Origin of the sequence: Geomonas paludis (assembly GCF_014193585.1) — a bacterium.
Lineage (GTDB): Bacteria > Desulfobacterota > Desulfuromonadia > Geobacterales > Geobacteraceae > Geomonas > Geomonas paludis.
Window position 1 is genome coordinate 57,513 of the sequence record NZ_BLXY01000007.1, and the last position, 56,570, is coordinate 114,082.

The following is a 56,570-nucleotide window of genomic DNA, read 5'->3' on the forward strand; positions in this document are numbered from 1 at the left end:
CTGGCCGGGCTCACCGTGCACCCGGTGGCGCACATGGACGAGGTGCTCGGTCACGCGCTGCTGGCGCCGGTGGGGCTCCCTGCAGCCGCTCTGTATGCGGATGCAGCTCAAACTGCCGGTGACGGCGCCGTGGTACCGCACTAGAAAAAAAATTAGAAAAAGGGTTGACAGTCGGAACGAGGCTCTGGTATATACTCATTTCACTTTGCGATGCACCCCTAGGAGGAGCTAATGAACAAGGCAGAACTGGTAAGCGCCATTGCTGAAGAAGCACAGTTGACCAAGGTTGATGCAGACAAGGCACTGACTGGAATTCTTGACGCCCTCACCAACTGCCTTGCCGCAGGCGACAAGGTAACCCTGGTCGGCTTCGGCACCTTCAGCGTCGCCGAGCGCGCCGCCCGCACCGGTCAGAACCCGCAGACCGGTAAGAAGATCGAGATCGCGGCTTCCACCGCTCCGAAATTCAAGCCGGGCAACACCCTGAAGGAACTGCTCAACGCTTAACAAGGTCCCGGTCTTCGGGATGTAGTAGATGCGGGGTTGTAGCTCAGTCGGTTAGAGTGCCAGCCTGTCACGCTGGAAGTCGCGGGTTCGAGCCCCGTCAACCCCGCCATATAAAATTTGGGTGAATAGCTCAGCTGGGAGAGCGCCAGCCTTACAAGCTGGATGTCGGGGGTTCGATCCCCTCTTCACCCACCATCAAAAAACAAGTTCTGCGTTCTAGGTTCTAAGTTCTACGTCTTAGTTCTGGTCTCAACGTAGAACGTAGAACGTAGAACCGATTCTCAACCGGTTTAAAAGTTGGGGTTGTAGCTCAGTCGGTTAGAGTGCCAGCCTGTCACGCTGGAAGTCGCGGGTTCGAGCCCCGTCAACCCCGCCATCAAAAAGGAAAGGCCGCCACATCAGGCGGCCTTTCCTTTTTTCGTTCCGGCACTGCCCGCCGGTGCAACCTCCGCCCCCGGGCCGCCTTTGCTGCAATCCCTTTAGCTTGACTTGCCCGATGAAAATCGTTTATCCTCTCCGATGTTCTGTCTGGGGAGGTTTAACTCCCCAAGCGCCCCTGATTCTGCGGTTTTAGCCGTCAAGGTAAAACGGAAAGCGAGCCCCCCTTGAAACCCATCAAGCCGATCGTGGTGATCCCCACTTACAACGAAAGAGACAACCTGGAAAAACTGGTCAGGCAGGTCCTTGCCCTGCACCCTGCGCTGGAACTCTTGGTGGTGGACGACAATTCGCCCGACGGCACCGGCGACCTTGCCGAGAGCCTGGCGGCGGAGACGGGGCGGGTCTCGGTGCTGCACAGAAGCGGCAAGCTGGGCCTTGGCTCCGCCTACCGCGAGGGTTTCGCCAGGGCCCTGGCCATGGGCGCGGACCTGGTGGTGCAGATGGACGCCGACTTCTCCCACGACCCCGCCATGATCCCCTACTTCTTCGAGGAGACCCGCCAGGCCGACCTGGTGATCGGGTCGCGCTACCTGAACGGGGTGAGCGTGGTGAACTGGCCGCTGCGCCGGCTCATGCTGAGCTATTTCGCCAGCGTCTATACCAGGGTCATTACCGGTCTCACCATCTCCGACTGCACCAGCGGCTTCAAATGCTTCCGCGCCGAGACGCTGAAGGGGATCGACCTCTCCAGCATCCGCTCGGACGGCTACTCCTTCCAGATCGAGATGAACTACCGCTGCAAGGAGAAGGGGTTCCGCATCAGCGAGGTTCCCATCATCTTCATAGACCGCCACGCCGGCACCTCCAAGATGTCCAAGAAGATCGTGCGCGAGGCGGTGCTCATGGTCTGGAAACTCAAGCTGGGGTCGCTGCTGCGCGCGGTGCTGCCCAAGGGGAGGGGATGATGTCTTCGACGCTGTGGTCGATTGTCTGCGTGGCCGGGGTGTGGGGCTTCGTGACCTGCACGGTTTTCTTCATCCTGCGCGCCTTCCCGGCCCGGGACGCTTTCGAGGGGAAGGCCGCTCTCAAGTGGGGCGCGGGTGTCGTTGGCTTCTTCGTGGTCTGGATCATCGGCATGATGCAGGCCTGATGCTGCTGTAGACAGGATCGGTTCCCGTTTACTGTTTTAATTCTCTCATATTTGTGGTACTCATAATACCTTATGCCCGTTTATACCTGTAAAATAGGTTCCTCCGACGGTCGAATACTTACCAAGGAACTCGATTCTGTCAGTGAGGCTCTGCTGCGTCAGAGTCTGGAGGAGCAGGGCTATGTGGTCTTCGAGGTGCGCAAGAAGCCGTTCCAGTTCCTGCTGGATACCGGCATCGGCCGCAAGAAGATCGGCAACAAGGAACTGCTGCTCTTCAACCAGGAACTGCTGGTGCTCTTGAAGGCGGGGCTTCCCATCATCCAGGCGCTGGACACCATTCTCGAGTCCGGCACCGGCAAGCTGAACGAGATCCTGAACGCGGCCAGGGAGGACATCAAGGGGGGGCTTGCACTATCGACCGCCTTCGAGAAGTACCCGAGGGTCTTTCCGCAACTCTACATCGCCTCGATCCGCGCCGGCGAGCGCACCGGCGACCTGCCGCAGACCATCAGGCGCTACATCGCCTTTTTGAAGAGAAGCGAAGGGTTCCGCGGCAAGATCATCGGGGCCATGTTCTACCCGGCCATCCTGGTCGTGGTCGCCTTCGTGGCCATCACCGTGCTCCTGATCTACGTGGTGCCGACCTTCAGCACCATCTACGCCGACTCCGGCAACTCCCTGCCGGTGCCGACCCAGATGCTGATCAACTTCACCGGGTTCCTGCGCCGTTACCTGCTGGTCTTCATAGGGATCATCTTCGCCGCGGTGACCATCTTCAGGCGCTGGAAGGAGACCGAGTCGGGGCGCTATACCGTGGACGGCATGAAGATCAAGACCCCCTTCGTCGGCGCGGTCGTCATCCGCTACGCGCTCTCCGGCTTCACCCGGACCCTGGCCACGGTGCTCGGCTCCGGCATCCCGATCGTCGAGGCGATGCGGATGTCGGTGGGGACCCTGAACAACAAGGTGCTGGAGCGCGGCCTGCTCATGGCCGTGCACCGGGTCGAGGAGGGAAGCAAGCTCTCCACGGCGCTGGAGAACATGAAGCTCCTGCCGCCGCTGGCGCTGCGCATGCTCTCGGTGGGGGAGACCACCGGCGCCCTCGAGGAGATGCTCGGGGACATCTCCGACTACTTCGAGGACGAGATCGAACGAAACCTCCACGTGCTGACCACCGCCATCGAGCCTGCCATCATGATCGTCATGGGGGTGGTCATAGGTACCATCATCATCACCATGTACCTGCCGATCTTCAAGATCGCCAGCACCGTCAGCTAGAGGGAACATGCTGAAGCCGTTCAAAAGACAGAGGCTGGGTGACATCCTGCTGGAGCAGGGGGCGCTGACCAACGATCAGCTGGCCTACGCGCTGGACAAGCAGCAGAGCACCAAGGAGCGCCTGGGGGCGATCTGCATCGCCGACGGGCTGATCACCGACGTCGCGCTGGCGCAGGCGCTGGCGCTCCAGTTCGGCCTGGAGTTCGTCGACCTAAAAGGTGTGCGCCCGGACGAGTCGCTGTTCAACGTGGTCCCGCCCGAGGTGATGTTCCGCTACCACTTCGTCCCCCTGGAGTTGCAGGGCGACCTCCTGGTGGTGGCCATCGCCGACCCGACCGCCGTTTTGCAGCTGGACGAGATGTCGCTGCTCCTGGAGCGGCCGCTCACCTTCAAGGTGGCCGCCGAATCGGAGATCGCCCAGCACCTGAAGCGGGGCGAGGGGACCAGCCGCGTCCTGAAGGAAGTCTCCGAAGACTTCATGCTGCAGCTGGTGACCGAGACCGACAAGGGGGAGGAGATCCTCTCCGTCGAGAACGTCTCCGCCGACACCAGCCCCATCATCAAACTGGTCAACTCCACCATCCTGGACGCCCTGACCCGGCGCGCCTCCGATATCCACATCGAGACCGCCCAGGAAGGGGTGATCATCAAGTACCGTATCGACGGCGTGCTCTACAAGGCCACCGACCCGATCGACAACCACTTCCAGGGGCCGCTCATCTCCAGGCTCAAGGTCATGAGCGAACTGGACATCTCCGAGCGGCGCATCCCGCAGGACGGCAGGTTCAAGGTCAGGATCGGCGCCAAGTCCATCGACTTCCGCGTCTCGATTATGCCCAGCGCCTTCGGCGAGGACGCGGTCATCCGTATCCTCGACAAGGAGAGCATCGCCAGCGACCTGCGCGGTCTCACCCTGGAGACGCTCGGCATGGCGTCCCACGAGATCAAGCGCTTCAGAAAGATGATCAAGGAGCCCTACGGCATGGTGCTGGTCACCGGCCCCACCGGTTCCGGCAAGACCACCACGCTCTACGGCGCGCTCACCGAGATCCACACCGGCCTGGAAAAGATCATCACCATCGAGGATCCGGTCGAGTACGTCCTCTCCGGCATCACCCAGATCCCGGTCAACGAGAAGAAGGGGCTCACCTTCGCCCGCGGCCTGCGCTCCGTCTTGCGCCACGACCCGGACAAGATCATGGTCGGCGAGATCCGCGATTCCGAAACCGCCCAGATCGCCGTGCAGTCGGCGCTCACCGGCCACCTGGTGTTCACCACCGTGCACGCCAACAACGTCTTCGACGTCATCGGCCGCTTCACCCACATGGGCATCGACCCGTACAACTTCGTCGCCTGCCTGAACTGCGTCATGGCGCAGCGCCTGGTGCGCAAGATCTGCCCCTCCTGCAAGAAGGCGGTCACCGTCTCCGACGAGGAACTGCGCGAGTCGGCCATCGACCCGGAACGGGCCCGCGGGCTCACCCTGTACGAGGCGCGCGGCTGCGACGACTGCAACGGCACCGGCTACCGGGGGCGTTCCGCCATCGTGGAGCTGCTCGATTTAAACGACGAGATCCGCGAACTGATCATCTCCAAGGCACCCATCGCCGCCCTGAAAAAGGCCGCCAAGGCGGCCGGGACCATGTTCCTCAGGGAATCGGCCGTGGCCAAGGTGCTGGCCGGCGAGACGACGATTAAGGAGATCAACCGTGTCACCTTCGTGGAATAGGTGCCAGATATGCTAATGTCCCGCAAAAGCCTCGGGCTCGAGCTCTCGGCCGCCGGGTTCAGTTTCGCCTTGGCCAGCGGCGGCAAGATCCCCACGGTCGAGGCGGGGCTCACCCTGCCGTTCGCGCCGGGCCTTTTGACCCTGTCGCGCCGCGACCCCAACGTCACCGACGCCAAGGCCTTCGTCACCGCGCTCAAGGAGGCGCACCTGCGCCTTTTGACCAAGGAGCGCAGCGTCTGCGTGTCGCTGCCGGATGCCGTGGGGCGCGTGGTGCTCCTCGACCTGGAGGCGCGCTTCAAGAACCGCGAGGAGGGGCTGGACGTCATCCGCTGGAAGCTCAAGAAGAGCCTTCCCTTCGACATCAGCGCGGTGCACCTGGACTACCAGACCCTGGAGGAAAAGGAAAACGGCGCCGTGTCGCTGCTGGTATCCCTGATTTCCCGGCCGGTGGTGCAGCAGTACGAGGAGCTCCTCTCCGAGGCGGGACTCGAGGCCAAGCTGATCGACTTCACCTCCTTCAACCTGTACCGCCTGTTCCAGCCCAGGCTCGACCTCTCCGAAGACGGCGCCTTCGTCACCTTTTACCAGGGGGCGATGACGGTGCTGATCTTCAACGGCGGCGTGCTGAGCTTCTACCGCACCAAGGAGGGGGTAGGGGAGGTGCAGAACCTGTTCCGCGAGGTGAACAGCTCGTTCCTGGTCTACGGCGACCAGAGCCCGGGCCAGAGCGTCAGCGAGGTCTTCTGTGCCGCCGCTCCCGGCGACGCCGAGTCTTTCCGCGCCCTGGTGGCCGAGGCCAGCGGGCTGGAACCGGTGCTGCTCGACATGGAGCGCCTGGTCCGGCAGGGCTCGACCCTGGGGCTGGACCGCCCCGGGCTGCATGCGCTGGGCGGCGCCCTGGGCGCCGCGCTGAGGAGCCTGTGATATGAAACTGACCATCAACCTGGCTACCAGGCGCTACGTGAACCTGCCCCAGCTCAACGCCATCCTGACGGCCTCCTTCGTCATCCTGGCGCTGCTGCTGGTTTACCTGGTGCGCGAGGTGGCCAACAACCAGGTCGAGATCAACAAGATCAAGAGTGAAAGCGCCGCCGCGAGCCGCGGTCCCGCCGGTGCGCCCCCCGTCCCCGCCGAGCAGATGAAGGCGCTGGAGACCAGGATCGCCTTCGCCAACACGCTCATCGACCAGAAGTCGGTGAACTGGCTCGGGCTTCTGGACAAACTGGAACTGGTGGTGCCGGCAGGGGTGGCGTTCACCCAGGTGGAGCCCTCTGCGCTGGACCCGCAGTCCCTGAAGCTGGCCGGTGTTGCGCTTTCCTTCGCCGGTCTGCGCACGCTGTTGGAGAACATGGAGCAGTCCCCAAACTTCTCGGAGGTGTTCCTGTTGAGCCAGACCGATGTCAAGGTCGGCAAGGATCAGAAGGGCTTCGGCTTCTCAATCTCCTGCAAGGTCAGTAAACGATGAACTACCAGATGCTACTCGACATGATCGCCGTCCGGCGCAAGTCCTTCGCGTTCATCGCTTTCCTCGCGCTGCTCGCCCTGGGGGTAGGGTTCTACGTCTCCGCCTATCAGAAGCCTGAACTGGAAAAGGTCCAGCAGGCCTGGTTCGCCCAGCGCGACTCCCTCGCCCGCGGCGAGACCCAGGCCGATGCCACCAGGTACCAGCAGGGGATGCGCGACCTCGAGGAGTTCCGCAAGCACCTCATCGCCAAGAAGGAACTCCCCGCGCTGTTGGGGCGGCTCTACGAGACGGCGAAGAACAACTCCCTGGCCCTGACCGGCATCTCCTACAAGCCGGGCAAGGAGAAGGTCAAGGGGAGCCGCGTGATGACCTACGGCATCTCGTTCAACGTGACCGGCAAGTACGGCGCGCTGAAGAGCTTCCTGGGCGACCTGGCGCGTTACCGGGAAATGCTGGTCATCGAAAGCATCTCCCTGAGCAACAACAGTCCGACCGAGGAAAAAGTGAACCTCAGGGTCGTAACCACGGTTTACCTGACGGAGGGGGCATGAATCGCCAGAAACTAGCGCTTTTCGTGCTGCTCGTCGTCTTCGTGGGGGCCGTGATCTACGCGGTGATGCGCTCTCCCCGGCAGCAGCAGGTGGCCACGCTCAAGAACCAGCCCGGCGCAAAGGCAACCGTGCTCAGGAAGAAGCCCGATCTTGCCCCGAAAACGGCAGCGGCAGCGCCTGCTGCCGGCGTGGTCCATCTCGAGCTGCTGCAGCAGGAGAAGCCCGGGTTCAGCGGCTTCAGGCGCAACATCTTCTCGCCCATCTTCAGGGACGAGCAGAAGCTGTCCGCCCTCAAGCTGCCGCCGCCTCCGCCGCCGCTCAAGAAACTGCCCCCCTTGCCCGAGGCAGTGCCGGTGGCGCCGCCGGTGCCCCCGCCGCCTCCGCCGCCGACCCAGGAACAGCTGGACGAGGCCGAACTGGGCAAGTTCGTGTTCATCGGCTTCCTGAAGAAGGGGACGGAAAGGACCGTGTTCCTCTCCAAGGGGGGCGAGATCTTCCTGGCCAAGAAGGGGAGCCAGGTGGGACCGCGTTTCCTGGTCTCCAACGTCACCGACGATGCCATCACCATAAAGTCGATCCAGACCGACCGGCAACTGGTGATTCCGCTGGTAGAGCACAGGTCGCTCAGCGTGCGCCGCCCCGGCATAACTCCCAGGCCTTAAGGAGCAACTTCATGCATAGACTAAGATCGATCTCAACCCTGATGCTGCTGACCGTGGCGCTCTCCGGCTGTGCGGCGGGGCGTACCGCGTTCAGCAAGGCAGAGCAGCTCGAGCGCGAGGGGAACCTTGACGCCGCGGTGGTCAAGTATGCCGAAGTAGCCTCCAAGCACCCCGAGGTCGGCGAGTACCGGGTGAAGCTGATCAACGTCACCCAGGCGGCCGGCAAGGTGCATTTCAGGAAGGGTGAGGCGTTCTTCGAGAAGAAGAATTATGACGAGGCCCTCAGGGAGTTCCAGACTGCCTACGCCATGGATCCGACCTACGTCGAGGCGAAGTCCCGTGCGGACCATACGCTCAAGCTCAGAAACGCCCAGACCTACCTCCTGGAGGGGGCGGACTTCGAAAAGGACCACAAGCTGCGCGAGGCGATGACCGCCTACCAGCACGTGCTGCAGTTCGAGCCGGGCAACAAGGCCGCCCGGGAAGGGCTGGACCGCATTCTGGCGGGGAAGAAGCAGAAGCTGGACGGCTTCGAGCTCAACCTGAAGTCGACCAAGCCCATCACGCTGAAGTTCAAGGACGCCAAGCTCAAGGACATCTTCAACATCCTCACCCAGCTCTCCGGGATCAACTTCGTCTTCGACGAGGGGGTGAAGGACGTCAACGTCTCGCTGCACCTGGAGAACGGCAGCTTCCAGCAGGCGATGGAACTGCTGACCGGCATGCATAAGCTGGAAAAGAAGGTGCTCAACGAGAGCACCATCATCATCTACCCCAAGACCCCGGACAAGATCAAGCAGTACGAGGAACTCTTCGTCCAGACCTTCTACCTGAACAAGCTCGACGCCAAGAAGGCGGTAAACCTGGTGCGCACCATGCTCCAGGTGAAGAAGATCTACGTCAACGAGGAGGCCAACGCCCTGGTGATCCGCGACACCCCGGAAGTGGTCGAGGTAGCGCGCAAGATCCTCGAGGCCAACGACGTCCCCGACGCCGAGGTGCTCCTCGATGTCGAGGTCTTCGAGCTTTCCAAGGCGGGGAGCGAGACCTTCGGCCTGGCCCTTTCCAGCTATGCCGCCTCGCTTGGGGTAACCGGCCCCCAGGGCAAGTTTCTCTCCGATGCCCTGAGCACCACCACGACCACGTCTACCACCGGCGGTACCACCACCACGGTAGCCGACGTCAGCAACCTGCTCAACGTTTTCAGGGTCAAGGGGTACAACGGCTACCTCACCGTGCCGACCGCCACCTTCAACTTCGGAAAAACCCTCTCCAACGGTGAGACGCTGTCCAACCCGAAAATCAGGGTGAAAAACCGTGAGAAGGCGAAGTTCAACGTCGGTACCCGCGTGCCGATCACCACGACCTCTTCCACCTCCACCGGCACCAGCGTCAACGTCCAGTACGTGGACGTCGGGGTCAAGGTGAACGCCGAGCCGACCATCCAGTTGAACAACGAGGTCTCCATCAAACTCGGTCTCGAGGTGAGCTCCATCCTCGGGAGGGAGAAGGTCGGCACCGACCAGGCCACCACCGTGGTCACCATCGGGACCAGGAACCTCGACACGGTCCTGTCCCTGAAGGACGGGGAGACCAGCATCATCGGCGGCTTGATGCAGAAGAACGACACCGACAGCAAGAAAAAGGTGTTCCTGCTGGGAGACATTCCCGTGCTGGGCACCCTCTTTTCCAGCACAGGCAAGTCTAACGACAAGAGCGAACTGTTGCTCGCCATTACCCCGCGCATCGTGCGTGGCGTGACCGTGCCGGACACCGACGTGGCGGCCTTCTGGTCCGGCCGCGAGGACGAACCGTCGACCAACAAGCCTTACCAGTCCTTCATAGAGCCCGAGTTCGCCGATACGGCCGCTCCGGCCAAGGCCGCCCCCGCCAAGGCGGCGCCGGCTAAGAAGCCCGCACCCGCTCCGGCTGCCGTTCCGGGCGCTGCCCCTGCTGCTGCTCCTGCCACTGCTCCTGGTGCGACCGCGCCTGCGGGAGAGGTCCCTGCCGCAGCGGGTGCTGCCGAACCGGCACCCGCCGAGGGGGAAGCCGCTGTCGAGATTCCCGCCGAACCGGATCCGGAAGCTGCCGCCATCCCGGCTGAAACCGCGACTGCCGCGGAACTGGGGGCCGCCGCCAACGCTGCCGCCGCTGCCGCTGCCGCCGCCCCCAAGGCTCCGGCGCCGGCAAAGCCGGTCCCGCCGGTCCCGCTGGAGAAGGGCCTGCTCGCGCTCAGCCTCCCCTCGTCGGTGAAGCTGAACGACCAGTTCGCGGTGCAGATCAACGCCTCCGGGATGAAGGACCTGGAAAAGGCCGTGCTGGTGCTGAGCTACGACCCGAAGATCCTCGAGGTGGTGGCGCAGACCGAAGGGGCGATGCTCAAGGAGAACGGCAAGCCCTCCACCTTCCAGTCCTTCGCCGACAAGAAGAAGGGGGAGATCTGGATGTCGGGGAGCAAGACCGAGGGGGGAGTCGGCAACGGCGTGCTGGCCCAGGTCACCTTCAAGGCGATCGGGCAGGGGAGCACCCCGCTTTCCTTCTCCAACACCAGCTTCACCCAGAAGGGGGGAGCGCAGATCGCCGTGACCCCGTTCAAGTCGGTAGTGGAGGTAAAGTAGCCCTCGGGCTCATGCCGCAATGTGGAAGATCCTCAAAGATAACAGCGGGCTCAGCCTGATCGAGATGGTGGTGACCATGGTCATCCTCACCATGCTCGCCTCGCTGATCGTCCCGTCGGCCCAGATGGCCTCCAAGCGGACCAAGGAGCTCGAGCTCAGAAGGAACCTGCGCGAGATCAGGACCGCCATAGACGAGTACAAGAAGAACTACGACAAGGCGCTGTCGGACCAGAAGACGGTACAGGTACTGAACGCGACCGGCTACCCCAAGACCCTCGACCTGCTGGTGGAGGGGGACGATTTCGGCGGCTTGGTCAAGGAGAAGAAGAAGTTCCTGCGCCGCATCCCCAGCGACCCTTTCTACAAGGCCCAGGAGGGGGATCCCAAGTGGGGGATGCGCTCTCATGCCGACGAGCATGACAGCACCACCTGGGGGGGCGAGGACGTCTTCGACGTCTATTCGCTGAGCAACGGCGTCGCCATCGACGGCACGAAATACAAGGACTGGTGAACCTCATGTTGAAGAGGATACTGAAAAGTCAGCGGGGCTTTACGCTAATAGAGCTGATGATAGTGGTCACCATCATCGGCATCCTGGCGGCCATCAGCGCGCCCAACTACCAGTGGGGCATCATCAGGGCACGCGAGGCGGTGCTGCGGGAAGACCTGTACACCATGCGCTCCACCATCGACCAGTACTATGCCGACCAGGGGAAGTATCCCGAGACGCTGCAGGAACTGGTGGACAACAAGAACAGGTACCTCCGGGAGATACCCAAGGATCCCTTTACCAAGTCCAAGGACACCTGGGTGGTAACCGCGCCTCCCGCGACCGAAACCCCCACCGAGGGGGGCTCCAGCGGGGTCTACGACGTGCACAGCGGCTCCACGCTGGTCGGCAGCGACGGCAAACCGTACAACGAATGGTAGTCACGAGGCATACAGAGCGATGATCCAAATGCATAACGTTTTCATGTCGTACCCGCCGGAGTCGAGCGCGCTGGCCGATATCAACCTCAAGATCCCCAAAGGGGATTTTGTTTTTTTGACGGGGCAGTCCGGGGCGGGCAAGTCGACGCTCTTGAAACTGATCTACGCCGACCTCACCCCCACCCGTGGCCAGGTGCTGATCGACGGGGTCAACCTGACCCGGCTCTCCCGCTCGCAGGTCCCGCTTTTGCGCCGCTCCATCGGCGTCGTGTTCCAGGACTACAAGCTGCTTCCCAACCGGACCGTGCTGGAGAACGTCGCCATCACCCTGGAGGTGTTGGGATGGGGCAAGCGCGACATCGGCAAGAAGGTGTACCACATCCTGAAAAGGATGGGGATCGAGGACAAGATCAACGCGACGCCGCTGAGGCTCTCCGGCGGCGAGCAGCAGCGCGTGGCGCTGGCGCGCGCCCTGGTGAACGACCCCAAGATCCTGGTGGCCGACGAGCCGACCGGCAACCTCGATGACGAGAACAAGGAGGCCATCCTCTCCATCTTCAAGGAGGCCAACAACCGCGGCACCACCGTGGTGGTGGCCACCCACGACCGCCGCGTCATCGAGAACTCCCACCGCAGGGTGATCAGGCTCGACAAGGGGAGCATCGTCCATACTCCGGATTTCATGGTCGCAGGGGTGACCGGCTCCGCAGGTGTCTGTCCCCTTGAGGAGGTGCCCGATGTCCAGGGCTAACAAGGGGGCCGTGCGCCCGAAGCTGGAGCAGGAAGGTTTCTTCGGCAGGCTCTCCTATTTCACCAGCCGCGCTCTCGCCAACCTGCGCCAGAACGTCTTCGTCAGCGCCGTCACCGTGGGCACCATCGCGCTGGCGCTGTTGATCGCCTCGCTGTTTCTCCTGGTCTACGTGAACCTGGAGGGGATGGCGGAAGGGTGGAGCGACAAGGTGCAGGTGACCGCCTACTTCGACCAGGAACCCGCGCCGCTCGCGGTCGCCGCCATGAAGGGGAGGGTGCAGGCGATTGCCGGCACCGCCAAGGTCGTCTTCGTGAGCCAGGCGGAGGCGGAGAAACGGCTCAGAAGCCGCCTGAAAGGGCAGGAGTCGCTGCTGGAGGGGATCTCTCCCGACGTGCTCCCCGCATCGCTGGAGATCAGGCTGGACCGCGACCACCGCGACACGGACGCGGTTGCCGCCTACGTCAAGAAGCTCAAGCAGATCCAGGGGATCAGCGAGGTCCAGTACGGCGAGGAGTGGGTGAAACGCTTCAACTCCTTCATGAACCTGTTCCGGCTCATGGGGGCGCTTCTGGGGAGCTTCCTGACCATCACGGTGCTCTTCATCGTCTCCAACACCATCAAGCTGACCATCTACGCCAGGAAGGACGAACTGGAACTGCTCGGGCTGGTCGGGGCGACCCGGTTCTTCATCAAGGCGCCCTTCCTGATCGAGGGGATCCTGCAGGGGGCCGCGGGAGCGGTGATCTCCCTTTTGGCGCTTTTGGGGTGCTACTTCGCCTTCCTGAAAAACGCCGGCGACTTCCTCGGCATCAATCCGGCTTCGGCCGGGCTCTCCTTCCTTCCCGCCACGCACCTGGCCGGGGTGGTTCTGGGAGGGGTGCTGCTCGGCTTCATCGGCAGCGCGACCTCGCTCAAGAGGTTCATAAACGTCTAGCATGCGTCAGCTTACCGCCACAATCCTGCTCGTTTCGGCCCTCCTGGCCCCCGCGCTCTGCCGCGCCGGCGCCAACGAGGAGCTGCAGAACATCAAGAAGCAGATCAAGGAGAAGAACCGGCTCATCTCCAAGACCCAGAAGGTGGAGACCAAGGTCTCCGGCGAACTGGTGCAGATCCAGAAGTCGCTCGCCGAGAAGCAGTCCAGCCTGACCGCCCTGGGGCGCGACCTCGCCGGCGTGGAAAAGGGGATCGACAGGACCCACGAGGACATCGAGCACGAGCGCCAGGAGGCCGAGCGCAAGAAGGCGCAGATCAACCGCCGCATGGCCGCCCTCTACAAGGGAGGCGACACCGGCAACCTGCGCGTTTTCTTCTCCTCGGAATCCTTCCCGCAGATGAGCGAGAACCTGCGCTACATGCGCAGCATCCTGGAGAACGACAAGAAGCTCTTCCAGCAGTACAACGAAAACCTGGAGCGGCTGAACAAGCTCAAGGAGCGCCTGGAGCAGGAGGCGGTCAAGAAGGAGGGGCTGCGCCGCTCCATCGAGGCGAAAAAGCGCGAGATCGAGCAGGAGAAGAGCCGCAAGGCGACCTACCTGGTCAAGGTGCGCCAGGACAAGCAGAGCTACCTCGCCTCGCTCAAGGAGCTGCAGGCCAACGCGAGCCGCCTGCAGAGCATGATTCAAAGGCTTGAAGCGAAAAGTAGAAAAGCGTATAGTTCAAAGACTCGCCCCGGCAAGGCAGCAGAACCGGCCCGGCCCGGCGTGACCGCCAAGGCCACCCCGGTCCCCAACCAGGGGCTGGGCGCCCAGAAAGGGCGGCTCTCGCTGCCGGTGCGCGGCAACATCGTCGACCGTTTCGGAAGGCATAAACACCCCGACTTCGATTCCTTTACTGTCAGTAACGGGATCTCCGTGGCAGCCCCCGCCGGCAGTGCCATTCATGCAATCTATGACGGTGAAGTGATTTTTGCCGACTATTTCAAAGGCTATGGTAATATGATCATCGTCGATCACGGCGAAGGGTTCTTCAGTCTCTATGCCCACGCCTCGTCCATAGCCAAGAGAGTCGGGTCCAAGGTGTCGAAAAACGATGTCCTTGCCAGCGTGGGCGACCTTGACTCAACCAAGGGTCCCATGCTCTATTTCGAGATCAGATACCAGGGAAAACCGGTAGACCCGTCCCCCTGGTTCAGATAAGCAGGGTATCGCAACACATTTCCAGGGAGGCACAATGTTCAAGGGCAGCAAATTCAAGAAGACAACCCTGTTTGTCACTACCGTTGCACTGCTGACGCTCGTCATCGCGTTCGGCGTGCAACGCAGATGCGCCGCCCAGGGCGGCGGCAACGACTACCAATCCATCGAGCTGTTCACCGACGTGCTCGCCATCGTCAAGAAGAGCTACGTCGAGGAAGTGGACACCAAGAAGCTGGTGTACGGCGCCATCAACGGCATGCTGACCTCGCTCGACCCGCACAGCTCCTTCATGCCCCCCGAGACCTACAAGGAGATGAAGATCGACACCAAGGGCGCCTTCGGCGGCCTGGGCATCGAGATCACCGTCAAGGAAGGTATCCTGACCGTCATCTCCCCGATCGAGGACACCCCGGCCTTCAGGGCAGGGATCAAGGCGGGCGACCAGATCCTCAAGATCGACGACAAGTTCACCAAGGACCTCACCATAACCGACGCGGTGAAAAGGATGCGCGGCGTGAAGGGGACCAAGGTCACCCTGACCATCATGCGTGAAGGGTTCGAGAAGACCAAGGAGTTCGTCCTGGAGCGCGACATCATCCAGGTCAAGAGCGTGAAGTACAAGGTACTCGACGACGGCTACGGCTACATCCGCATCGCCCAGTTCCAGGAGAAGACCGACGACGACCTGGAGAAGGCGCTTCAGGCCCTGCAGGCGGACAAGAAGCAGCTGAGGGGCCTGGTGCTGGACCTCAGGAACGATCCCGGCGGGCTCCTGGACCAGGCGGTGCGCGTCTGCGAGCACTTCACCCCGGAAGGGAAGCTGATCGTGTACACCGAGGGGCGCGAGAAGGACTCCCAGATGCGCTTTACCTCGAGGAAGAGCCACAAGCAGGGCGAGTACCCCATCGTGGTGCTGATCAACAGCGGCTCCGCCTCCGCCTCGGAGATCGTGGCCGGCTGCCTGCAGGACCACAAGCGCGCGGTCATCATGGGCACCCAGAGCTTCGGCAAGGGTAGCGTGCAGACCATCATCCCGCTCTCGGACAACTCGGGCCTGAGGCTCACCACCGCCCGTTACTTCACCCCGAGCGGCCGCTCCATCCAGGCCAAGGGGATCACCCCCGACATCGTCGCCGAGCGGGTCGAGATTGCGGCCAGCAGCGAGAAGAAGGAAGGGATGCACATCCGCGAGAAGGACCTCGAGAACCATTTCGAAGACAAGAAGGACGAGCAGGACGAGAAGAAGGCGAAGCCCGCTCCCTACAAGACCGACGAGATGATCAAGAGCGACTCGCAGGTGCTGCGCGCCCTCGACCTCCTCAAGGGGTGGGACATCCTGAAGAGCATGGGCAAGCTCCCCTCCTAAGGAGGGGGCGGTTTGAGGGGACTGGCTCCGCCAGGTGCCTGTCCCCTTAGGTCAGACGGAAAGAGCAGTAAAGAAAAGGGGTGGCCGCGCGGCCGCCCCTTTTCTGTTTGCAGCCCTCTCCCAGGGGGAGAGAGGATGTGGTTGAAGAGCCGACGGGCCGGCCTGCTTGACAGCCCCCGAGGGGATCAGTAAAGTAAACCGGTCCGTTGCGGCAGTTATCCCCCCAGCCCCGAGGTCACCATGATCAGGCAGACTCGCTGTCCCTGGTATTGGCTGCTTCTTTCCCTCCTGCTGATGGTTTCGGCTACCCCTGCCTTCGCCCTGCCGACCCTCACCATATCCTCGCCGGCATCCGACGGCGTCTTCGTCCTGCGGGGCGACCAGATGGACGGCGTGGCAGGGCTCGACCTCTCCATCGGCTACGATTCCGCCACCCTCGCCAACCCGCGGGTCTCCATCGGCAAGATGGTGCAGGGGATGATGAACGCCGCCAACCCGGGCAACCCGATCCGGCTGGCCATCGTCGGGACCAGCGGCCTCAAAGGTAGCGGCGTCATCGCCAGTGTCGCCTTCGACCGGACCGGCACTTCCCCCGGCGTGGTCACCCTGGTCACCGGTACCCTTATCGACGCCACCGGCAAGAAGCTCGCCATGGCGCAGCCGGTCATCGTCAACCCATCGGCCGTGGTGGCCGCGGATGACGGCGGTGCGGGCACCACGCCGATCGGGCAGGAGGGGCGGGGGGACGCCGTTTCGGCAGGGGGGAGCCCTGTGACGACGCGTCCATTGATGGTCGGAGGGACCGTGACCGTGCCCGGGCAGGAAACCGCGACCGGACAGGACGGGGCGCCGGCTAAGGAGATCGTGGTGCCGGCCGAAGTGCAGCTGCCGGCGCAGGGAGTGCCCCCGGTCAAGAAGCGGCTGCGGACCAAGAAGGCGCAGGTGGAAGGTGAGGAGCCGCCGCTGGACCGTGAGGAGAACCCGCCCCCGCCGGAGCAGGAGGCCCCGACTCCCCCAGAGGCGCCCGCGCCCCCGCCGCAAGTGACCCCGCCGGTCGCCATCACCAGCGTGCTGGACCGGTTCAAGTCTTTCCAAGGGGAGCGCACCCCGGCGAACCTGATGACCCTCTTTGGCCAGGATGCGGCCGTGTACCGTCAGATCCCGGCGGTGGCCATCGCCGACGGCAAAACGACGGTGACGCTGGTCATCACCATGGTGACCGGCGAGGCCACTCCCAGCTTCACTTTCAGCGGCTGCACCTACGTTTCGCACCGGCGCACCGAGGCCGGTTGGGAAATACAGGCCAGGCCGAAGCGGGACGTGGTGAGGGCGGACGTCACCATGCTCTACAGCGGTCTGAAGCAGGAGTTCCCGCTCACGGTGGTGCCCAGGGTCGCGCTGGTGCCGGGGAAGCCGCGACCGGTCAAGGAGTCTGATTTCCAACGTTTCCTCAACGAGCGGGGCACTGCGACGCGTCCCCGTTTCGACCTCAACAAGGACGGCCGCCGCGATTACGTCGACGACTACATCTATGCGGCCAACTACCTGGTGCGTACCGGTCTGCAGGCGCCTTAGGCCCCGGGCCGGCATGGTGGCTCGCTGAGCGGCGATGCCCTCTTCGACCGAATCGAGGAGGGCATTGTCGTGCAGGGGAGCAGGGTCGGCAATGAGTTTCTGTTGCCGCCAAGGCGGCGATCGGGTATACACGATGGGCCGCGGATGAAAGCGCTTTTGAACGGGAGGAGCCGATGCTCATGCTCAAGGACAAAAGTCTATTCCACCAGCTTTGCTTCATCAACGGCGCCTGGACCGGGGCCGACAGCGGCGAGACCGTCGAAGTCCTCAACCCCGCCACCGGGGAAAAACTGGGCACTGTTCCCAAGATGGGGGGCGCCGAGACGCGCCGCGCCATCGAGGCGGCCCATGCCGCGCTGCCGTCGTGGCGCGCGAAGACCGCCCAGGAGAGGTCAGTCATCATCAGGCGCTGGGCCGACCTGCTGCTTCAGCATCAGGACGACCTGGCCGTGCTGATGACGGCGGAACAGGGGAAACCCCTGGCGGAGGCCCGCGGCGAGACGGTCTACGCCGCCTCCTTCCTGGAATGGTTTGCCGAGGAGGGGAAAAGGGTCTACGGGGACGTGATTCCCTCGGATCAGGCCGGCAAGCGGATCGTGGTCCTCAAGGAGCCGGTCGGCGTCTGCGCCGCCATCACCCCCTGGAACTTCCCCTCCGCCATGATCACCAGGAAAGTGGGGCCGGCACTGGCGGCGGGATGCACCATCGTGGTGAAACCTGCCACCGCGACGCCGTACTCCGCCCTGGCCCTGGCGGTGCTGGCGCAGCGCGCCGGCCTCCCCGACGGCGTCTTTTCCGTGGTTACCGGCTCCGCGGCGGCAATCGGGGGGGAGATGACCGCCAACCCGCTGGTGCGCAAGCTTACCTTTACCGGGTCTACCGAGGTCGGCAAGAAGCTGATGGCCCAGTGCGCAGGGACGGTCAAGAAGGTCTCCCTCGAACTGGGCGGCAACGCCCCCTTCATCGTCTTCGACGACGCCGATCTCGATGCGGCGGTTGAAGGGGCGCTGATCTCCAAGTACCGCAACACCGGCCAGACCTGCGTCTGCACCAACCGCTTCCTGGTGCAGGAAGAGATCTACGACCGCTTCGCCGACAAGCTGGCGCAGGCGGTCGCCCAACTGAAGGTGGGGGACGGGCTGAAGGGTGAGACCCAGCAGGGGCCGCTGATCGACATGGCGGCGGTGGAGAAGGTCGAGGAGCACATCGGCGATGCCCTGGCCAAGGGAGCCCGGGTCGTCTCCGGTGGCAACCGCCATGCCCTGGGAGGGTGCTTCTTCGAGCCCACCGTCCTCGCCGACGTGACCCCGGAGATGCACATTGCCCGGGAGGAGACCTTCGGGCCGGTGGCGCCGCTGTTCCGCTTCAGGACCGAGGAGGAAGCGATACGTTTGGCCAACGACACCGAGTTCGGCCTGTGCGCCTATTTTTACAGCCGTGGCGTCACGCGGGTCTGGCGGGTTGCCGCAGCGATCGAGGCCGGCATCGTCGGCATCAACACCGGACTCATCTCCACCGTGGTGGCGCCCTTCGGCGGCATCAAGGAATCCGGCATTGGCCGGGAAGGTTCCAGGTATGGCATCGAGGAGTTCCTCGAGATGAAGTATCTCTGCCTCGGCGGCATGTGATAAATGAGAAATACTGACAGACGTTACTCCTCCCCCTGGAGGGGGGAGGTCGGGAGGGGGGGACTCCATGGCTTTTCCCCCTCCCTGGCCCTCCCCCTCCGGGGGAGGGGACTTTGGGACAGTGTATGACGAACGTTACCACCTACAACGACGGCAAAGTGCTGCGCGGCGAGATCGACGTGGTGCGGGAATTCCCCCTGGTGCTGCGGGTCAACGACCGTGAACTGGTCACGCTGATCGCCTCGCCCCACGACCTGCGCTTCCTCGTGGCCGGCTTCCTGCGGCTGCAGGGATTCGTCTCGCAGGTGGACGACTTCCTGGTGTTGAGCGTGTGCAACGACTACGGCATCGCCAACGTCCGCATCAAAGGGGAGATCCCGGCCGAACTGAAACCCGTCTTGACCTCCGGGTGCGGCACCGGCGTCACCTTTTCCCTGCCGGAAGCTGCCGGCGTGAAGGAAGGGGAGGCCAGGGGACAGGTTCCCGTCGCGGCCGTCTTCGAGCTGATGAAGCAACTGGCGCTGCACTCCACCAGCTACAAGAGCCACGGCGGCGTCCACTCCGCCGCGGTCGGCGCTCCGGACGGAACGCTGGTCCTGCACGCCGAAGACCTGGGCAGACACAACACCATCGACCGCCTCGCCGGGGAGGCCTTGCTGAAGGGAATCCCCCTCGCCGGCACCATCCTGGCCACCTCCGGCCGTGTCTCGGCCGAGATGGCCGCCAAGGCGGCGCTGCTCGGCATCGCCGTCATCGTTTCCCGCACCTCTCCCACCGATATGGCCATCCGCATCTGCGACCAGGCCGGCATCACCCTGGTCGGCTACCTGCGCGGTACCAGGTTCACCGCCTACACCCATCCTCAATACATTTTATTTCCTTAATGCTTTCTCTTTTCTCACAGTGATCGAGCCGCACTGATTCCAGCTAAAACGCCACAGTAACAGCTCTTTCGAGACGGATCTGCGCCATTTTACAGGTGCTTTCAATAATTGACAAAGCAGGGTAAAAATTGTATACAGTATCCGTTCAAATGTAGCATCAGCTGACAGAAGAGTTTTGATAACTTCCGTAAATAGCTGCACATTATCTAGGAGGAATCATGATCGAAGCGTACCTGAAGCAAGAGGCAGAAAGAACGGCACTCGGTATCCCTGCGAAGCCGCTCGACCCTGAGCAGACCGCGGAACTTTGCAAACTGTTGGAAGCACCCCCGGCAGGCAAGGAGGAGTTCCTGCTCCACCTCCTGAAGGAAAGGGTTTCCCCGGGCGTTGACCCGGCGGCCGAAGTGAAAGCCGGTTTCCTGGCAGCCATCCTCACCGGCGCCAAGAAATCCCCGCTGGTCTCCAAGAAAGACGCGGTCCAGATCCTGGGCACCATGCTGGGCGGCTACAACGTGGCCCCGCTGGTCGCAGCCCTGAAAGACGCCGAGGTAGCCGACGAGGCCGTCAAGGCACTCTGCGGCACCACCCTCGTGTACGATGCCTTCGATGATGTGCTCGAACTCTCCAAGTCCAACGCCGGCGCCAAGAAGGTGCTCGAGTCCTGGGCTAACGCGGAGTGGTTCACCTCCAAGCCGGGCCTGCCGGAGACCGTGAAGGTGAAGGTCTACAAGGTCGACGGCGAGATCAACACCGACGACTTCTCCCCGGCGGGCGACGCCTGGAGCCGTCCTGACATCCCGCTGCACGCGCTGGCCATGGGCAAGACCCGCTTCCCCGATGGCAACGCCACCATCGCCAAGTTCAGGGCTGACGGCTTCCAGGTTGCCTTCGTGGGCGACGTCGTCGGTACCGGTTCTTCCCGTAAGTCCGCCTGCAACAGCGTGCTCTGGCACATCGGCCAGGACATCCCGGCGGTTCCCAACAAGCGTCGCGACGGCATCATCATCGGCGGCGTCATCGCCCCGATCTTCTTCAACACCGCGCAGGACTCCGGTGCGTTCCCGATCAAGACCGACGTGACCAAGATGAAGACCGGCGACGTCATCGTGATCAACTCCAAGAAGGGTGAGATCACCACCGAGGGTGGCGAAGTTCTCTCCACCTTCACCGTGGCGCCCAACACCCTGTTCGACGAGTTCCGCGCCGGCGGCCGCATCCCGCTGATCATCGGCCGCGCCCTCACCGACCGTGCCCGCAAGGCCCTCGGCATGGCTCCGACCGACGTCTTCACCCTGCCGGTGAACCCGGTTGCCAAGCCGGGCCAGGGCTACTCCCTGGCACAGAAGATGGTCGGCCAGGCCTGCGGCGTTGCCGGCGTCCTGCCGGGCACCGCGTGCGAGCCGAAGATGACCACCGTCGGCTCCCAGGACACCACCGGCCCGATGACCGCCGACGAACTGAAAGAGCTCGCCTGCCTCAAGTTCCAGGCGCCGATGTTCATGCAGTCCTTCTGTCACACCGCTGCTTACCCGAAACCGGCCGACGTCAAGATGCACAAGACCCTGCCGCAGTTCATCATCGAGCGTGGCGGCGTGCCCCTGAAGCCGGGCGACGGCGTCATCCACTCCTGGCTGAACCGTCTGCTGGTTCCCGACACCGTCGGTACCGGCGGCGACTCCCACACCCGTTTCCCGATCGGGATCTCCTTCCCGGCAGGTTCCGGCCTGGTCGCCTTCGCAGGCGCCCTCGGCTTCATGCCGCTGGACATGCCTGAGTCCGTACTGGTCCGCTTCAAGGGCAAGTTCAACCCGGGCATCACCCTGCGCGATGCGGTCAACGCGATCCCGTACTGGGCGATCAAGCAGGGCCTCCTTACCGTGCCCAAGAAGAACAAGGTCAACATCTTCAACGGCCGCATCCTCGAGATGGAAGGTCTTCCGGAGCTCTCCGTCGAGCAGGCCTTCGAGCTGACCGACGCCGCTGCCGAGCGTAGCGCCGCCGCCGGCTGCATCAAGCTCTCCGAGGAGTCGGTAGCCACCTACCTCCGCTCCAACGTGGCCCTCATGAAGCAGATGATCGCTGACGGCTACCAGGATGCCCAGACCCTGCAGAACAGGATCGATGCAGCCAACGAGTGGCTGAAGAATCCGAAGCTGCTGTCCGCAGACGCCAACGCCGAGTACGCCGCGGTGATCGAAATCGACCTCGCCGAGATCACCGAGCCGATCCTCGCCTGCCCGAACGATCCGGACGACGTGAAGCTCCTCTCCGAGGTTGCCGGCACTCCGATCCAGGACGTGTTCCTCGGTTCCTGCATGACCAACATCGGCCACTTCCGCGCTGCCGGCGAGATCTGGAGGGGCCAGAAGTTCAACCCGAACGTCCGCACCTGGATCTGCCCGCCGACCCGCATGGACCAGGCCAAGCTGAAAGACGAGGCATACTTCTCCGTCTACAGCGCCATGGGCGCACGCGTCGAGATCGCCGGCTGCTCGCTGTGCATGGGTAACCAGGCACGCGTGCCCGACGGGGTCAACATGTTCTCCACCTCGACCCGTAACTTCGACGACAGGATCGGCAATGGCGCCAAGGTATTCCTGGGCTCCGCAGAGCTCGGTGCCGTCACTGTCAACATGGGCAAGCTCCCGACCCCGGCCGAGTACCTGGCCGTGTACAAGGAGAAGGTCGAGCCGAACAAGGCCAACGTGTACAAATACCTCCAGTTCGACGAGATGTAATCAGAGCTGGCAGTAGCGCTGCAGTAAAAAAGGCCCGCCGGGAAACCGGCGGGCCTTTTTGCGTTTTCTTGTCTGACCAGTCCGACCAGTCCGACTGGTCAGAGTCCGACTTAAAGCAGTGCCTTCAACTCCGCGATGAGGTCGGCCAAGAGGTCGTACCCCCCCTGCCAGAAGCTCGGGTCGCTGAAGACGATGCCGGCGGGTGCGAGGGTGTCGCCGGGGGACTTGGAGCCGCCGTCGGCGAGGATGTCGCGGTAGATGGGGACGAAGCTCTCCCGTTCCTTCAGGTAGCGCTGGAACAGGGACAGCACGACGAGCTCCGCGCAGGTGTAGGAGTAGCAGTAGAAACGGGCGTGAATGAAGTGGGAGATGTAGCTCCAGCCGTAGCGGTACGGCTCGATCATCTCGACGGCGTCGCCGTAGAGCTTGGCGTTCTCCCGCCACCACAGGTCGGCGAGTTCGTTGGCCGTCAGGAGCCCGTTGACGCGCTCCAGGTGCATGCGTTCCTCGAACCTGGTAAGCACGTTCTGGCGGAAGGTGGTGGCGATGATGTCCTCGATCTTGGCGCACAGAAGCGACTTCTTCACCTCGACGTCGGTCTCCCGCTCCAGGAGCTGGCGGGTCAACAGCATCTCACCGAACACCGAGGCGGTCTCGGCAAGCGGCAGCGGCGGGTGGTAGTTCAGCATGGTCTGGCGCTGGGCGAGCTGGTAGTGGATGCCGTGGCCGACCTCGTGGGCGATGGTGGCCACGTCGCGCAGGTTGCCGGTGAAGTTCAAAAGGAGGTACGGCGGGAGCGACGGGGTCATCCCCATGCAGAAGGCGCCGCCGCTTTTGCCGGGACGCGGCAGCACGTCCACCCGCCGCCCGGTGAAGAACGAGTCGGCCAGCTGGGCGAATTCCTCGGAGAAGCCGCGGTAGGCCTCGACGGTCATGGCGCGCGCCTCTTCGAAGCTGTACTTGCGGTCGCTTTCAGTGAGCGGCGCGTACACGTCGGTGTTCTTCAGCTTGGGGATGCCCAGCAGCTTCGCCTTGAGGCGGAAATACTCCTGGGCCAGCGGGTAGTTCTTTTCGGAAACCTGCATCAGGCTTTCCACTACCTCGTTGGGGATCTCGTTACCCAGGTTGGTCGGTTCCATCGGATGGCTGTAGTTTCTAAGCTCCATCTCCTGGGAATGATCGAGGGCCACGTTGTTGAACACCGCCGAGTAGAGGATGCTGTGCTCCTCGTGCTTTTTCAGGAAGGTGCCGAAGGCCCGCTCCCTGAGCTCCGCGTCGGGGTGGTGCAACAGCGCCAGCAGCTCCTCTCCGGTCATCTCCCGGGGCTCGCCGTCCATCTCCAGGGTGTAGCGCAGCGACGCGGAAACCTCGTCGAACAGGCGGCAGAAGGCCTGCACGCCGGTGAGGCTCTTCTGGGTAAGGAGGCTCTCCTCGCGCTCGGACAGCGTGTGCTTCTTGAACTTGCGCAGCACCGCCAGGAAGTGCCGGTAATTGGCGAGCAGGGGATCCTGCAGCAGTCGCTGGAAAGGTTCCTCCTCCATCTGGATGATCTCGAGATCGAAGAAGAGCAGTTCGCGCCCCATGGCGTTGCCGAACTCCTGGGACTTCTGGGAGAGGCGCTTGTGCAGATCGCTTTCACTGTCGGCGGCGAAGAGCAGGTGAGCATAGAGCTGCGGCACGGTGAGCTCTTCCTGGACTTTCTCATAGCTTTGCAGCGCCTCGAGCAGTTCTTGGGCGGAGAGGGCGGCGACCTTGCCGCGGTAGCGCTCCCTGAATCCGGCAACATGTGCCGTGGCGTCTTCGAAGGCTTGGGTCAGTTCCGGGGCGGAAGGGGAAGGGTAAAGTGGTGTGGTATCCCAGTTGAGATCGCTGCTCATTGTTCCTCCTGACAGTCGTGGATTGTTCAATGATTTCGAGTGAATGGAACCGATAGTAATGCATGGGGTGCATGGTGTCAAGGAAGGGGGGTGCCTATAAGCTGTCCGGTTCGGCGGTGGTCGCGGCTCAAGCTGCCTTGACAACCAAGAGGGGTGCGATAGAACTAGCCAATGTTAAAAAAATATAATATGCAAAGGGTTAGCCGCCGACTGTTCTTCCGGGATGGAAGCGGATGCCTCCGCTTCCGCAAGTGGTTCCTCTGTCAACCGCTAGCAGGCGAGGATGGACGTCATGAAAAAGCGTCAGGTAGTTGAAGATGCGGCTTGCCGGCCCCCTTCCGGGAACGGCAACGAGTCCCACCCCGCCGGGTGGATGGGTGCTCAATGCGTGGTACTGCAGCGGCTTTTTTCCGGCCGCAACGACGTGGCCTTGTCAGGTGGGCAGCTCGCGCCGGGCGGCGAGACCGCCTGCGGCATGGCGGGGGTCGCTTCCGGGCAGATGACGCTCAGGGAAGCCCGGGACAGGGTGGAGCGCTACATGGTGCACGATGCCATTGAGGCCTCGGGAGGGAACATGAGCAAGGCGGCCGAGGTGCTCGGCGTCAGCCGTCCCGCCCTCTACGACCTCGCCAAGAAGTACGGGTTGTGCCGGATCAAACCCCGCGACTAGTGGCAAGTTCCACGCACATGCCGCCGTCGCGCGGGATCAGTTCACTGAAGTAATGAATGGAGTGAAAACTCTCCGATTGAGCCGGCGTCGCCGTCGAGCTGAAGCGTCCGACGTGGATCAGGTAGCGGATGCCGAAGCGGCGCGCGGTCTCCAGGTTGGTCTCGCTGTCCTCTCCCAGCATGGTCCGTTCCGGATCGTAAGACACCTTCTGCTGCAGCTTCCCCCAGAAAAGCGGATCCTCCTTGGGCAGCCCCAGGTCGTGGGCCGAGATGATCCCGTCGAAGTAGCTCCCGATCCTGGTCAGGCGCAGTTTGATGTTGAGGGTCTTGCTGTGGGCGTTGGTGACCAGGTAGATCTTCTTGCCGTGCTGGCGCAGGAAGAGCAGGAACTCGATCACGAAGGGGTGCACCGCGATCAGGTGGTTCACCTCCTCCTTGAGCACGGGGATGTCGAGCCCGAGTTGCGCCGACCAGTAGTCGAGGTCGGTCCAGTTGAGGGTCTGCTCCTGGGAGCGGAACATGCGGTGCAGCTTCTCCTGGGCGGCGTGCTCGCTGATGCCGTTTTTTTCGGCGTAGCGCTTGGGGACGTGTTCGAGCCAGAAGTGGTCGTCGAAGTGCCGGTCCAGCAGGGTGCCGTCCATGTCGAGGTGGACCGTGTCGATGAGGTTCCAGTCTACTTTCAGGGGGGGGAGGGGCATGGAGGGGTTCTCTTTTTTTGGGGTCGGACCTGTCTGACTAGTCGGACTAGTCGGACAGGTCCGATGTCGGACTAAGCCTTGGCTTTGACGAAGGCCTTTACCAGCTCCTTGTCGGCAGCCATGATTTCGCAGCGGGTTTCCTTGCCCTGCAGGGCGGCCAGTTGCGGCGGCAGCGGCGCCGGGGTGCCGATGGCGCGCTCGACCGCCTCGCCGAACTTGGCGGGGTGGGCGGTGGCCAGGCAGACCACGGCGGGGTGCCCCTTGACGCACTCCAGGGCCCCGCGCACGCCGACCGCGGTGTGCGGATCGAGCACGTAGCCGGTTTCCTTGTTGAAGGAGGCGATGGTCTCCAGGGTCATCGCTTCGTTGACGGTGCAGCTTAAAAACTCGCTCTGCACGCGCTGCACTTCTTCGGCGCTGAAGACGATCTTACCGGTCTGCTGCAACTCGGCGAAGGCGCTTCTGACCCGCTCCGCGCTCTCGTTGAAGAGGTAGTACAGGTAGCGCTCCAGGTTGGAGGCGAGCTGGATGTCCATGGACGGCGACACCGTCTGCACCACCTGCCCCAGCGAATAGTCGCCGCTTTGCACGAAGCGGGAGAGGATGTTGTTCTCGTTGGTGGCCAGAAGCAGTTTCTCGACGGGAAGTCCCATGCGCTTGGCGAGATAGCCGGCGAAGATGTCGCCGAAGTTGCCGGTCGGCACGGAGAAGACCACCTTGCCCTGCTCGGGGAGCCTGCCCCACGCGTAGAAGTAGTAGACCACCTGCGCCAGCACGCGCGCCCAGTTGATCGAGTTGACCGCGCCCAGGGCGTATTCCTTCTTGAACTCCAGGTCGTTGAACAGGGTTTTGACGATGTTCTGGCAGTCGTCGAAGGTCCCCTCCACGGCGATGTTGTGCACGTTGGCGTCCAGCACGCTGGTCATCTGCAGCGCCTGGATGGGGGAGGTCTTCAGGTGCGGGTGCAGGATGAAGATGTTGATGTTTTCCTTGCCGCGCACGCCCGCGATGGCGGCGCTGCCGGTGTCACCGGAGGTGGCGCCCAGGATGTTCATCTTCTCGCCGCGCTCCTTCAGCAGGTACTCGAACAGGTTGCCCAGCAGCTGCAGCGCCACGTCCTTGAAGGCGAGGGTGGGGCCGTGGAACAGCTCCAGGATGTAGACGCCGTCCTTTTGCACCAGCGGCGTGGTCTCCTGGTGCTCGAAGGTGCCGTAGGAGCGGTCGATGAGGGCTTTCAGGTCGGCGGCCGGGATGTCGGTGGCGAACAGGGAGATGATATTGAAGGCGAGCTCGCGGTAGGGGAGCTTGGCCCAGGCGGCGAGTGTTTCCGGTGCGATCTGCGGGATGCTCTCCGGCAGGATCAGGCCGCCGTCGGTGGCAAGCCCCATCATCACTGCTTCCTTGAACCCGATCGGTGCGATGTTTCCCCTGGTGCTTATGTATTTCATGTCAGTTCTCTTTCCTGGTGCTGGTTTTTGTGCCGTTGCGGCAACGCCAATATATAACAGTTAATGCTGCAAAAGTGAAGAGATTGCTTGGTCGCGCCCTGTTGTCATGGGGGGGATGTGGTCCACTGGCAGGAGCAAAGGCAGTGTCCATGGGAGAAATGGCAAGGAAGTATTAAATTTTAGCAATGTCATGTCGGGCGACGCCCGATTTCACATCGCCGCGACAGAAAAAAATACCCGCAAGAATCAGCTGCAAATCAGGCGCGAAACCTTGAAAAACAGCTTACTTTCGGAAAAAAAGCGCTTGCATAAAGAAGCCTTCCATGCTACATAAAGGGTCACATGTTAATGTTCACTCAAAAGTGAGCTCCTCCGGCTCGCTTTTTTTTATGGGAAAACGCTAGATGGCAAAGGTTGATGTAGTAGAAAGAGTCACAGAAATTGTCGCCGAGATCGGGGGACCGCTCGGGATCGACCTGGTGGACCTGGAGTACAAGCGCGAAGGGCGCGACATGGTGCTGCGGCTGTTCCTGGAGAAGGAGGGGGGCATCACCCTGGACGACTGCGCCGACGTGAGCCGGCAGCTCTCCGACATCCTCGACGTCGAGGACTTCATGCCGGAGCGTTACAACCTGGAGGTTTCCTCGCCGGGCATCTGCCGCCCGCTCAAGAAAATCGCCGACTACGAGCGCTTCCAGGGACACCTGGTCAAGGTGAAAACCTTCGACATGCTCACCGACGACGCGGGCAACAAGCGCAAGACGTTCACCGGCAAACTGCTCGGGGTTCAGGACGGGGTGATCAGCATCGACCTCACCGAAGGACAGCACGCCTCGATCCCGCTGGACAAGGTGGCCAAGGCCAACCTCGAATTCGAATTCTAAAATTTACTTTGCAATTATCAGCAAGCAGAAGGAGACAGTGACGTGGAAACGAGCTTTAACCTCAAGCACACGATCGACCAGATCGTAAAAGAGAAGGGCATCGATAAAAGTATTGTGGTAGAGGCGCTGGAACAGGCAGTTCTCACCGCTGCCAACAAGAAATTTCGCAATACCCGCGATCTGGAGGCGCACTACAACCCCGAGATCGGTGAGGTTGAGCTGTTCGAGTTCGTTACTGTCGTAGAAGAGGTGCAGGATTCCTACCGCGAGATCGAGCTGGACGAGGCGCGCGAGGAGGACCCGGAGGTCGAGATCGGCGATTCCATCGGCATGAAGATGGACGCATCCGGCTTCTCCAGGATCGCCGCGCAGACCGCCAAGCAGGTGATCATCCAGCGCGTGCGTGAGGCGGAGCGCGAGACCATCTTCAACGAGTTTCAGGAACGCCAGGGCGAGATCGTCAACGGCGTGGTGCGCCGTTTCGAGAAGGGTGACCTGATCGTGGATCTCGGCCGCGCCGAGGCGCTTTTGCCGCACAAGGAGCAGGCACCGCGCGAGGTATACCGCCAGGGCGACCGCGTCAAGGCTCTCATCACCGAGATCCGCATGACCACCAAGGGCCCCCAGATCATGCTCTCCCGCACCCATCCCACCATGCTGGCCAAGCTGTTCGAGGCCGAGGTGCCGGAGATCGCGGAAGGGATCGTCGAGATCAAGAGCGTCGTGCGCGAGCCGGGCGGGCGCGCCAAGATCGCCGTCTACTCGCATGACGGCGACGTCGACCCGGTCGGCGCCTGCGTCGGCATGCGCGGCTCCCGTGTCCAGAACGTGGTCTCCGAGCTGCGCGGCGAGAAGATCGACATCATCCCCTGGAGCGAGGACATTGCCCGCTTCGCCTGCAACGCCCTGGCCCCGGCCGTGGTGACCAAGGTGTATGTGGACGAAGAGGATTACGCCATGGAAGTCATCGTGGCGGACGACCAGCTCTCGCTGGCCATCGGCAAGCGCGGTCAGAACGTGCGCCTGGCGGCCAAGCTGACCGGCTGGAAGATCGACATCAAGAGCGAGACCCGCATGGCCGAGGCCGAACTGCAGCAGTTTGCCTCCTACGACGGTACCGAGTCTGAAGAAGAGGCCGCCGAGCCGGTAGAGGCGACCGAGCCGGCAGCAGTAGAGGCGACCGAAGAGGATTAGCATGCCCAAGGCCACACCACAGAGAAGCTGTCTTGCCTGCCGTGAGACCAAGGACAAGGGCGAGCTGCTTCGCTTCGTGCTGGCACCGGACCGCACCCTGGTCCCCGACCTGCAGAACAAGCTCCCCGGCCGCGGGGCGTACACCTGCCTGAAGGCGTCGTGCCTGAGGCAGGCGGTCCAGAAAAAGCAGTTCTCCCGCGGCTTCAAGGGCGAGGTGCTGGGCGCCGACGCAGACGGGCTGGTGCAGCAGGTGCTGCACAAGCTCGAGGAGCGCATCGCCTCCTACATAAGCCTGGCCAACAAGGCGGGCAAGGTGGTGTCGGGTTCGGACCAGGTTCAGGATAAGTTGAAAAAAGGGGGCGCCGGCCTTTTGTTCGTCGCCACCGACATCTCGCCCGACATCGGCGACAAGTTCAGGGGGCTGGCGCAGCTCAAACAGGTCCCCTGCATCTCCCTGTTCACCAAGGAGCGCCTTGGCGAATTGCTGGGAAAGGAACTCAGAAGCGTCCTGGTTGTTATGGAAAGCGGCTTCGTGGGATCGATTGGATTGGAAATGGAAAAGTACAGGAACTTCTTTGAGGAGGAGCGTGAGTAGATGAGCAAAACCCGCGTATATGAGCTGGCGCAGCAGATGGGGATCGACAATAAGGAGCTTATGGCAAGGTTGGCCGAGGCAGGCGTGCAGGTCAAGAACCATATGGCTGTCCTTGAGGATTCGGATATCAAGGCGGTATCCGCCCCTGCGCAGACCCCCCACAAAGAAGTGTCCCAGGAAGAAGTGAGGGTGAAACCGACCCTGATCCGCCGTCGCGCCAAGGCGGTCGAGCCGGAAGCCCCGGCAGCGGCGGCAGCGCCGGCCGAGCCGGAGAAGGAAGAGGCAGTGCAGCCTGCGCCGGTCGAGAAGCCGGCCCCGGTGGAGGAGGCTCCCAAGCGTCCGGAACCGGTCCGCGCCAGGATCATCGAGGCGGCCCCCGCACCCAAGCCGGTGGCGAAGCCCGAGGCGCCGGCACCCCAGGCCGCGCCCGTGAAGGAAGAGAAGCCCGCGGTAGCGGAGCAGCCCGCCCCGGCGGCACCGGTCGCGGCCGAGAAGCCCGCCGTCGAGGCCCCCAAGGCAGAAGCCGCTCCTGCAGCGCCGGCCCCCGCGCCGGAGGCAGCCAAGCCGGCCGAGCAGCCTGCCGCCGAAGCCGCTCCGGCCAAGGCGCCCGAGGCCGCAGCCGCCAAGGTGGAGCCCGAGCCCGATAAACCGACCGCGACCCGCGCCAGGATCCTTGGCCGCGTCGAGATCCCGATCCCGACCCAGCGCCCGGCCGAGCGCCGCGAGTACCAGCGTCCCGCGCAGGGCGAGCGTCCGGCACCGCGCCCGGGCATGCCGCGCGGCGTCGAGCGCCCCGGCACCGAGCGCCCGGCACCCCGTCCGGGTGCAGGCCGCCCCGGCGAGCGTCCCACCGGTCCGCGCCCGGACCGTCCGGCACCGCTGGCCCCGATCGAGCCGCCGCCGCTTCTGGACGATCGTGGCCGCAAGGGACGCAAGCCCGCCCCGGGTGGCACCACCGACTTCGGCAAGAACGCCAAGAAAGGCGGAGCGGCCGCAGGCAAGGGTAAGAAAGACAGCTTCAAGGACATGCTCGACAAGCGCGAGCGGGTTTTCGAGCCGGGTCCCCGCTCCAAGGGGAAGAAGGGCAAGTACGTCGAGAAGGTCCAGGTCGGCAAGAAGACCGAGATCACGGTGCCCAAGGCCATCAAGAGGATCATCAAGATCAGCGAGTCCATCACCGTGGGCGAGCTGGCCAAGCGCATGGGCATCAAGGCCACCGACCTGATCCGCGCCCTCATGAAGCTGGGCGTCATGGCGACCATCAACCACCCGCTGGACTTCGACACCGCGACCCTCCTGGCCACCGATTTCGGCTACGAGATCGAGAACGTGGCGCTGGACGTGGACGAGATCCTCGAGGCCGAGCCCGATACGCCGGAATCCCTCATCAAGCGTCCGCCGGTCGTCACCATCATGGGTCACGTCGACCATGGTAAGACCTCGCTGCTCGACGCCATCCGCCAGGCCAACGTCATTGCCGGCGAGGCCGGCGGCATCACCCAGCACATCGGTGCCTACGACGTGGAGCTCAAGGGGCAGAAGATCACCTTCCTCGATACCCCGGGCCACGAGGCCTTTACCGCGATGCGCGCCAGGGGCGCCAAGGTGACCGACATCGTCATCCTGGTGGTTGCGGCCGACGACGGCGTCATGCCGCAGACCCGCGAGGCGGTGAACCACTCCAAGGCTGCCGGCGTTCCCATCATCGTCGCCATCAACAAGATCGACAAGCCGGAGGCCAACCCGAGCAAGGTGAAGCAGGAGCTTATGGAGTTCGGCCTGGTTTCCGAGGAGTGGGGCGGCGAGACCATCTTCGTCGAGGTCTCCGCGAAGAAGCATCTCAACCTCGAGTCGCTGCTCGAAATGGTTCTGCTGCAGGCCGACGTCCTTGAGCTGAAGGCGAACCCGGACAAGACCGCACGCGGCACCGTGGTCGAGGCCAAGCTGGACAAGGGGCGCGGCCCGGTGGCGACCGTCCTGGTCCAGGAAGGTACGCTCAAGGCTGGCGACTACTTCGTGGCCGGCATCCACTTCGGCCGCGTGCGCGCCATGCAGAACGACCGCGGCGAGAAGGTCGTCGCCGCCGGCCCGGCCATGCCGGTCGAGGTCATCGGCTTCAACGGCGTGCCCGACGCGGGTGACATCTTCGTGGCCATGACCGACGAGAAGCAGGCCAAGGAGATCGCAAACCACCGCCAGATGAAGCTGCGCGAGTCCGAACTGGCCAAGCACAGCAAGCTCTCCCTGGAGCAGCTCTACGAGAAGATCCAGAAGGGCGAGGTCAAGGACCTCAACACCATCGTCAAGGGCGACGTGCAGGGCTCCGTCGAGGCCGTGGCCGAATCCCTCAGGAAGCTCACCACCGACGCCATCCGTCTCAACGTGCTGCACGCATCCGTCGGCGCCATCACCGAGACCGACGTCAACCTGGCCAGCGCCTCCAACGCCATCATCCTGGGCTTCAACGTCCGCCCCGAAGTCAAGGCGGCGGCGCTCGCCGAGAAGGAAGGGGTCGACGTCAGGCTGTACAACATCATCTACGACGCGGTGGACGACATCAAGAAGGCCATGGAAGGCCTCCTGGAGCCGACCTTCAAGGAGAAGTACCTGGGGCGCGCCGAGATCAGGGAAGTCTTCTCGGTGCCCAAGGCGGGTATGGTCGCCGGTTCCTACGTCACCGACGGCAAGATCATCAGAAACGCACAGGTCCGCCTGCTGCGCGACAACGTGGTGGTCTTCGAAGGGAAGCTGGGCAGCCTGCGCCGTTTCAAGGACGACGTCAAGGAAGTGGCCACCGGCTACGAGTGCGGTATGTCGCTGGAGAACTACAACGACCTCAAGATCGGCGACATCTTCGAGTGCTTCGAGATGGAGAAGGTTGCCGGCAAGCTGTAACAGTCAAGCAAACGGGGAGAGCGGCGTCCCGCGTCCGGCATCCCGGCGGCGGAGGCCGCTCTCCCCTTATCGTTTTCGCCTCTGCTCCTCCCCCTGGAGGGGGGAGGCCGGGAGGGGGGCGCATGAGCGAAGATTCCCCCTCCCTGACCCTCCCCCTCCGGGCCTTCGCCCACCGTAGGGCTACGGCCCGCAGGCGGGGGCGGGGACATGTAAGCAACCCCGTGCTTGGTAATAAGGGCCGGGATCACACAAGAGAGAAAGATCATGGTTAAACGTTCCGACAAGGTTGCCGAAGAGATCCACAAGATCATCTCGGAACTTCTGATAAAGGGTCTCAAGGACCCCCGCATTGGTTTCCTGACCATCACCGGTGTCAAGGTCACTCCCGATCTGAGACAGGCCACCGTCTACTTCACGGTGCACGGCGACGATGCCGCCAAGAAGAACAGCGAGGCGGGTCTCAACTCCGCCAAGGGCTACATCCGTAAAGAGATCGGCCAAGCCCTCAAGTTGCGTTTCACCCCCGAGGTGATGTTCAAGTACGACACCTCGTTAGATTACGGCCAGCATATCGAATCGATTCTGAAGGAGATTGGGGCTACGGATGACGGCGACCACAGCTGAGATTAAGCGGATAGTTGCGGAGATCGAGCAGGCACACAGCTTTCTTATCACCAGCCATGAGAGCCCCGACCCCGACGCGGTTGGTTCCTCCCTGGCTTTGGCCAATTACCTCACCGCGCGCGGCAAGGACGTCACCGTCTACCTGAGCGACCCGGTTCCCGACAACTGCTCCTTCCTCCCCATGGCGGAGCAGGTCTACGGCGACATGCCCGAGCGCGACTTCGACGTCTGCTTCGTGCTGGACGTGGGGGAGTTCCGGCGCGCCGGCAAGGCGGTCACCGAGAACAAGAGGATAGGCCGCTTCATCAATATCGACCATCACCTGGGATGCGAGAACTTCGGCGTCTGCAACCTGATCGATCCCAAGGCGAGCGCCACCGCCGCCCTCATCTACCGGGTCATCCGGGCTGCCGGCGACGAGGTCGACTACCCGACCGCGCTCTGCATCTACACCGCCATCCTCTCCGATACCGGGAGCTTCCACTACTCCAACTCCGACCCCGAGTCCTTCGCCATCGCCGGCGAGATGATCGGCAAAGGGGTGAACGCCTGGAGCGTCAACGAGAACCTCTACGAGAGCGAGCCGCTGCAGAGGATCGCGCTCCTCGCGCTGGCGCTGTCCGACCTGACCGTCTCACCGTCCGGCGAGTACGCCTCGGTCACCGTGACCCTGGACATGTACCAGAAGACCGGCGCCACGGCCCAGGACACCGACCGCTTCATCAACTACCCGCGCTCCATAAAGGGGGTGCAGGTGGCACTCTTCTTCCGCCAGGTCGACGAGGGTACTTTCAAGGTCGGCTTCCGGTCCAAGGGGAAGGTCGACGTCTCTGCCGTCTCCGCCTCCTTCGGCGGCGGCGGGCACCACAACGCCGCCGGCTGCATGGTGCGCGGCACGCTCGCCGAGGTCAAGGCGCAGGTCTTCGACCGACTGGAGCAGATGCGCTGATGCTGAACGGCTTTTTCGTGATCGACAAGCCGGCCGGTGTCACCTCGCATGACATCGTGTCCAAGGTCCGTCGCGCCATCAATCAGAAGAAGGTAGGGCACACCGGGACCCTGGATCCCTTTGCCACCGGCGTGTTGCCGGTCGCGGTGGGGGAGGGGACCAAGGCGATCCAGTTCCTGGACGAGTCGGAGAAGGAGTACCGGGCCGTGCTGCGGCTGGGCATCGCCACCGACACCCAGGACCTGACCGGAGCGGTCATCTCCGAGCGGGAGTGGTCGCACCTGACGGCCGAGGACCTGGAGCGGCTGGTGCCGCAGTTCCTCGGACTCCAGAAGCAGCTTCCTCCCATGTTCTCAGCCATCAAGCAGGGCGGGGTGCCGCTGTACAAGCTGGCCAGGAAAGGGATCGAGGTGGAGCGCGAGGAGCGCGAGGTCGAAATCCACTCGCTCACCTTCGAATGGATCCGGCTCCCCGAGGCCTGCTTCACCGTGCGCTGCTCGCGGGGCACCTACGTGAGGACGCTCGCCTGCGACATCGGCGAGGCGCTCGGTTGCGGCGCCCACCTCCTTGAATTGCGGCGCACAAGGAGCGGTCTCTTCCGCGAGGCCGACGCCATCAGCATCGAGGCGCTGGCCGGGGCCGCCGACCAGGAGGCGCTGCTCATGCCGCTGGACCGGGCGCTGGATCATCTGAGGGCGCTGGCGCTCACCGAGGCGGGGGGGAAGAAGGTGCTGAACGGCGTGGTGCCGCAGGCGCATGATTTCATTGAACCTCCCGGCGATTTTGCCGTGGGTGAGCAGGTGCGACTCTATCTGGGGGAGCGCTTTGCGGCAGTAGCGGAGTACGACAAGCTCAAAGGGCTGCGCCTGGCCCGTGTGTTCAATTAGTATTCCTTCTTTACACGTACTTGCTTTTGTGATAAGAGTTAAAGGTCTTGATCTAAACCGCGGGAGCAATCTCTGCGGGCAGGCATAAATAAGCAAAATAACTAGGAAGCGGAAGGGGGTGTAACCACATGCTGCAAACGGAAAAGAAGCAGGAAATCATCACAGCTCATAAGCTGCACGATTCCGACACGGGTTCGCCGGAAGTGCAGATTGCAATTCTTTCGGAGCGTATCACTTATCTGACTGAGCACTTCAAGACTCACAAGAAGGATCATCACAGCCGTCGCGGTCTGCTGAAGATCGTCGGTCAGAGAAGGGGTCTGCTTGACTACCTGAAGAAGAAAGACGTCGAAAGGTACAAAGCGATCATCGCTAAACTCGGCATCAGAAGGTAAGAAAAGGCAGTATACCTCCCCGGGTATATTGCCTTTCCTCTTTTTCATCATGTAAGGGCCTCGTGCCCTTTTTCTTGTTGGGGGCGTGGATAAAACTGCCCTGCGGCGCACTGTTACGCCCGCATGGCGCTTTTCTCGGCGGCCCCAACACCAACCGAAACACCCAAATGGAGGCCGTAACAATGGTACACACTGTCCAAGCAGAGTGCTGTGGCAAAACTATCACTATCGAAACAGGCAAGATCGCCAAGCAGGCAAGCGGCGCGGTCATGATCAAAAGCGGCGACACCATGGTGCTCGTCACCGCCGTCGCCATGAAATCCGCCAAGGAAGGTCAGGGCTTCTTCCCGCTGACCGTCAACTACCAGGAGAAAGCCTACGCAGGCGGCCGCATCCCCGGCTCCTTCTTCAAGCGCGAAGGCCGTCCCTCCGACAACGAAACCCTCACCTCGCGTCTCATCGACCGCCCGATCCGCCCGCTGTTCCCGGAAGGGTTCCTGAACGATACCCAGGTCATGGCGACCGTGGTTTCCGCTGACAAGGATCACGATCCGGGCATCCTCTCCATGATCGGCGCTTCCGCGGCCCTCATGGTTTCCGATGTTCCCTTCGCCGGCCCGATAGCAGGCGTGAAAGTCGCTCGCGTTGACGGCCAGTTCATCGCCAACCCGACCGCCGAGCAGGAAGAGAAGAGCGACATGGAGATCGTGATCGCCGCTTCCAAGGACGCCATCCTCATGGTGGAAGGCAGCGCCTCCGAAGTCTCCGAGGACGACCTCCTCGAGGCGATCTTCTTCGGCAAGGAAGCAGTCCAGGGCATCCTGGCCGCACAGGAAGAGCTGGTCGCCAAGGTGAAGCCGGTCAAGCGCGACATCCCGGCCCCGGTTGTGAACACCGAGTTGAAGGCTCGCGTAGATGCCCTCGCCAAGGAAGAGATGAAAGCCGCGGTGCGCATCAAGGCCAAGGGCGAGCGTCATGACGCCATCGATGCCATCACCGAAAAGACCGTGGCGGCTCTGGCCGGCGAGTTCGAAGGCTCCGAGAAAGAGGTCAAGGCGTTCATCGAAGAGCTCGAGTACGACCTGGTGCGCGAGCACATCATCAAGGACGGCTCCAGGATCGACGGCCGCGACACCAAGACCATCCGTAACATCAGCACCGAGGTAGGCTTCCTGCCGCGCGCACACGGTTCCGCCCTGTTCACCCGCGGCGAGACCCAGTCCATCGTGGCCGCCACCCTGGGCACCTCGGTCGACGAGCAGCGCATCGACTCGCTCTACGGCGATTCCCGCAAGAAGTTCCTCCTGCACTACAACTTCCCGCCGTACTCCGTCGGCGAGACCAGCTTCCGCCTCGCCCCGGGCCGCCGCGAAATCGGCCACGGCATGCTGGCCGAGCGCGCCCTGCAGCAGGTGCTCCCGAAGCACGATGACTTCCCCTACACCATCCGCATCGTCTCCGACATCACCGAGAGCAACGGCTCCTCCTCGATGGCGACCGTCTGCGGCGGCTCCCTGTCCATGATGGACGCCGGTATCCCGATCAAGGCACCGGTCGCCGGCATCGCCATGGGCCTCATCAAGGAAGGTGACGACTACGCCATCCTCTCCGACATCCTGGGCGACGAAGACCACCTGGGCGACATGGACTTCAAAGTGGCCGGCACCGCCGACGGCGTCACCGCGCTGCAGATGGACATCAAGATCGGCGGCGTGACCCGCGAGATCATGGGCGCCGCACTGGCACAGGCCAAAGCCGGCCGCGTGCACATCCTGGGCGAGATGGCCAAGTCGCTCTCCACCGCCCGCGGCGACCTCTCCGCCTTCGCTCCGCGCATCACCACCATCTGGGTCAAGGTGGACAAGATCCGCGACGTCATCGGTAGCGGCGGCAAGAACATCCGCAGCGTCACCGAGGCGACCGGCGTCGCCATCGACATCGAGGATACCGGCAAGATCAACATCGCTTCCAACAACAAGGAAGCCTGCGACCTCGCCATCAAGATGATCCGCAACCTGACCGCAGAGGCCGAAGAAGGCAAGCTCTACATGGGCACCGTCAAGAAGATCATGGAGTTCGGCGCATTCGTCGAGATCTTCCCGGGTACCGACGGCCTGGTGCACGTTTCCGAGCTCGACACCGAGCGCGTGAAGAACGTGAGCGACATCCTGAAAGAAGGCGACAAGGTGCTGGTGAAGTGCATCGGCATCGACAAGCAGGGCAAGATCAAGCTGTCCCGCAAAGAGGCCCTGGGCCAGACCTTCACCGAATAATTTCTCTCATGTGAAAACTGGCAATTCATGGGTTTCCCGGTATAGTTCTAGCCATGATTAAAAAGACCACCCTAAATAACGGAATCCGCGTCATCACCGAGCGGATTCCGTATGCCAGCTCGGTTTCCATCGGAATTTGGGTCGCCAACGGCTCCCGCCACGAACGGCGGGAGTCGAACGGCGTCGCCCATTTCATCGAACACCTCCTCTTTAAAGGCACCGCACGCCGTTCTTCATTGGACATCGCCCGCGAAATCGACTCCGTGGGCGGCGTCCTGAACGCCTTCACCAGCCGCGAGTACGTCTGCTACTACGCCAAGGTGCTGGACAAGTTCCTCCCCCGTGCGGTCGACCTGTTGACCGACATCTTCCTCCATTCCACCTTCGACAGCGAAGAGATCGAAAAGGAGCGCCGCGTGGTGCTCCAGGAGATCAACATGATGGAGGACACCCCGGACGACCTGATCCACGACCTGTTCCACCAGCACTTCTGGAAGGGACACCCGCTGGGGATGTCCATCCTGGGCGACGCCGAGAGCGTCACCGGTCTCTCCCGCGACGCGATCATCGCCTACAAGGACCAGATGTACCGCGCCGACGACATCATCGTCACCGCCGCCGGCAACGTCACCCACGACAAGCTCACCGCTCTTCTGGAGGAGTTCCTGCAGGGAGTGGAACCGGGGCACGGCCGGAGCGAATCCGCTCCCCCGGTCTACGAGCGCCGCATCGAATTGGTGGAGAAGGACCTGGAGCAGATCCACGTCTGCCTGGGCCTCAAGGGGGTGCAGCAGAGTCACCCGCAGCGCTACGACGCCTTCATCATGAACGCCATCCTGGGCGGCTCCATGAGCTCGCGCCTGTTCCAGGAGGTGCGCGAGAAGAGCGGCCTGGCCTACTCGGTCTACTCCTACATCGCTTCCCACGCCGACGCCGGTTCCCTGGTGGTCTACGCCGGGGCCAGCCCGGAAAACGCCAAGGAACTCCTCGAGATCATGCTGCGCGAGATCGGGCGCTTCAAGAAGGAACCTGTCCCGGCCGAACAACTCGAGGCGGCCCGCGAACAGTTGAAGGGGAACCTGCTCCTGTCGCTCGAATCCAGCGACAACAGGATGTCCCGCCTGGCCAAGAACGAGATCTACTTCGGCACCCCGCTGCCGCTCTCAGAGATCATGGAAGGGTTCGACCACGTGACCTCCGACAGCATCCTGGAGCTTGCCAACGAGATCCTGGACAACGACGCGCTGACCCTGGTCATGCTGGGCCGGATCGGCACACCCGCCTTCTCGAACTCCGACATCAACGTCTGATGAAAACGATCCCGATACGGATAAAGCGCCTGCGGTCAACTCCTCTCCCCTGCTACATGACCGAGCAGGCGGCGGGTGTCGACCTGCATGCCGCGCTCGAAGAAGATTTCGTGCTCCATCCAGGCGAGCGGGCCCTGGTCCCGACCGGGCTTGCCGTCGAGATCCCTCCCGGCTTCGAGGCGCAGGTGCGTCCCAGGAGCGGGCTGGCGCTTCGGCACGGCATCGCGCTGGTCAACTCTCCCGGCACCATCGACGCCGACTACCGCGGCGAGATCGGCGTCATCGTGATCAACCACGGCAACGAGCCTTTCGCCATCAAGAACGGCGAGCGCATCGCCCAGATGGTCTTCGCCCGCTGCGAGCGCGCCGGGTTCATCGAGGTGGACGAACTGGGCGAGACGGAGCGCGGCGCTGGCGGGTTCGGGCACACCGGCAGGTAAAGGCGAGATTTAGACAAAGATTGAGATTAAGATAGACGCCCGGTCCACGCTCCTCCCCCCGGAGGGGGGAGGTCGGGAGGGGGGATGCTCCTAAACCCCAAGATCAGAAGCCCCCACCCTGTCCCTCCCCCTCCGGGCCTTCGCCCACCGTAGGGCTATGGTCCGCAGGCGGGGGCGGGGACGTCATGGCAGCTGAAGCGGCGGTACCCACACTGAAAACTCCAGAAGGGGGCACGCATATGAAAGATCCTCGCGTCAGACAATTCGCCGAAGTCCTGGTCAACTACTCGGCCCGCGTGCAGCCGGGCGACGTGGTGCTCATCTCCTGCGCCGGCCTGGAAGGGGCGCCGCTGGTGAAGGAGCTCTACGCCCTCTGTCTGGAAAAGGGCGCCAAGTACGTCGAGTACGAGTTCAGCATCCCGGACATCGGCCGCTACTTCTACAACCTCGCCAATCCCGACCAGCTTTCCTACTTCCCGCAGCACAAGCTCGATTTCATGAAGCAGGTGGACGTCTACTTCGGCCTCTCCGCCGCGGACAACTCAATGGTGATGGCCCAGGCCAACCAGAAGAGCATGATCGCCTGGTCCAAGGTGGTGCGCCCCATCATCGACCAGCGCGTCAAGGGGACCCGCTGGGTGGTGACCCGCTACCCGACCCACGGCGCGGCGCAGGAAGCGCGCATGAGCCTGGACGAGTACGAGGATTACCTCTTCGCCGCCTGCTGCATGGACTGGGAGGAGGAATCGAAGAAACAGGACGCGCTGAAGGCCTGCGTCGACGCCGCCGACCGGGTGCGCATCAAGGCCTCGGACACCGACCTTTCCTTCAGCATCAATGGGCTCCCCGGCATCAAGTGCGACGGGCGTCTGAACATCCCCGACGGCGAGGTGTTCACCGCGCCGGTGCGCGACTCGGTCGAGGGGTACATCACCTACAACTGCCCTACCGTGTACCAGGGGAAGGAATTCAACAACATCCGCCTCGAGTTCGAGAAGGGGCGCATCGTCAAGGCGACCTCCCCCGGTATGGACGCGGAACTGAACCGCATCCTCGACACCGACGAGGGGGCGCGCTACGTGGGTGAGTTCGCCATCGGCGTGAACCCGAAGATCCGGGTGCCCATGCGCAACATCCTCTTCGACGAGAAGATCTTCGGCTCCATCCACTTCACCCCGGGTCAGGCCTACGACGAGTGCGACAACGGCAACCGCTCTGCCGTGCACTGGGACATGGTGAAGATCCTGGCCGGCGACGGCGAGTTGTGGTTCGACGACATCCTGATCCAGAAGGACGGCCGCTTCGTGCACGGGCCGCTTCTGGGGCTCAACCCCGGTGACTAGCCATGCTGCTTGAGATCAATCCCGACAATCCGCAACCGCGCCTGATCGCCAAGGTGGTCGACATCCTGAAAAACGGCGGCGTGGTGGCCTATCCCACCGATACCACCTACGGCATCGGCTGCTCCATCTTCAGCAAGAAGGGAATCGAGCGGATCTACCAGATCAAGCAGCGCGACCGCAAGAAGCCGTTCTCCTTCATCTGCACCGACATGTCCGAGATCGCCCGATACGCGCGGGTGTCCAACTACGCCTTCAAGCAGCTGCGCCGCCTGCTCCCCGGACCGTACACCTTCGTGTTGGAGGCGGCCACGGTGGTCCCGGACCTGTTGCAGACCAAGCAGAAGACGGTCGGCATCCGCATTCCCGACAACGCGATCTGCCTGGCCATCGTGAAGGAGCTGGGGGCGCCCATCGTCACCACCAGCGCCAACCTCTCCGGCGAGGACCCGATCGGCAACCCCTGGGCGGTCGAGCATGAACTGGGCAAACAGCTGGACCTGGTGGTCGACGGCGGCGATCTCTCCGCCGATGTCAGTTCGGTCATCAGCCTGATCGGCGACCGCCCCGAAGTGCTCAGGAAGGGCGTCGGGGACGTGAGCTGGTGCGAATAAGGGCCATCCCGGCCCGAGGTTATTAACCATGCGTAAAACCACCGTGCGTCGCGGCATCAGATCCATCTGCGCCGGCATCATCGCCCTGATCGTCGCCACGTTCTTCCATGGCGACATCTCGTCGCTGCTCATGCTGGGCATGGCGGGCGACGCGCGCCTTACCTTCCTGGGTTTCTTCCTGGCCGGCGTGCTGGGGGGCTTCGGCGTGCTGGTAGCCGCCTTCGGACTGTTGCAGAACGGGCAGGGGGAGCCGCGGGTGCGCCTCTTCCCCAGTTTCGTGGTCCTGTTCTCGCTGGTCGTCCTCTTCTTCGTCCTCACCTACACCTGGATCACCTCCCCCTCCGCGCCGGTCCTCGCACCGGGAGAAAGCATCAACATCTAAAGGCAGGCTGAGATAAAGATTAAGATTGAGGAAAGGCCGGTCACTATCCTTGCCGCAATCTCGACCTCGCCCATCTGCTTCTCCTCAACCGTAACCTTAGTCTTAATCTTAATCTCAATCTTAATCTGCCCTTTTGCCCTTAACCTCGGCCTGCTTTTCATGATATATTGACCGGACTGAAAATAATGAAAAGGGAGGGTGGCATGTTTCGTCTCACCATTCACACTGCGTTTGCCGCGGCCCACAATCTGATCAATTACCAGGGCGACTGCGAAAACCTGCACGGCCACAACTGGAAGGTGGAAGTTTCCATCACCACCAACGAGCTGGACAAGGCGGGCCTGGGCATCGACTTCAAGATCCTCAAGCGGGAGACCAACGATCTCCTGAAGACGCTGGACCACAAGTACCTGAACGAGCTGGCTCCTTTCGCCGACGTTTCCCCGTCCTCGGAGAACATCGCCCGTTACCTGTACCACGAGCTGACCAAGATCTTCGGCTCGGACAAGGTCAAGGTGGACATGGTCACGGTGTGGGAATCCGACTTCGCGGCGGCGAGCTACTATGAGTAACCTGCAGGCGCCCCTGGTCGAATGCTTCTCCTCCATCCAGGGGGAGGGGGTGCTGGTCGGGCTGCGCCAGGTGTTCCTGCGCTTTTCCGGCTGCAACCTGAACTGCAAGTTCTGCGACACCCCCGGCATGAGCGCCGTCCCGGATGACTGCCTGCTGGAGCTGACCCCCGGGCGGCGCGATTTCTTCAAGGTCCCCAACCCGGTGCCGCTGGAGCGCGTGGCGACGCTGATCGAAAGCTGGACCGCCGCCTGGCCGGGCATCCACCATTCCATCAGCGTCACCGGGGGGGAACCGCTCCTCTTCGGGACCCTGCTCGAGGAGTGGCTGCCGGTGCTGAAAAAGCTCCTGCCCATCTACCTGGAGACCAACGGTACGCTCCCCGAGGCGCTGGCGCCGCTCATCCCGCACCTGGACAGCATCGGCATGGACATCAAGCTCCCGTCCTCGACCGGCTGCCCGGAGCTGTGGGACCAGCACCACGCCTTCCTGGAACTGGCCGCCATGAAGGAGGTCTTCGTCAAGATCGTGGTGGGGCAGGAGACCGAAGACTGGGAGATCCAGCGTTCCTGCGCCATGATCGCCTCGGTAGACCCGGGCATCCCGCTCATCCTGCAGCCGGTGACCCGTGACGACGGCAGCATCGGCATCGACTCCCTGCGCACCCTGGAACTCCAGGAACTCTGCTCCTCCCTCCGCGAGGTGCGGGTCATCCCGCAGACCCACAAGTTCATGGGACAGCTGTAAGTCGACAAGCGGCGGCTGTAGCGACCGCATCCGTGTCCACACTCCCTCTCCCTCCGGGAGAGGGTCGGGGTGAGGGCGTTGCAACCTTGGTTTCAATTGCCACAGCTCTGCCCGTGGCACCTCCCTCACCCGGCCTACGGCCACCCTCTCCCGGAGGGCGAGGGGGAAAGACACAGAGCAGAAGGGCGCCTTTTCCGGGGCGCCCTTTCCTTTTTCAGGGGCGGCCGTTATAATGAGTGGCTGTGGCATCGCCCAGGGAGGTTCTCCACGTGCAGAAACTAGCCAAGGTAGACGAGATGAACGCGGTACTGGAGGAACTCTCCAGCCAGCACCTGAAGGGAAAGGTGAGGGCCCTGCGCCTGAGCCTGATGGCCCTTCTGACCGGCGGGCACATCCTCCTCGAGGACATCCCGGGACTGGGGAAGACCACCATGGCGCTCGCCTTCGCCAGCGCTCTCGGGCTCTCCTTCGGGAGGGTCCAGTGCACCAGCGACCTGCTTCCGTCCGACATCACCGGACTTTCCGTCTTCGACCGCACCGAGGGGCGCTTCAACTTCATCCGGGGCCCGATCTTCAACAACATCGTCCTGATCGACGAGATCAACCGCGCCATGCCCAAGACCCAGAGCGCGCTCCTGGAGGCGATGGAGGAGCGGCGCGTCACCGTCGAGGGGGTCACCTACCAGCTCCCCGAGCCGTTCCTGGTGCTGGCGACGCAGAACCCGGTGGAGCAGGTGGGGACCTACCCGCTGCCGGAATCGCAGATGGACCGTTTCCTGATCCGCACCGGGATCGGTTATCCCCCCGAGGAGATCGAGAAGGGGATCCTGCGGCAGGGGAGCATCCGGGACGAGATCATGCACATCCCGGCCCTGGTGACAACCGACGACTTGGTCGGCGCCATCGCCGCGGTCAAGGAGGTCTACGTCGGCGAGAAGGTCACCGACTACGTCTACGCCATCATCAGGGCGACCAGGAACCACCCCTTGATCCAGGCCGGCCTCTCGACCCGCGGCGGCATCGGCATGGTCGACGCCGCCAAGGCGGCGGCCTACCTGCACGGCCGCGACTTCGTGGCGCCCGAGGACGTCAGGGACGTGGTCCACGCCGTCTGCCCGCACCGCCTCATCTTCCGCCCGGAGCACGAAGGGGTGGACAAGGAGCACGTATTAAACGCGATCTTAAAGGAGATCCCTCTCCCTCTCACATAAAGCTCACCAAGGGGGGCGGGCTGTACGTCGCCTCGACCCTGCTCCTGGGGGTGTCCGCGGTCAACACCGGCAACAACCTCCTCTTCCTCATGGTCGCCGCCATGCTCGCTTTCATGGCGACCACGGGGGTGCTCGGCTGGCTGAACATCCGCGGGCTCGCCCTCAGCGTGCATCTCCCCGACGAGGTCTATGCCGGCACGGATACCTTCCTCTCCGTGACCCTGCACAACAGCAAGAGGTATCTCCCCTCGTTCCTGGTCCGGGTTGCCGTCGCGGGGGGCTCCACCTCGTTTCTGATGGTAGACCGGAAACGGCCGCAGTCGGGCTCGCTCCTGCTTTCCTTTCCGGTGCGCGGCCCCCTGCAGCTCCCCGACGCCTCGGCCAGTTCTCCCTTCCCCGTCAACTTCTTCATCCGGGCCACGTCGCTGCCGGTGCACCAGGAGTGCACCGTGTTCCCGGCGCCGCGCCCGCTGCCGGTCCCGGCCCCGGGCGGCAAGCCCGATGCGGGGGAGGCGGCCGCCGTCGCCGCCGCCGGCTACGACGGCGAGCTGGCCAAGATCTCGGACTACCGCGGCGGCGAGCCGCTGAAGCTGATCCACTGGCGCCTCTCCGCTAAGCACGAGGTGTTCAAGGTGAAGGAGCTGACCGCAACCGCGGCAGAACCGCTGCTGCTCGACCTGGACCAGGTCCCGGGGCGCGACCTGGAGCAGCGCCTCTCCTTTTGCACCTTCCTGGTGAACCGCCTGGTGAAGGGGGGGCGGCCGGTCGGCCTGAAGCTCGGGGAACGGGTCATCACCCCCGGCAGCACCAGGAGCCACCGGCTCAGGCTCCTGACGGAACTTGCAAATTATGGTAAGAATTGACCTTCTCCTGAGCGGCCTCACCGCCTGCATCGCGCTGATCGGTTACCTGCCCCTGCAGGGCTACCTCGATCCCTTCGCGCGCTTCTTCTTCCCGGCGGCGCTCCTGGCGGCGGCGTACCTGCAGGTCAAGGGGCGGGCCCTGCCGCCCCGGGTGCTGACGCCGGCCTCGATACTGCTCTTTCTCTACCTTGCCGCGCAGTTCTCCCTGAGCCGGCTGGTGCCGGTGACCTCGGATCTGCTGGTGGTCTTTCTCGGGGTGAGGCTCTTGGGCGAGCGCATCGGCCGCAACTACCTGCAGGCCTTCGCCCTGTCCCTCTTTTGCCTGGCCGCCTCTTCGCTGTACGAGATCTCCGCGATTTTCCTGGTCTACCTCTTCTCCCTGCTGCTCATGGTGGCCGTGGCCCTGGTGCTGTTGACCTTCCACGCCCAGGACCCTGCCGCCGTGCTGCCGTCACGGGAGGCGAAAAAGGTGCTGACCGTGGCGGCGCTGATGCCGGTCGCTTCGCTGCCGATGCTCCTCTTCCTGTTCTTCTTCCTCCCCAGGACGCAGTACCCGATCTGGAACTTCATGAACGCGCCGGCAGGGAAGAAGACCGGACTCTCGGACACGGTGCAGCCGGGGACCGCCCAGGCCGTCTCGGAAGTGAAGGGAGCGGTGTTGCGCGCGGTCACCCCCAAGGTACCGGAACAACAACTGTACTGGCGCGCGGTGGTGCTGAACGCGTTCAAGAACGACGCCTGGGTGCGGGAGCCGGCCCCCAACGATGCCCCCGCGGTAACGAGGGGGGACGCGGTGCTCCAGGAGATCTATCCCGAGCGCACCGCCACCCAGTACCTCCCCGCGCTCAACGTGCCCCGAGCCATCACCGACCTGCGCAACGACGCCAGTATCGACGGCGTTTTCGTGTCGCGCCGCCCCCTGGACAAGAAGGTGCGCTACCTGGCCGAGTCGGTTCTCGCCGACACGCTGCAGACCAGGCGCATCGACCGGGACTTCTACCTACGGCTGCCGGAACGGATTTCGGAACGGATGCGGGGCGAGGGGCTGGCCCTGGCGCGCTCCGGCCGCAGCAGCGTCGAGAAGATGGCGGCGCTGGAGGCGTTCTTCCGCGGTCAGCGCCTCACCTACGCCAACACCGGCCTCCCGGTAGGGGGGGATCCCCTGGACGCCTTCCTCTTCGAGAAGAAGCGGGGTAACTGCGAGTACTTCGCCTCCTGCTACGCGATACTGCTGCGCCTGGCCGGGGTTCCATCGCGCCTGGTCGGCGGGTACCGCGGCGGGACCTACAACGACGTCGGCGGATACTACTTGGTGACCGAGGACATGGCGCACGTCTGGGTCGAGGCCTACCTGGACGGGGTGGGGTGGCAGACGGTGGACCCGAGCGCCTGGGCGCTGGGGCGGGTGCGCAGCAGGCAGGTGCGCGGCCTTGCCATGTACGCCGACATGGTCGGCTTCTACTGGGACAAGGCGGTGGTCACCTATGACCTTGACAAACAACTGGCCTTGGTGCGAAATGCCGGGAACAAGGCCCGCGACCTGCGCCTGCCGCCGTGGTTCGGGAAGGTTATGCTGCTGACCGTGCCGGTGTTCGCGGCGCTGCTGCTTTTCGTCTTATGGCGCAGGCAGCGTCCCCCCACCGCGGAGGCGCGCCTGTTGCGGCGCATGCTCCGCCTGCTGGCCAAGCGCTATCCCGGCGAGATCAAGGGGGATGAAGGGATCTTCGAGCTTTCCGCGCGCCTCAACGACCGGCACCTGGCCCGGTTCGCCGCCCTGTACGGCTCCGCCGTCTACCGCGACCGCCCCCTGACCCGCGCCGAGGCTGCTGAGCTCGAGGAAATCGTTCGGGAAGCATCCCAGGATCGTCCTTGACACGGGGGCGGCTTTGCTTTAGTTTTAGGTTTCCGTATCTTAGGGGTGGTGAGGCGTTAACTTGGCTTCGAAAAAAGACAAAATTCTGGAGAGTGCCCAGCGCTTCGTGCTGAAGGGGCAGATCGACAAGGCGATCAAGGACTACCAGCAAGTGGTGGCCATGGAGCCCAACGACATCCGCTATCGCCAGCGCCTGGCAGAGCTCCTGGTGCGCGACAACCGTAAGGACGAGGCGATCCAACAGTACGAGGATATCGGCAAGCACTACGCCGACAACGGCTACTTCCTCAAGGCGATCGCCATCTACAAGCAGATCCAGCGCCTGAGCCCCGGCAATGTCGCCACCGCGCTCACCATAGCCCACCTGAACCACCAGCAGGGACTGATCGGCAACGCCATGGCCGAATACGGGCAGGTGGCGGCGCAGTACGAGAAGGAAGGGGTGCTCAAGGATGCGCTCAAGGTGGTGGAAAAGATGCTCATGGTCGATGCCGAGCACGCTGCCACCAAGCTGAAGTACGCGGAGCTGTTGCACGCCACCGGCGCACTGGAGCAGTCCCGTCAGGCCTTCGCGGCCCTGGTGACGGCCCTGCGCAGCCGTGGTCTCGAGGGCGAGGCAGCCTCGGTCGCCGCGCGCGTCGGCGAACTCTTCCCGGAGGAGCAGCAGGAACCGGCCCCGACGGCGCCTTCGTTTGCCGAGCAGGGACTCTCCACGGCCGGCTTCGACGCCGGCGATGAAGTGCCCGGGGTGCAGGCGGCGTCCCCTTGGGAGGCCCCGGTCGAAGAGCCGGTCGAAGAACCGGTCCTGCCGGACTGGAACGCTCCCGCGGCTGAACTCCCCGACCCCTTTGCAGCGCCGGCATCGACGCCGCAGCCCGAGTCGGTGGCGGCGCCCGCGCCGTCCTACCAGGCCCCGGCGCCCTGGGACACTGAGCAGGAAGAGGCCGAGGCCGAAGGGACGATCGCCTGGGAAGAGGAGATCGACCTCGACTTGGATGACGAGGGCTTCGACGCTACGCCGGCCCCCGCAGCGACGGCCGTTGCCGAGGCGCCTGCGGCCTTCCCTGAGCCCGCGGCTTTCCCTGAACCCGCGGCTTTCCCTGAACCTGCAGCGCCGCCCGCGGCGGAGGTGGAGCTCCCGCTCGATTTCTCCCTGGAGCTGGATTTCGAGGAGGTCGAGGAGGAGCTGGAGGAGGCCCAGCCGGAAGAGGCGCCGGCACCGGTGGTGGAGCTCGACCTGGATCAGGAAGGGGAGTTGGAGCTGACCCTGCCCGAGCAGGAAACTCACTTCGGCGAGTTCTCCTGGGAAGAAGAGGCTGCCGATCTGCCGCAGGAGCCCGAAGAGCCGGAGCACGCGGTGGAACTGGTCGATTTCGAGGAAGAACTGGAACTTGAACCGGTGGTGGAGGAACTATCCCCGGAGCCGGAGCCGCCGGTTGCCCCGGAGCCGGTCCGGTTGCGCGGCTGGGAGGAGATATTCCCTCAGGCGACAGACGGCGCCGAGCTCGACCTCGAGGAACTGGAGTCGCACTACGACCTGGGGATCGGCTACAAGGAAATGGGGATGTACGCCGGCGCCATCAAGGAATTCGAGATCGCCGCGGGGAACCCGCAGCGCCGCTTCGACTGCCTGACCCTGCAGGCCATCTGCTACCGTGACAAGGGTGAGCCGGACAAGGCCGGTGAGCTGTTGCGGCGCGGCCTGGCGTTGGACGTGATCTCCAGCGACGAGCGGACCTGTCTCAACTACGAACTGGCCGTGCTGGCGGAGGGACGGGGTGCCGTGGAAGAGGCGATCGAGTTGTACCGCGAGGTGATGCGCGCCAACCCCGCCTACCAGGATGCTTCCAGCAGGCTTTCCGCCCTCTCGGGAGAAGAGATCCCGGACATCATCGACCTGGAGTTGGAAGAGGGAGCCTGACCCTTACCAGGCGAGCAGGTTGAGCGGCGGGACCAGGCGCACCGGCGCCTGGAAGAATTCCCCGATGAAGTTGGCGGGGACCGGGGGGAGCGGCCCGGCCGCTTCCAGTGTCTTCTGCACGGCCCGGTCGTAGACGATGTTGCCCGAACTCTCCAAAATGGTGCTGCCGATGATCTCGCCGCTACGGGTGATGGTGATGTTCACCACGATCGGCGCCACCTTCTGATCCTTCTGCTCCAGCCACCACTTCTCGTTCACCCCCTGCAGCAGCCGAATGTAATACTCCTTGATCTCCGGGCGCAGCGTCTCGCCGTCGCTGAGCGGCCTGAAGTATCCCTTGGTGAGTCCCATCCCGAAGGTGGTGCGCGATTGCTCTTCCACCGCGGTCTGGGGCTGCGCTGCCTGCGGCGGGGGGGCGGCGGGCTGTGCGGCCTGTACCGGCTGCGGCGCCGGCGCCGGCGTCGGCGGCAGCGGCTCGGCCTCTTCCTGGGGCAGTTCCGGCTCGGGGTCGGGTTCGGGCTGCGGCTGTACGGCGGGGGCGGCCGGGACCGGCGCGGGGATGGTGTTCAGGTCGACGTAGGTTACTGCGGGACGGGCGGGCTCACCGCCACCGGGAATTCCCAGCAGGACCGCCGCGCAGACCAGGTGCAAAGCCAGCGAGACCGCGAGCCCGGTGAGCAACTGCTTGTTCAGGCTGGTCGGGTACTGCTCTTCCTCGAGCGGATCGAGCGGGTCGAGCGGATCTAACGCGTCTTGCATGGCTGGTTGGGTCCTTCTTCGGCCTGAAAAGCGGGGCGTGGGCGTGGTAGTGTCCGTCATGTATAACAAATTCGCGGCGGCTCTGGCAACCAAAGAAAGACCTTTGACGAAAATGGAAAGGGACCCCCTCGGGGTCCCTTTCTTGTTCAGCCGCACTCTCTGAAAGCCTCGTGCCCCTCCCCTTGCGGGAGGGGGTTAGTGGGTGGGGTAAGACGTCGGCGGAGGGTCAGGGGGCGGGGGAGGGGGCGTCCAGGGCCGGGGCGGTCCGGCTGAAGTCCCAGCGCAGCTCCTCCTGCATGCTCTGGGCGTCCACGACGGCTATGGCCGCCATGTTGACGATGGTGGCGACGTCGTCTCCCCTTTGCAGCACGTGCACCGGTTTCTTCATCCCCATCAACAGGGGGCCGATCGCCTCCGCGCCCCCGAGCCGGTGCAGGAGCTTGTAGGAGATGTTCCCGGAGTTCAGGTCCGGGAAGATGAGGATGTTGGCAGGGCCGGTCAGGGTGGAGAAGGTGTAGTTGGCCAGAAGCTCCGGCGTCACCGCCGTGTCCGCCTGCATCTCACCGTCAATCTCCAGTTCCGGCGCCCTTTCCTTCACGATCTCCACCGCGCGCTTCACCTTCTGGGTCAGGGCATGGTTCACCGAGCCGAAGTTGGCGAAGGAGAGCATGGCGATGCGCGGCACGATGTCCAGTAGCTGCACCTTCTCCGCCGCCAATAGCGCGGTCTCCGCCAACTCCTCGGCGGTCGGCTCGATCTCGACCGTGGTGTCGGCCATGAAGTAGATCCCCTTCTTGAAGACCATCATGTACATGCCGTGCACGCCGGTCAGCTGCGGTTGCCTGCCGATCACCTCCAGCGCCGGCCGGATGGTGTCGGGGTAGTGGGTGTCGATCCCGCCCAGGAGGGCGTCGGCGTCCCCCATGTGCACCATCATGGCGCCGAAATGGTTGCGCGACTTGCGGCGCACGATGCGCTGCGCCTCGGTGAGCGTGATCCCCTTGCGCTGCCGCATGCGGTACAGCTCCTGCGCGTAGGCCTCGGTGAGCTCGGAATCCTCCGGGTCGACGATGGTGAGGTTCAGCTCCATCCCCAGTTCGGCCATCTTTTCCTGCACCTTGGCCCGGTTGCCGATCAGGATCGGCTTGGCGATCCCTTCCTCGACCAGGTGGTAGGCGGCCTTGAGGATCTTCTCGTTGTCCCCTTCCGGGAAGACGATCTTCTTGGGATCGCACTTGGCCTTGTTGATGATGGCGCGCATGGTCTCCTTGGCGCGCCCCTGCAGCGTTTCCAGCCACTCCACGTAACGGTCCATGTCCTCGATGGGGACGCGCGCCACGCCGCTGTCCATGGCGGCCTTGGCCACCGCCGGGGCCACCCGCAGCAGGGCCCGCGGGTCGAAGGGCTTGGGAATGATGTAGTTGCGCCCGAAGGAAAAGCTCTGGTTGCCGTAGGCGCGGCTGACCGAATCGGGACACTCCTCCTGCGCCAGCTGCGCCAGGGCGAACACGGCCGCCTTCTTCATCTCCTCGTTGATGGTGCTGGCCCGGACGTCCAGGGCGCCCCTGAAGATGAAGGGGAAGCCGAGCACGTTGTTGACCTGGTTCGGGTAATCGGAGCGGCCGGTGGCCATGATCACGTCCGAGCGGACCGAGAGCGCCTCTTCCGGGGTGATCTCGGGGTCGGGGTTGGCCATGGCCATGATGATGGGGTCCTTGGCCATCTCCCGCACCATCTGCGGGGTCACCGCCCCCTTGGCCGAGACGCCGATGAAGACGTCCGCGCCGCGCATCGCCTCCTCCAGGGTGCGCCACCCGGTGTCGATGGCGAGGCGCTCCTTGTACGGGTTCATCCCCTCGGTCCTCCCCTTGTAGATCACCCCCTTGGTGTCGCACATGCAGAGGTTTTCCGGCTTCGCCCCCAGGGAAAGGACCAGGTTGGCGCAGGCGACGCCCGCCGCCCCGGCGCCGTTCACCACGATGCGCACCTTCTCGATCTGCTTCCCCACCAGGTGCAGCGCGTTGATGAGGGCCGCCGAGCAGATGATGGCGGTGCCGTGCTGGTCGTCATGGAACACCGGGATGTTCATGGTCCTTTTCAGCTCTTCCTCGATGTAGAAGCACTCCGGCGCCTTGATGTCCTCCAGGTTGATGCCGCCGAAGGTAGGCTCCAAAAGCTGCACCACCTTGATCACGTCGTCCGGGTCCTCCGACTTGACCTCCAGGTCGAAGACGTCGACGTCGGCGAAGCGTTTGAAGAGGACCCCTTTCCCCTCCATGACCGGCTTGCCGGCGAGCGCCCCGATGTTGCCCAGGCCGAGCACCGCGGTGCCGTTGGAGACCACGGCGACCAGGTTTCCCTTGGCGGTGTAGAGGTAGGCGTCCGAGGGGCTCCGCTCGATGGCCAGGCAGGGCTCGGCGACGCCGGGGGTGTAGGCGAGGGAGAGGTCGAGGGAGGTCAGGCAGGGCTTGGAGGAGATCACTTCGATCTTTCCCTTGCGGCCGGCGGCGTGATATTCGAGCGCGTCTATCTTCTTCGTCATGGCATCCTCCTCGAAACAGGCAGTGACGGTGAGTTATGCGGACTGGAACAAACGGCTGCAGCTATCTTCGCGGGTAAAGAAGGAAACGGTACTGCCATATCGCTGTTTATCAACAAAAGGAAGTCAGAAGGGCTGCGAAAGTATAGCATGTCACTTGGTCGGATCAATCTCCGCAATTGTTGCGGGTTCAATCTCATTCACAGCCCCGGGACCGGCTCCTTAGCCGATGTCAGGTCGTGGTTGTAAATTGAAAGAATCTGGTTGATAATCTTCGCGGCTATAACAGGAAACGAAGGGGAGGATGTCATGGACAGGCTTTGGGCACCCTGGAGGGTTGAGTACCTGACGCGGCCGCCGGCGCCGGGCTGCATCTTCTGTGCTGAGGGGGACGACCGGGATCTGCTGGTCATCCACCGTACCCCGCTGGCCCGCGTCATGCTGAACCGCTACCCGTACTGCAACGGGCACCTGCTGGTTTCGCTGCACCGTCACACCGCCGAGTTGGGCGAGCTTTCCGGCGCGGAGATGCAGGAGCTCTTCCGTCTGGTCGCGCTGTGCAAGGACGTCCTGGTCCGCTCCAGCAGCCCCGACGGGTTCAATATCGGCATGAACCTGGGCAAGGCGGCCGGGGCAGGCGTCGAGGACCACCTCCACCTGCACGTGGTGCCGCGCTGGAGCGGCGACAGCAACTTCATGTCGGTGGTGGCGGACCTTCGGGTGCTCCCCGAGGCCCTGCTGGCGACCTACGACCGGCTGCTCCCCTTCTTCGCCAAAGCGGAGGGTGCGTGAAGCAGGAGTTGTGCATCGGCATCGACCTGGGGGGGAGCAATCTGAGGTTTGCCCTGGTGGACCGGCAGGGGAGGGTGCTGGCGCGTTGCGCGGAGCCCACACTCCCTGCGGCGGGGCTGGCATCACTGCTCGCGCGACTCCTGGACGGTGTGGAGCGGTTGCGGCAGGAGGGAGCGCGCCTGGGCTGCGGCACGGTGGCGCTCGCGGTGGGGGTCCCGGGGCTTGTCTGCAGTGACGGCGTCGTGCGCGCCAGCGTCAACGTCCCCGTGCTCGAGGGGGTGCCCCTGGCCCGTGAACTGTCGGCCGCCACCGGGATGCCGGTGGCGGCCTTGAACGATGCCAACGCCTGCGCGCTCGGTGAAAACCGCTACGGCGCCGGGCGCGGTTACCGTTCCCTGATCGCCCTCACCCTGGGGACCGGCGTCGGCTCGGGCCTGATCCTCGACGGCAGACTCTGGACCGGGGTCGACGGCGCGGCGGGGGAGTTCGGGCACATCCCGGTGGAGCCGGAGGGGCGCCCCTGCGGCTGCGGCAGCCGGGGCTGCGTGGAGCAGTACGCCTCCGCCGGCGCCATCGCCAGGAACGGGGATGACGCCGCTGCGGTCGCCCGACGGGCACGGCAGGGAGATGCCGCGGCGCTTGCCGTCTTTGCCGAGGCGGGGCGTTATCTCGGCATCGCCGCGGCGGGGGTGGTGAACCTGCTGAACCTGGAGGCGGTGCTGCTGTGCGGGGGGGTGGCGCAGAGCTTCGACCTGCTGGTGCCCGCTTTGCGCCGGGAACTGGTGTCCCGGACCTTCCCCGTGTCGGGCGGGCGGGTCCGCGTCGAGCAGGGGACTCTCGGCGACGACGCCGGCGTGCTGGGCGCTGCGGTGGCGGCCTTCGGCGCCGTCCTTTAGAAAAAAACTCTCATTATTCCAGCGCCGTTTGCGGCCAACCTATGCTATAGTTACCGCTGTCCCGCAGGGCGGGGCTTCATACTGATCTATCTGGAGGCGCCCATGTCGTTTAGAAGGATTTTTACCGCACTTTTCACCGCGTCCGTTCTGTTGGCCCTGGCCGCGACCTCGTTCGCCGCAACCCCGGTCAAGCCGGAGGACTCTTTCCACAACGCGTTCCCCACGGTCCCCGTGGACAGCATGACGCCGACGGAAATCCCGGGGCTGTACGAAGTCGTCTCCGGGCAGCGCATCTTCTACTACTACCCGGAGAAGGAACTGGTGCTGACCGGCGAGATCGTGGGCAAGGACCTGAAGAGCCGCACCGCCGAGCGCAAAGGGGCCCTCATGGCCAAGGTCGCCAAGGACCTGCCGCTGAACAAGGCGCTCAAGATCGGTGACGGCAAGAAGGTGGTCATCGAGTTCACCGATCCCGACTGCCCGTTCTGCCGCAGGGGGGCCGAGTACTTCACCAAGCGCACCGACGTGACCCAGTACATCTTCTTCGCACCGCTGGCGCACCCCGGGGCGATCACCAAGATCGAGTACATCCTCTCGGCGGACAACAAGGTCCAGGCCTACGACGCCATGATGCTCGGGCAGGAGATCCCGGCCGGCGCCAAGCCCGCCTCCCCCGAGATCAAAAAGCTCGCCCAGGAGCACATGGAACTGGCCAGGAAGGCCGGCGTCACCGGGACCCCCACCTTCTTCATCAACGGTCAGATGGTGGTGGGCGCCGACCTGGCCCGCCTGGACGAACTGCTCAAGTAGCATCCTCTCCAGGTGCTGAGACCGAGACGGTGCCGAACCTGCCGTCGTAGCCCGCCTCGATCTCCACCTCACCCGCACGCATCCTGCCGATACCCGCCGCCAGAGTCGCCGTCGACCTGGCGGCGATTTCGTTCAGGGGCGCCTCGAGCAGGATGTGGAACTCGTTGCCCAGGCCGCCCAGAAGCTGGAAGTAGAGCGCCTCGGCCTTCTTGCTGGCACACCCCACCCGCAGCGCCCCCCCGATCAGATCGATGAGCGGTATCACGGACCAAAAGGGCGGGGCCTGCGCCGGCTTGACCCCCGCCGCCCGGTCCGCCAGCAGTTCCACCCGGTGCAGCACACCGACCGTCAGCTTGCCGCCGCAGGCGGGGCAGCGATAGTCGTGGGCGATGGTCTGCTCCGGCGACAACCTGACGCCGCAGCAGCGGTGTCCGTCGGCGTGGTATTTCCCCTGTTCCGGGAAGAACTCGATGGTCCCGGCCACCCCCTTGCCTGTGGCAACGGCCTGGAAGATCCCGTCGTAGCTCAGATCCGTGTCGAAGACGGTGGCCTCCCGCCCCAGTTTCGAGGCGGAGTGGGCGTCCGAGTTGGAGACGAGCGTGATGCCGTCCAGGACCGACAGGCGCCAGTTCATGGCGGGGTCCGAGGAAAGGCCGGTCTCGATGGCGTGGACCTCGGGGGCGAGCTCGTCGAAGCATTCCTGCAGGGACTCGAAGCCGGAACAGGCGCCGAAGATGGAGAAGTGGGGGGTCCAGGCGTGGGCGGGGATGAGCAGCGCGCGCGGGGATGCCGCGAGCACCATGGCCAGGAGGTCCTTGGCGTCCAGCTTGAGGATCGGCCTGCCGTCGGAGGCGAGGGTGCCGATGCGGGAGAGTTGGAGGTTCAGCCTGTGCGCGGCGGCGAAGTCGGGGAGCAGCACCAGGCAGTGCACCTTCCTGGTGCGTCCCCCCTTGCGGTAGATGCAGCTGATTTCGCCGCTGATGAGAAAGGAAACCGGGGCGCGGCAGCTTTGCGGCACCTGGTCGGGGAGCGGTTCCCGGCGCAGGCGCCACAGCCCCGCTTCGGCCGGGACCAACTCCTGCTCCAGCTCTTCCAGCCAGCCGGGGTGGGTGCAGTCGCCGGTGCCGACCACCCGGATCCCCTTCAACTGGGCCCAGCGCCACAGTTGCGGGAGGTCCAGGTCGCGGCTGGTCGCTCTGGAAAAGCGGGAGTGGATGTGCAGGTCGGCTGTGAATCTCATGTGAGGTGCGGGTTCCGGCGCGCCTTGCGCCGTCGTCAGAGGGGAGGGCGAGAGGGGCGAAGGGAAGGCGCCGTCAGGCGCCGCTGGTCTGGGAGGCGCCGAACTTGTTGACCATGTGCTGCCGGTAGCTGACGATGTCGCTGCGCAGCGAGGCGAGCCGGGCCATCTTCTCGTCGATTTTGGCGATGTGTTCGTCCAGGATTTCCACCAGGCGGGGCACCATGCGCTCGGTCTGCTTGGCCTCCCCGTAGGCCGCGTAGAGGTCCTGCATCTCCTTGATGGTGAGCCCCAGCTCCTTGAGCTTGATGATGAACTTGATGCGGCGCACGTAGTAGGGGGTGAAGCCGCGCGTGGCGCCGTCGCTTCTCGGTACGCTCTCGATGATGCCCACTTCCTCCCAGTAACGGATGGTCCTGGTGGTGAGCCCCAGTGCAGCGGCGACGTCCCCGATCGGGGTAATCTCTTCGCCGTCCTTGATGATGTCCATGAAAAACCTCACGGTGGAAATAAATACCCAGCTAATCTAG

Annotated in this window: 53 protein-coding genes and 3 tRNA genes (1 of these 56 only partly in view); 48 read left to right on the top strand and 8 right to left on the bottom strand. The window is 63.7% G+C overall.

Annotated features, from left to right (window positions below; all coding sequences use genetic code 11):
• From lon to acnB, 24 genes are all read left to right on the top strand, one after another.
• Positions 1-144: the 3' end of an endopeptidase La gene (gene lon, locus H7687_RS15445; protein WP_183348989.1), read on the top strand. It extends 2,277 nt beyond the left edge of the window; only the last 144 of its 2,421 coding nucleotides appear in the window; the start codon falls outside the window, past its left edge; its stop codon occupies positions 142-144.
• 87 nt (positions 145-231) lie between these two features.
• Positions 232-507 carry an HU family DNA-binding protein gene (locus tag H7687_RS15450; RefSeq protein ID WP_183348991.1) on the top strand — a complete coding sequence of 92 codons (276 nt, stop codon included), beginning with the start codon at positions 232-234 and terminating at the stop codon, positions 505-507.
• A gap of 32 nt (positions 508-539) precedes the next feature.
• Positions 540-616, top strand: a tRNA-Asp gene (locus H7687_RS15455).
• Positions 617-626: 10 nt separating this feature from the next.
• Positions 627-702: transfer RNA gene (locus H7687_RS15460), tRNA-Val, on the top strand.
• A gap of 104 nt (positions 703-806) precedes the next feature.
• Positions 807-883, top strand: a tRNA-Asp gene (locus H7687_RS15465).
• Positions 884-1,112: 229 nt separating this feature from the next.
• Positions 1,113-1,853 (top strand): polyprenol monophosphomannose synthase, encoded by a 741-nt coding sequence (locus H7687_RS15470; protein ID WP_246404933.1) that lies wholly within the window; start codon positions 1,113-1,115, stop codon positions 1,851-1,853.
• Positions 1,853-2,038, top strand: a complete 186-nt coding sequence (locus H7687_RS15475; protein WP_183348993.1) for a hypothetical protein — start codon at positions 1,853-1,855, stop codon at positions 2,036-2,038. The genes H7687_RS15470 and H7687_RS15475 overlap by 1 nt, the downstream gene beginning before the upstream one ends.
• 72 nt (positions 2,039-2,110) lie before the next feature.
• Positions 2,111-3,316 (top strand): type II secretion system F family protein, encoded by a 1,206-nt coding sequence (locus tag H7687_RS15480; RefSeq protein WP_183348995.1) that lies wholly within the window; start codon positions 2,111-2,113, stop codon positions 3,314-3,316.
• A gap of 7 nt (positions 3,317-3,323) precedes the next feature.
• Positions 3,324-5,045, top strand: a complete 1,722-nt coding sequence (locus H7687_RS15485) for a GspE/PulE family protein (RefSeq protein WP_183348997.1) — start codon at positions 3,324-3,326, stop codon at positions 5,043-5,045.
• Positions 5,046-5,060: 15 nt separating this feature from the next.
• Complete coding sequence (gene pilM / locus H7687_RS15490; protein ID WP_246404935.1) at positions 5,061-5,969, top strand: type IV pilus biogenesis protein PilM; 909 nt, start codon at positions 5,061-5,063, stop codon at positions 5,967-5,969.
• A 1-nt stretch (position 5,970) separates the two neighbouring features.
• Positions 5,971-6,510, top strand: a complete 540-nt coding sequence (locus H7687_RS15495) for a PilN domain-containing protein (RefSeq protein ID WP_183349001.1) — start codon at positions 5,971-5,973, stop codon at positions 6,508-6,510.
• The gene (gene pilO / locus H7687_RS15500; RefSeq protein WP_183349003.1) at positions 6,507-7,061 is read left to right on the top strand and encodes a type 4a pilus biogenesis protein PilO; all 555 of its coding nucleotides are present in this window, start codon (positions 6,507-6,509) and stop codon (positions 7,059-7,061) included. Before H7687_RS15495 ends, pilO begins: the two co-directional genes overlap by 4 nt.
• Entirely contained in the window at positions 7,058-7,723 is a 666-nt protein-coding gene (locus tag H7687_RS15505) for a type II secretion system protein PulP (RefSeq protein WP_183349005.1), read from the top strand. Before pilO ends, H7687_RS15505 begins: the two co-directional genes overlap by 4 nt.
• 11 nt (positions 7,724-7,734) lie before the next feature.
• Entirely contained in the window at positions 7,735-10,341 is a 2,607-nt protein-coding gene (locus H7687_RS15510) for a secretin GspD/PilQ domain-containing protein (RefSeq protein ID WP_183349007.1), read from the top strand.
• Positions 10,342-10,360: 19 nt separating this feature from the next.
• Positions 10,361-10,852 carry a type II secretion system protein gene (locus H7687_RS15515; protein ID WP_183349009.1) on the top strand — a complete coding sequence of 164 codons (492 nt, stop codon included), beginning with the start codon at positions 10,361-10,363 and terminating at the stop codon, positions 10,850-10,852.
• Positions 10,853-10,857: 5 nt separating this feature from the next.
• Positions 10,858-11,271: a type IV pilin protein gene (locus tag H7687_RS15520; protein WP_183349011.1), complete on the top strand. Its 414-nt coding sequence runs from the start codon at positions 10,858-10,860 to the stop codon at positions 11,269-11,271.
• 19 nt (positions 11,272-11,290) lie between these two features.
• Positions 11,291-12,022 carry a cell division ATP-binding protein FtsE gene (gene ftsE, locus H7687_RS15525; protein ID WP_246404937.1) on the top strand — a complete coding sequence of 244 codons (732 nt, stop codon included), beginning with the start codon at positions 11,291-11,293 and terminating at the stop codon, positions 12,020-12,022.
• Entirely contained in the window at positions 12,009-12,956 is a 948-nt protein-coding gene (gene ftsX, locus H7687_RS15530; RefSeq protein WP_183349013.1) for a permease-like cell division protein FtsX, read from the top strand. Before ftsE ends, ftsX begins: the two co-directional genes overlap by 14 nt.
• A 1-nt stretch (position 12,957) precedes the next feature.
• Positions 12,958-14,157 (top strand): murein hydrolase activator EnvC family protein, encoded by a 1,200-nt coding sequence (locus H7687_RS15535; RefSeq protein ID WP_183349015.1) that lies wholly within the window; start codon positions 12,958-12,960, stop codon positions 14,155-14,157.
• A 34-nt stretch (positions 14,158-14,191) separates the two neighbouring features.
• Positions 14,192-15,523, top strand: coding sequence for a S41 family peptidase (locus H7687_RS15540; protein ID WP_183349017.1), 1,332 nt, complete (start codon positions 14,192-14,194; stop codon positions 15,521-15,523).
• 240 nt (positions 15,524-15,763) lie between these two features.
• Entirely contained in the window at positions 15,764-17,098 is a 1,335-nt protein-coding gene (locus tag H7687_RS15545) for a cohesin domain-containing protein (protein WP_183349019.1), read from the top strand.
• A 173-nt stretch (positions 17,099-17,271) separates the two neighbouring features.
• Positions 17,272-18,726: an NADP-dependent succinate-semialdehyde dehydrogenase gene (gene gabD / locus H7687_RS15550; protein ID WP_183349021.1), complete on the top strand. Its 1,455-nt coding sequence runs from the start codon at positions 17,272-17,274 to the stop codon at positions 18,724-18,726.
• 125 nt (positions 18,727-18,851) lie between these two features.
• On the top strand, positions 18,852-19,610 hold the full coding sequence (gene fdhD / locus H7687_RS15555) for a formate dehydrogenase accessory sulfurtransferase FdhD (RefSeq protein ID WP_183349023.1): 759 nt from the start codon (positions 18,852-18,854) through the stop codon (positions 19,608-19,610).
• Between the two features lie 218 nt (positions 19,611-19,828).
• Positions 19,829-22,348: a bifunctional aconitate hydratase 2/2-methylisocitrate dehydratase gene (acnB, locus tag H7687_RS15560; protein ID WP_183349025.1), complete on the top strand. Its 2,520-nt coding sequence runs from the start codon at positions 19,829-19,831 to the stop codon at positions 22,346-22,348.
• 110 nt (positions 22,349-22,458) lie between these two features.
• On the opposite strand, the gene H7687_RS15565 is transcribed toward acnB, so the two are convergent.
• Positions 22,459-24,225 carry a M3 family oligoendopeptidase gene (locus H7687_RS15565; RefSeq protein ID WP_183349027.1) on the bottom strand — a complete coding sequence of 589 codons (1,767 nt, stop codon included), beginning with the start codon at positions 24,223-24,225 and terminating at the stop codon, positions 22,459-22,461.
• Between the two features lie 292 nt (positions 24,226-24,517).
• Here H7687_RS15565 and H7687_RS15570 point away from each other — a divergent pair, with 292 nt between their 5' ends.
• Positions 24,518-24,895, top strand: a complete 378-nt coding sequence (locus H7687_RS15570; RefSeq protein WP_246404939.1) for a helix-turn-helix domain-containing protein — start codon at positions 24,518-24,520, stop codon at positions 24,893-24,895.
• On the opposite strand, the gene yrfG is transcribed toward H7687_RS15570, so the two are convergent.
• Positions 24,879-25,592, bottom strand: coding sequence for a GMP/IMP nucleotidase (gene yrfG, locus H7687_RS15575; RefSeq protein WP_183349031.1), 714 nt, complete (start codon positions 25,590-25,592; stop codon positions 24,879-24,881). The two genes, H7687_RS15570 and yrfG, sit on opposite strands and share 17 nt — an antisense overlap.
• Positions 25,593-25,663: 71 nt before the next feature.
• Positions 25,664-27,040, bottom strand: coding sequence for a threonine synthase (thrC, locus tag H7687_RS15580; RefSeq protein WP_183349033.1), 1,377 nt, complete (start codon positions 27,038-27,040; stop codon positions 25,664-25,666).
• 404 nt (positions 27,041-27,444) lie between these two features.
• Between thrC and rimP the strand changes: the two genes are divergently transcribed.
• The 14 genes from rimP (at position 27,445) to H7687_RS15650 (ending at position 41,822) form a co-directional block, all read left to right on the top strand.
• Positions 27,445-27,924, top strand: a complete 480-nt coding sequence (gene rimP, locus H7687_RS15585) for a ribosome maturation factor RimP (RefSeq protein ID WP_183349035.1) — start codon at positions 27,445-27,447, stop codon at positions 27,922-27,924.
• 42 nt (positions 27,925-27,966) lie between these two features.
• Positions 27,967-29,118, top strand: coding sequence for a transcription termination factor NusA (gene nusA / locus H7687_RS15590; protein WP_183349037.1), 1,152 nt, complete (start codon positions 27,967-27,969; stop codon positions 29,116-29,118).
• A gap of 1 nt (position 29,119) precedes the next feature.
• Positions 29,120-29,713 carry a DUF448 domain-containing protein gene (locus H7687_RS15595; RefSeq protein WP_183349039.1) on the top strand — a complete coding sequence of 198 codons (594 nt, stop codon included), beginning with the start codon at positions 29,120-29,122 and terminating at the stop codon, positions 29,711-29,713.
• Positions 29,714-32,608 carry a translation initiation factor IF-2 gene (gene infB, locus H7687_RS15600; protein WP_183349041.1) on the top strand — a complete coding sequence of 965 codons (2,895 nt, stop codon included), beginning with the start codon at positions 29,714-29,716 and terminating at the stop codon, positions 32,606-32,608. It abuts the gene before it with no gap.
• Between the two features lie 264 nt (positions 32,609-32,872).
• Positions 32,873-33,232, top strand: a complete 360-nt coding sequence (locus H7687_RS15605; RefSeq protein ID WP_183349043.1) for a ribosome-binding factor A — start codon at positions 32,873-32,875, stop codon at positions 33,230-33,232.
• Positions 33,213-34,181 carry a DHH family phosphoesterase gene (locus H7687_RS15610; RefSeq protein WP_183349045.1) on the top strand — a complete coding sequence of 323 codons (969 nt, stop codon included), beginning with the start codon at positions 33,213-33,215 and terminating at the stop codon, positions 34,179-34,181. The genes H7687_RS15605 and H7687_RS15610 overlap by 20 nt, the downstream gene beginning before the upstream one ends.
• A gap of 2 nt (positions 34,182-34,183) precedes the next feature.
• On the top strand, positions 34,184-35,068 hold the full coding sequence (truB, locus tag H7687_RS15615) for a tRNA pseudouridine(55) synthase TruB (RefSeq protein WP_183349151.1): 885 nt from the start codon (positions 34,184-34,186) through the stop codon (positions 35,066-35,068).
• A gap of 128 nt (positions 35,069-35,196) precedes the next feature.
• Positions 35,197-35,463 (top strand): 30S ribosomal protein S15, encoded by a 267-nt coding sequence (gene rpsO, locus H7687_RS15620; RefSeq protein ID WP_129127510.1) that lies wholly within the window; start codon positions 35,197-35,199, stop codon positions 35,461-35,463.
• 182 nt (positions 35,464-35,645) lie between these two features.
• A complete protein-coding gene (gene pnp, locus H7687_RS15625) occupies positions 35,646-37,736 on the top strand; it encodes a polyribonucleotide nucleotidyltransferase (protein ID WP_183349047.1) in 2,091 nt (696 codons plus the stop codon).
• A gap of 53 nt (positions 37,737-37,789) precedes the next feature.
• Positions 37,790-39,046, top strand: a complete 1,257-nt coding sequence (locus H7687_RS15630) for a M16 family metallopeptidase (protein ID WP_183349049.1) — start codon at positions 37,790-37,792, stop codon at positions 39,044-39,046.
• Positions 39,046-39,486 carry a dUTP diphosphatase gene (dut, locus tag H7687_RS15635; protein WP_183349051.1) on the top strand — a complete coding sequence of 147 codons (441 nt, stop codon included), beginning with the start codon at positions 39,046-39,048 and terminating at the stop codon, positions 39,484-39,486. The genes H7687_RS15630 and dut overlap by 1 nt, the downstream gene beginning before the upstream one ends.
• 239 nt (positions 39,487-39,725) lie before the next feature.
• Positions 39,726-40,829: an aminopeptidase gene (locus tag H7687_RS15640; RefSeq protein ID WP_183349053.1), complete on the top strand. Its 1,104-nt coding sequence runs from the start codon at positions 39,726-39,728 to the stop codon at positions 40,827-40,829.
• A gap of 2 nt (positions 40,830-40,831) precedes the next feature.
• Positions 40,832-41,440, top strand: coding sequence for an L-threonylcarbamoyladenylate synthase (locus H7687_RS15645; RefSeq protein ID WP_183349055.1), 609 nt, complete (start codon positions 40,832-40,834; stop codon positions 41,438-41,440).
• Between the two features lie 28 nt (positions 41,441-41,468).
• Positions 41,469-41,822 (top strand): hypothetical protein, encoded by a 354-nt coding sequence (locus H7687_RS15650; RefSeq protein ID WP_183349057.1) that lies wholly within the window; start codon positions 41,469-41,471, stop codon positions 41,820-41,822.
• Here H7687_RS15650 and H7687_RS15655 read toward each other — a convergent pair.
• Positions 41,819-41,983, bottom strand: a complete 165-nt coding sequence (locus H7687_RS15655) for a hypothetical protein (RefSeq protein ID WP_183349059.1) — start codon at positions 41,981-41,983, stop codon at positions 41,819-41,821. The genes H7687_RS15650 and H7687_RS15655 overlap by 4 nt on opposite strands.
• 42 nt (positions 41,984-42,025) lie before the next feature.
• Between H7687_RS15655 and queD the strand changes: the two genes are divergently transcribed.
• From queD to H7687_RS15685, 6 genes are all read left to right on the top strand, one after another.
• Complete coding sequence (queD, locus tag H7687_RS15660; protein ID WP_183349061.1) at positions 42,026-42,394, top strand: 6-carboxytetrahydropterin synthase QueD; 369 nt, start codon at positions 42,026-42,028, stop codon at positions 42,392-42,394.
• Positions 42,387-43,139 carry a 7-carboxy-7-deazaguanine synthase QueE gene (locus H7687_RS15665; protein ID WP_183349063.1) on the top strand — a complete coding sequence of 251 codons (753 nt, stop codon included), beginning with the start codon at positions 42,387-42,389 and terminating at the stop codon, positions 43,137-43,139. The genes queD and H7687_RS15665 overlap by 8 nt, the downstream gene beginning before the upstream one ends.
• A gap of 296 nt (positions 43,140-43,435) precedes the next feature.
• Positions 43,436-44,350: an AAA family ATPase gene (locus tag H7687_RS15670; RefSeq protein WP_183349153.1), complete on the top strand. Its 915-nt coding sequence runs from the start codon at positions 43,436-43,438 to the stop codon at positions 44,348-44,350.
• 50 nt (positions 44,351-44,400) lie between these two features.
• The gene (locus H7687_RS15675; RefSeq protein ID WP_308470253.1) at positions 44,401-45,213 is read left to right on the top strand and encodes a DUF58 domain-containing protein; all 813 of its coding nucleotides are present in this window, start codon (positions 44,401-44,403) and stop codon (positions 45,211-45,213) included.
• Positions 45,200-47,086 carry a transglutaminase TgpA family protein gene (locus H7687_RS15680; protein WP_183349065.1) on the top strand — a complete coding sequence of 629 codons (1,887 nt, stop codon included), beginning with the start codon at positions 45,200-45,202 and terminating at the stop codon, positions 47,084-47,086. The genes H7687_RS15675 and H7687_RS15680 overlap by 14 nt, the downstream gene beginning before the upstream one ends.
• Before the next feature lie 61 nt (positions 47,087-47,147).
• On the top strand, positions 47,148-49,007 hold the full coding sequence (locus tag H7687_RS15685) for a tetratricopeptide repeat protein (protein ID WP_183349067.1): 1,860 nt from the start codon (positions 47,148-47,150) through the stop codon (positions 49,005-49,007).
• A 3-nt stretch (positions 49,008-49,010) separates the two neighbouring features.
• Here H7687_RS15685 and H7687_RS15690 read toward each other — a convergent pair whose 3' ends face one another.
• The gene (locus tag H7687_RS15690; protein WP_183349069.1) at positions 49,011-49,766 is read right to left on the bottom strand and encodes an energy transducer TonB; all 756 of its coding nucleotides are present in this window, start codon (positions 49,764-49,766) and stop codon (positions 49,011-49,013) included.
• A 226-nt stretch (positions 49,767-49,992) separates the two neighbouring features.
• Positions 49,993-52,308 (bottom strand): NADP-dependent malic enzyme, encoded by a 2,316-nt coding sequence (locus H7687_RS15695; protein WP_246404942.1) that lies wholly within the window; start codon positions 52,306-52,308, stop codon positions 49,993-49,995.
• Between the two features lie 306 nt (positions 52,309-52,614).
• On the opposite strand from H7687_RS15695, the gene H7687_RS15700 reads away from it, so the two are divergent.
• The 3 genes from H7687_RS15700 to H7687_RS15710 all read left to right on the top strand — a co-directional run bounded on the left by H7687_RS15700 (position 52,615) and on the right by H7687_RS15710 (position 54,803).
• Positions 52,615-53,097, top strand: a complete 483-nt coding sequence (locus H7687_RS15700) for an HIT family protein (RefSeq protein WP_183349071.1) — start codon at positions 52,615-52,617, stop codon at positions 53,095-53,097.
• A complete protein-coding gene (locus H7687_RS15705; protein WP_183349072.1) occupies positions 53,094-53,993 on the top strand; it encodes an ROK family protein in 900 nt (299 codons plus the stop codon). The genes H7687_RS15700 and H7687_RS15705 overlap by 4 nt, the downstream gene beginning before the upstream one ends.
• 102 nt (positions 53,994-54,095) lie before the next feature.
• On the top strand, positions 54,096-54,803 hold the full coding sequence (locus tag H7687_RS15710) for a DsbC family protein (RefSeq protein ID WP_183349074.1): 708 nt from the start codon (positions 54,096-54,098) through the stop codon (positions 54,801-54,803).
• Here the strand turns inward: H7687_RS15710 and H7687_RS15715 are convergent.
• Both H7687_RS15715 and H7687_RS15720 read right to left on the bottom strand, forming a co-directional pair.
• Positions 54,796-56,043 carry an endonuclease Q family protein gene (locus H7687_RS15715; RefSeq protein WP_183349076.1) on the bottom strand — a complete coding sequence of 416 codons (1,248 nt, stop codon included), beginning with the start codon at positions 56,041-56,043 and terminating at the stop codon, positions 54,796-54,798. The genes H7687_RS15710 and H7687_RS15715 overlap by 8 nt on opposite strands.
• A gap of 73 nt (positions 56,044-56,116) precedes the next feature.
• Positions 56,117-56,530, bottom strand: a complete 414-nt coding sequence (locus H7687_RS15720) for a MerR family transcriptional regulator (protein WP_183349078.1) — start codon at positions 56,528-56,530, stop codon at positions 56,117-56,119.
• Positions 56,531-56,570: the final 40 nt, after the last annotated feature.

Bases quoted from the DNA above. Each gene is read 5' to 3' on its own strand.
- H7687_RS15495 (WP_183349001.1), top strand. From the start codon at position 5,971: ATGAAACTGACCATCAACCTGGCTACCAGGCGCTACGTGAACCTGCCC.
- H7687_RS15715 (WP_183349076.1), bottom strand. From the start codon at position 56,043: ATGAGATTCACAGCCGACCTGCACATCCACTCCCGCTTTTCCAGAGCG.
- H7687_RS15540 (WP_183349017.1), top strand. From the start codon at position 14,192: ATGTTCAAGGGCAGCAAATTCAAGAAGACAACCCTGTTTGTCACTACC.
- H7687_RS15480 (WP_183348995.1), top strand. From the start codon at position 2,111: ATGCCCGTTTATACCTGTAAAATAGGTTCCTCCGACGGTCGAATACTT.
- H7687_RS15535 (WP_183349015.1), top strand. From the start codon at position 12,958: ATGCGTCAGCTTACCGCCACAATCCTGCTCGTTTCGGCCCTCCTGGCC.
- H7687_RS15645 (WP_183349055.1), top strand. From the start codon at position 40,832: ATGCTGCTTGAGATCAATCCCGACAATCCGCAACCGCGCCTGATCGCC.
- rimP (WP_183349035.1), top strand. From the start codon at position 27,445: ATGGCAAAGGTTGATGTAGTAGAAAGAGTCACAGAAATTGTCGCCGAG.
- H7687_RS15505 (WP_183349005.1), top strand. From the start codon at position 7,058: ATGAATCGCCAGAAACTAGCGCTTTTCGTGCTGCTCGTCGTCTTCGTG.
- H7687_RS15545 (WP_183349019.1), top strand. From the start codon at position 15,764: ATGATCAGGCAGACTCGCTGTCCCTGGTATTGGCTGCTTCTTTCCCTC.
- H7687_RS15640 (WP_183349053.1), top strand. From the start codon at position 39,726: ATGAAAGATCCTCGCGTCAGACAATTCGCCGAAGTCCTGGTCAACTAC.
- H7687_RS15720 (WP_183349078.1), bottom strand. From the start codon at position 56,530: ATGGACATCATCAAGGACGGCGAAGAGATTACCCCGATCGGGGACGTC.
- thrC (WP_183349033.1), bottom strand. From the start codon at position 27,040: ATGAAATACATAAGCACCAGGGGAAACATCGCACCGATCGGGTTCAAG.
- H7687_RS15510 (WP_183349007.1), top strand. From the start codon at position 7,735: ATGCATAGACTAAGATCGATCTCAACCCTGATGCTGCTGACCGTGGCG.
- H7687_RS15565 (WP_183349027.1), bottom strand. From the start codon at position 24,225: ATGAGCAGCGATCTCAACTGGGATACCACACCACTTTACCCTTCCCCT.
- gabD (WP_183349021.1), top strand. From the start codon at position 17,272: ATGCTCATGCTCAAGGACAAAAGTCTATTCCACCAGCTTTGCTTCATC.
- H7687_RS15680 (WP_183349065.1), top strand. From the start codon at position 45,200: ATGGTAAGAATTGACCTTCTCCTGAGCGGCCTCACCGCCTGCATCGCG.
- H7687_RS15670 (WP_183349153.1), top strand. From the start codon at position 43,436: ATGAACGCGGTACTGGAGGAACTCTCCAGCCAGCACCTGAAGGGAAAG.
- fdhD (WP_183349023.1), top strand. From the start codon at position 18,852: ATGACGAACGTTACCACCTACAACGACGGCAAAGTGCTGCGCGGCGAG.
- ftsE (WP_246404937.1), top strand. From the start codon at position 11,291: ATGATCCAAATGCATAACGTTTTCATGTCGTACCCGCCGGAGTCGAGC.
- pilO (WP_183349003.1), top strand. From the start codon at position 6,507: ATGAACTACCAGATGCTACTCGACATGATCGCCGTCCGGCGCAAGTCC.
- pilM (WP_246404935.1), top strand. From the start codon at position 5,061: ATGTCCCGCAAAAGCCTCGGGCTCGAGCTCTCGGCCGCCGGGTTCAGT.
- H7687_RS15610 (WP_183349045.1), top strand. From the start codon at position 33,213: ATGACGGCGACCACAGCTGAGATTAAGCGGATAGTTGCGGAGATCGAG.
- H7687_RS15520 (WP_183349011.1), top strand. From the start codon at position 10,858: ATGTTGAAGAGGATACTGAAAAGTCAGCGGGGCTTTACGCTAATAGAG.
- pnp (WP_183349047.1), top strand. From the start codon at position 35,646: ATGGTACACACTGTCCAAGCAGAGTGCTGTGGCAAAACTATCACTATC.
- H7687_RS15710 (WP_183349074.1), top strand. From the start codon at position 54,096: ATGTCGTTTAGAAGGATTTTTACCGCACTTTTCACCGCGTCCGTTCTG.
- H7687_RS15700 (WP_183349071.1), top strand. From the start codon at position 52,615: ATGGACAGGCTTTGGGCACCCTGGAGGGTTGAGTACCTGACGCGGCCG.
- H7687_RS15630 (WP_183349049.1), top strand. From the start codon at position 37,790: ATGATTAAAAAGACCACCCTAAATAACGGAATCCGCGTCATCACCGAG.
- H7687_RS15595 (WP_183349039.1), top strand. From the start codon at position 29,120: ATGCCCAAGGCCACACCACAGAGAAGCTGTCTTGCCTGCCGTGAGACC.
- H7687_RS15655 (WP_183349059.1), bottom strand. From the start codon at position 41,983: ATGAAAAGCAGGCCGAGGTTAAGGGCAAAAGGGCAGATTAAGATTGAG.
- yrfG (WP_183349031.1), bottom strand. From the start codon at position 25,592: ATGCCCCTCCCCCCCCTGAAAGTAGACTGGAACCTCATCGACACGGTC.
- H7687_RS15570 (WP_246404939.1), top strand. From the start codon at position 24,518: ATGAAAAAGCGTCAGGTAGTTGAAGATGCGGCTTGCCGGCCCCCTTCC.
- queD (WP_183349061.1), top strand. From the start codon at position 42,026: ATGTTTCGTCTCACCATTCACACTGCGTTTGCCGCGGCCCACAATCTG.
- infB (WP_183349041.1), top strand. From the start codon at position 29,714: ATGAGCAAAACCCGCGTATATGAGCTGGCGCAGCAGATGGGGATCGAC.
- rpsO (WP_129127510.1), top strand. From the start codon at position 35,197: ATGCTGCAAACGGAAAAGAAGCAGGAAATCATCACAGCTCATAAGCTG.
- H7687_RS15650 (WP_183349057.1), top strand. From the start codon at position 41,469: ATGCGTAAAACCACCGTGCGTCGCGGCATCAGATCCATCTGCGCCGGC.
- H7687_RS15475 (WP_183348993.1), top strand. From the start codon at position 1,853: ATGTCTTCGACGCTGTGGTCGATTGTCTGCGTGGCCGGGGTGTGGGGC.
- H7687_RS15665 (WP_183349063.1), top strand. From the start codon at position 42,387: ATGAGTAACCTGCAGGCGCCCCTGGTCGAATGCTTCTCCTCCATCCAG.
- H7687_RS15450 (WP_183348991.1), top strand. From the start codon at position 232: ATGAACAAGGCAGAACTGGTAAGCGCCATTGCTGAAGAAGCACAGTTG.
- H7687_RS15690 (WP_183349069.1), bottom strand. From the start codon at position 49,766: ATGCAAGACGCGTTAGATCCGCTCGACCCGCTCGATCCGCTCGAGGAA.
- dut (WP_183349051.1), top strand. From the start codon at position 39,046: ATGAAAACGATCCCGATACGGATAAAGCGCCTGCGGTCAACTCCTCTC.
- H7687_RS15515 (WP_183349009.1), top strand. From the start codon at position 10,361: ATGTGGAAGATCCTCAAAGATAACAGCGGGCTCAGCCTGATCGAGATG.
- H7687_RS15695 (WP_246404942.1), bottom strand. From the start codon at position 52,308: ATGACGAAGAAGATAGACGCGCTCGAATATCACGCCGCCGGCCGCAAG.
- acnB (WP_183349025.1), top strand. From the start codon at position 19,829: ATGATCGAAGCGTACCTGAAGCAAGAGGCAGAAAGAACGGCACTCGGT.
- ftsX (WP_183349013.1), top strand. From the start codon at position 12,009: ATGTCCAGGGCTAACAAGGGGGCCGTGCGCCCGAAGCTGGAGCAGGAA.
- H7687_RS15485 (WP_183348997.1), top strand. From the start codon at position 3,324: ATGCTGAAGCCGTTCAAAAGACAGAGGCTGGGTGACATCCTGCTGGAG.
- H7687_RS15605 (WP_183349043.1), top strand. From the start codon at position 32,873: ATGGTTAAACGTTCCGACAAGGTTGCCGAAGAGATCCACAAGATCATC.